Source organism: Pseudomonadota bacterium, assembly GCA_026390555.1.
Taxonomy (GTDB): Bacteria; Bdellovibrionota_C; UBA2361; order UBA2361; family OMII01; genus OMII01.
Genome location: JAPLFS010000032.1, coordinates 92,501 through 149,428 on the forward strand (window position 1 = coordinate 92,501; position 56,928 = coordinate 149,428).

A 56,928-nucleotide genomic window follows, 5' to 3' on the forward strand; every position below is an offset into this window, starting at 1 on the left:
CATAACACCACTCGGGTCGCTCGCATCGTGCGAGGCGCCTAAGTTGTGTCCAACCTCGTGTGCGAATGTAACGCTAGTAAGCATGCTGCTCTTGGTTACTGCATATGCAGACTTTGGAGCCCAGCAGAAGGCTGATGTGTAGGCGATTCCGGTTGTTGTGCCGATACGAGATTGATCCTTATACAGCTCTTTCCCGGTAAAGAGGTGCTTAAGATCAACCTCCTGGTCAAACACCCCTACTCCGTTACCAAGATTGCTTGGGTTCTCTGGGTTCTTGCTGAACTGTCCAAGCAGCTCGCTTGCTACATTGGCGGTGTAGGGCGATGTCGCGTAATCGGTATATACGTGCTGCTTAACTATACGGAGGTGAATCCCCAACTGACGCTCGTACATGGCCTCTGCTGTATTGATAATAGCGGCGATCTCAGCGTTACTCTGAGCTCCGTAACGCGCGTACCACTCAGGGTCCGCATCGGTGCTTATAGTTACAACACGATAGCTCTCAGTTGAAGGCGCTGCCTGAATAGCCGCCTGCTGAATCGTTCCAGCATGCTGGTGCTCGCCGTTATGCTCGTGCCCTAGAGTTTGACAGGCGCGCTTTGCAAAAACTGACGCCGGTAGGCTTGAAACACGCGCCTTCGATAGATCAGATGAACCAACATCCCAAGTGATGGTGTACATACGCTGACGTGAAGCGCGTGTACCGCGAACCTTGCCAGGAAATTCAAATTTAGCTACACCGTTAATTACCGAAGCAGATGCAGGAAATACGTTGCGGCTGCGCTTCCAACTACCACCCACTGAAACCTCTCCCTGTAACAAGGTAGGCTCGTTAGTATCGATTGAATCCACTCCATTACGTGAAATAGTAGAGCTCCAGGTAACGTTTTTTCGGGTATTAAAACGGGCAGAAAATGCGCCTAATCCATACGCTCTTCCAGAAACAACAACTGCCGCAACCTTCTCAAAGTTGCTCTTCTTTGAAGAGCGGCCAGCGGCCTTAAGCTTTTTTGCTGATGCGGTAACAGTAGTAGTGTAAGGGGTCTTGCCCTCAGCATATCCATAACTGCAACAAAGGATGAGCATCGCTATAATTCTTAATGACTGCATAACAACTAATCAGGTCATTTAAGATCTCTGCTTCAGGTAAATGCATGGGCTTTTATCTCAAAAAAGTATCCAGTAATATTTGGCACTTAGCCTCTATTATATGCCCCAACTACTCTTGGGAACTCTTAGAAGCTATACGAAATATGCGTAGGCACGCTGGCCGCAGGACTGCGCTGCGGTTAAAGCCGATTGGTACCGGGTACTTTATAGAGAAGCTATATTTTGTGCGGCCGCATCCCGGCGGGGTATACGGTTAGGGCGGTGCAGCCTTTAAAGTCGGCCTCGCCATTAAACATAACCCCTTCAGAAATTGAGGTTAGGGAGATGCAGCCTTCGAAGCCGACATAGCCATTAAAGACACTCCCCTCAGAAATCACAGTTAGGGAGGTGCAGCCTTTGAAGTTGGCTCCGCTCTTAAACACAACCCCTTTAGAAATCGCAGTTAAGGAGGTACAGCCTCTGAAGTCGGCATTAGCATTAAACACAATCCCTTCAGGAATCGAGTTCAGGGAGGTGCAGTCTCTGAAGTGTGCTTTACCTGCAATAATTATCGGCTCGTTACGTCCATTTAGAAGCTGACAATCTTCAGGGCCCACCAAATCACCAATATACACACGCGTAGATGATGTTATACCGCGCTTGTCAGTAACAACCTGGTCGCGTTCAACTTCATACATCTGCGCATAGTCTGCGAGCTTATCACTCCGAGTTTGCAGGATCTCTTCAATCCGAGGATCTTGCTCGTATCCGAAACTAGATATTTTAGAATCGATTTCGTACAAAAACCGCAGGTCATCTTTTGAAAATAGGGGCTTTGGCTCTAGTCGCTCTGCGAACTTCCCTGCCGCATCGCGCTTAAAGCAGCTCTTGTCGATCTCCGTCATGCGCTTCATCTCTGCAAAAGCCTTCTTAAACTCCTCATATCCGGGAAGGGTCATGCCCATCTTCTCGGCTACCTCTACAAATTCTGGCTCAACCTCTTGTCCTGGATCTATTCCGCGGATCTCTATGATGCGGTCGTTATCCATCCGAATAGCTAAGCGTGGAACTGTGCACTCCCCCTTTTCGTTTTTAGTGTAGAAGACGTAAAAGTCCCCTCCTTTAAGGTGCCCGCTTGCAGAGCCAGTAGCGGTGCACCATCCGGTTCCTTTGCCGGAAAGATCACGCTCTAAGATTGTGTGTTCAGAGAATTGATCGTATTTGCGCCATTCACCCTCAAGTCGAGAGCGGTCTATGGTTTGGTTGCACGCTACGAGTGCTACGGCATAGAGCGCTGAAAAATTATTTGCGGCGAGTGCTGTACGCAGAGGAAGAGTAAGCTTCTCCTCGATGTTTTCTAGTAAAGAGAGGTCCGAGTGATTTGAGAGCGCCTTAAAGACAAATCCGAGCGCCTCTGCGTTAAGCTCGGGAAAGGGGGCTGTGGTATCTTTTGAGCGGTGTGCAAACTTTGGAGCATCTCTGTCAATATCTCCCATCTTTAGAGCGCCTCTTATAGCGAGGTAGCGGAACCAGGGAGGGTGCTGAGCATCGTTCTTGAGCAGGTACTCTGTCCAACGTGAGAGCGAGGAGAGTTGTAGAGAGCGCTTTTCGTGCACTAGTTTTATGTAGTCGTCTTTAACCTTTTCAAAATTGGGTTGCGCTCCCTCTGCACCCTGCCCCTCACCCCGCTCTTGAGCAGCTTTTTTTTCTGAGGCGAAGATCCCGCGAGCAATTTTTTCCACCAAAGCTTCGTCTTGGAGGTTGATAGTGGCTTTGTTGACAAGAGCTCTCTGGAGGCGTTCTTGGCGAACCTCCCCATCCATATCTCGGCGGGGGCGCTTGATGGCTTCTTCAAGGCGCTCTAGGTGGTGCTTAACTCTCTCTTCAGGTTGATTAATCTGTTTGTTTGTCGCGCGCTGACAGCGTCTAACGGCGAGAGGAGAGCTTGCAATATCTCCGAATATCTTATTCAGCAGAGCTACTCCAGGGTCGCTGTTTTGTGATTTTGTATGTTTAGGCATACCCTCAACTGCACCCTAAAGGTCAACATCCAAGGGGGCAGATGGTGCCGCGCTCGGCTATTAGCGTATGTTAGTTTACATCTTCTACGCCCTAACAATCGGCTGAAAAGTTATACTAGTTTAGCATATGGCAGGAAATTCAAGTGCTTTTTTGTAAGTAGTTGAAGTTTTGGCGCATCGGATTTTAGACGTAAGTGGGACAAGCTCCCTGAGCATTCGTACCTGGCCATTCTGGAGAACGGCGCTCCCAGGGCTTCGCCCCCCTTCTACCCCTATCCAGCCCTGCTTTGCCACAGCAGGCATTTCAAAAGGGGCTGCCGCCAAGGCATCCCCTTTACCAAATCTCATTAAAAAACTTCTTCCACGGAATTATTCTAACCCCATTCTCATGTTGCTCGTGCTCACCATCATAAACAATAATCGGTATCCCTCCAGGAATAGCTTGACTGATCTTTAAGAGTTTGTTTATCTCTACTGTCGGTATATTTTTGGATGACTTAATCTCAATACAAAGTGGCTTCTTACGCGGAAACTCAATAATCAGATCAATCTCCGCGCCATCTTTTGTTTTGAGTTGTGAGAGTTTTGCATCGCGCTTAAAATAAGAATTGAGACAGACACACTCCATAATAATATAATGCTCAAAAGCCCTGCCCCAATTCGAATCAGAAGGCCTAGATTTAACCCCGAGATTACGTTCAAGTGCGCGCTTCACTCCGACATCAAAAAAATAAAATTTTGACAGCGCCAGCGCACGCTCACGCGCAGATTTTGTATATGGAGGTAAAAAAAACCCTATCAGCGTGTCTTCTAGTATCTCAAAGTAGCGAGAGACCGCTTTCTCATCAACCATTGATTTACGCGCAAGATTTGAGTAGGTGACTAACTCGCCATTCGCCTGTGCTGCTGCCTCAAGAAATCTAATGAAAGGCTCTAATTTTCGAACGATCTGCTCTTCTTTTATCTCTTCTTTAATATATGTCCCTACATAGGCCCTTAAAATTTCAGCGCGTAAAGTATCATCTTCTGCATCAACTACTGCCGGCAGGCAGCCCCAATTTAAAGCTTGATCAAGGGACCATTGATCATTTGTTTCCAGGAATGAAAGGGGATAAAGGTTATTAACAAGGGCTCTTCCTGCCAAAAGATCAGCTCCGCCACGCTTTAGTTTTCTTGCACTTGAGCCTGTCAATGCAAAACGAACCTTGTTATTAAAAATTGGATCTTCAAGAATATCATGGACCTCAGACAGAATTGCAGGAACTCGTTGAACTTCATCAATGATTATCCATTGCACCTCTTTACTCGATGCAGGATTCAAGTAACGTCGCAAACGAGCCGGATCGCCGAGTAACTCTAAATAAGGCTCCTCTTTTAACAAGCTGATGGTCACGACACGCTCTGCTTGGTCTGCAAAAATAGCGCGTAACAGCCAGGTTTTACCGACTCCACGTGGCCCAAAAATGAAAAAACTGCGGCTTTTCAGGGGGTTGCATAATCTAGTGTACATATGTCTGAATTGTACGACTTTTCAGACTTTAATGGAAGCACTAAAAGCTAGCGCTGCGGCTGCACAGGGCTAGGCTGTACTGTGCTGCCATCTTTAAGTGCAATCTTGTCTGATGGCAGCACAACTTCATCACCATCCGAAAGCCCCACTACGATCTCAGTCGTGGTAAGAGCTGTAATGCCTACCGTTACCGGCGTCCTGTAGATCCTGCTACCGAATAGCTTATATACATAACGCTCTGAGCCCACCCCAAGAATCGCCTCGGATTGAAGTACTAGCGCGTCCTGCTTGGATGCTATAACGAACTCAATATCTACCGGTACACCTGGCGGAAGGAGCGCTCGCTCGTTATCAACGGCTAGTTCAACCTCAGAGGCGCCCCCCATAAACGATCCAACCTTTCTGACCGTTCCCTTAAATGGCTCCGGTCTAATAATTGGAATCTTTACACGCGCCGTAAGACCTACCTGCACCCGCTCTAGATCGGCCTTACCTATCGTTGCCCGTACATAGCGAGGTTGCTTATCAATTAATCGAATTGATGCCGCCACTCCGGTGTCCCCTACTTGCGAGATCTCCCCCTGCTCCAGATCAAATCCAATAACGATACCATCAAAGGGCGCCGTGATTACGCTATCCTGATAAGCTACCAAGGCAGCATCGTGCTCTATCTGCGCCAGTACATCACCCTTGTAGACGATCTCTCCACGGCGAACCTTTAGCTCCTTAACTCGCCCAACCGTTCCAAATGTGAGCTCCGCTAGCTGCTCCACACGGGTCGTTCCGGAGTTAGCCTTTGTGATGACCTCCTCAATGGCGCCCCTAGTCGCTTTAACAACCAACACCTCGGGCCCCTTCGAGCAGCCGATAAAAATTAGGCTAGCTAAGAATAATTGCAAGCTGCGCGTAATAATTTTATGCGCTCTCATCCTACAACAAACCCCAATATACTAAAGGCAGCTCTTAACGGCTTCAAGCACAGCCTCATAGTCGGGCTCCTGCGCTACCTCGGTAACATACTCAACATGCACAACGTTGCCGCTTCTGTCTGCAACGAAGACAGCGCGCGCAAGGATTCCAAGATCCGGCAACTCTACGCCGAACTCCTTGCCAAATAACCGATACTTATAATCACTTAGGGTCACGATCCGCGAGACACCCTCCGCAACACACCAACGCTTAAAGGCAAAGGGCAGATCGCGGCTTACCGCCACAACAGCTACATCTTGAGAGAGCGCGGTCGCCTCTTTGTTAAATCTCTTCGTCTCTGTAGCGCACACCGGTGTATCGATACTCGGAATAGAGATAAGCACAAGGACCTTCCCAGCAAAGGTGGCGTTGGTTACGTCCCCCATATCGGTCCCGGTTAACTTAAAGCTCGGCAATACAGCACCCTCTTCAATGCAGCGTCCCTCGACCTTAAGTGCATTACCCTTCATCGTGATATTTTCATTGTTCTTTGCCATAAGATCTCCCTGTTTAAAAAATAGCTCTAAGGCTCCTTACTATTAAATTCCTCAAAGGCACACTCTAATTTAGCCGCAAGGATAAAGTCGTTCTCTGATAATCCTGCCACGGTGTGCGTCGATAGCGTAAGCTTAACTCGACGCCAGGTTATAAACGCATCGGGATGGTGATCCTCCTGCTCCGCTATGTCAGCTAACACGGCAAACCACCTAACCCCACTTAGGTAGCTCTTAAGAACGTACTCACGCTCAAGCTTATCGCCGCTGCTCGACCACTCTGGAACACCCAACGCTAACCGTGCTGCCTGATCTGGTGTAAGGGCAGGGCTCCCCTTGGGAATCCCAGCACAGCTCCTCCCTGCAAGCTCCTGACGTAAGGTAAGATCCATCACTATCATCTTTATAAAAATAAACGTAACTGGTCACTGTAGTTTAATGTCGCGATTCAAGCTATTGAGATTACGGCGAAGTTTCATAGGTAATTCGATTGGTCGTCCCCTGATCGGGGACGGCAGATTTTGTGACCAGTTAGTGTTTTCACCCCCTATTTGCTCCGCAAATCGGCCCCTTAGGGGCTATTGAGTGTCATTTCCGTATGCGAATATTTCTGAAACATGCTGACTAGTTACAAATAAACAACCTGAAATCACCACCTTACGATGCCTTGCTAAGAGGGCTCAACCAAAAACCACTTTTTAGGCATCAAAACTAAAGTATCTACGGAACTGCCCGACCGTGCAAGGTAGGTTAAATGGCATCTAGGTTTTAAATAACGCGCTATGGTTGATCTCAAGAGCGATCCAAAAACAGCAACACTAGTAAGCCCCTTCCCTGCCACACAACTTGGTACAGATCCTAACGCTGACCTCTCTAAACTTAAGCCACCCAATCTAATTGACCTCGGCGTTGATAGGATGCTTGAGGGCCCAGCCGCCTTACCGAATCTTCACTCCGCAAAATCGGTCAAGGCAAAGTTCGGTAAATGCACTATCGGCTCCGTAGAGATGACCCTAGCGATAGGAGAAAAGGTATGAGCCAAGCTCAGGCTACCCTACACTCCGACCCAGAACTATGCCGCGTAACGTTGCGCGGCCCAGCTACTAGCGCCGCAAAGCGCTCAGTACTATCCCCGTGGCCACGTAGTGAATGGCGCGAGCTGATCATTGAACTGCGCGTTGGAAGCCAGGAGTGCCCCGATTGGGCGCATGCCAACCTCTGCCTCACCGCCGTACAGGATCTGATTAAAATGAGCGATGGCCTTCTAAGTAACGAGGTAGTGAACGCCCTTAAAGCGCACGTTAATGTAGTCTCATATCAGAGTTTTCGGGGGCGCTGACGCTAAACCTACCGCACCTAAAAATCTAGCAAATACAACATACCAAGTAACGCCAGGCCAACCACTGCAGTAAATGGCACCCCTATCCGCATAAAATCCACCGCACGGTACCCCCCTGCCCCAGAAACAAGAAGATTAGCTCGACTACTGGTCGGCAGCATAAACGCCAGCGAGCTACCAAGCGTAACTGCCAGCAATAACCCCTGCTGCGATCCCCCAGGAAATTCCCCGATGGCGAGCGCTATCGGCCCTAAAAAGATAACTGCAACGGAGCTGTCTATCAGCTGACTGACGATGCTGCCGGCAATCATAAAAAGTGCAGCCAGTCCGATCGGAGGTATCGTTTGAGATAATTGTCCGAGCCCCATCGACATGCTTTCAATATCCGCAACTCGCTCAACTGCATGCCCAAGGGGTATCATAAGCGCAAGGAGAAAAACGACCCTCCAGTCGATCTCACGGTACGCCTGCTCCATCGTAATCGCCCCGCTAAAGACAACTAGACACGCCGAAAAAAACGCCGCCTCGTGCACCGGAAGTCCTGTAAAGATCGGTATACAGATCAACATCGCCAGCGCAATTAAAGAGAAGATCGAGCCCCTCGAGAGTGTCGGAGAAATGTGATGCTCAGAGAGCAGCAGAAAATTGGGATCCTTTGCAAGCAGTGGCAGGGTCTTACGCGGCCCCTGTACAAGGAGCGCATCCCCGTACACCAAAGGTAACGCAGAGGAGAGCGAGAGTAAGGGCTTACCATCACGCCACAGCGCCAGCACCTGCGAATCATACTTATCACGAAAATGGAGATCAGCTAAGGTCTTGCCGATCAGCTCAGAGCGCGGCGTGATAACAAGCTCAATAATGCCAACATCGCTAGACTCTATCTCCGCGCATGCAGCCTCCGCCTCAAAAATAAGGGTTCCAACGGAAGCTCTGCGCTGCGCCTCTTCCAGGACTCCACTTACGAGCAACACTTCACCCTCGCGCAATAAACAATCCGCAGAGAGTTTGGCCGGTTCCGTCTCTCCCCCTGTGGTTAGAACAGGAACATCCAACCAATCGATCTTCCCCCCATTAACAACACGACCAAGGATCGCAAGCTTCGTTTCATGCGCGATTCGGTGCAGCGGCGCACCGACCCATCTGCCTGGCCCTATACTAACGGTAAAGAGCGAGCTCAGCAGAAGCTGCTTAGGATCTGAAACCTCTAGTATCTCAAGATCAACGATTGGAGAGTCCTCACGAAAGCGCCCAGTAACACACCCGATGATTACATCACCATCATGCACACTCACATCAAGAAACCACGAGGGCGGCCTGGATTCCCAGGCGTGCTCATGCGCCGTACGCTCAACTGCTAGCGGCAAGATGCCGGTTCCCTTAAAAAGATCTCTGAGCAACATTACACGGCTCTCGGTATGCACCTCACGTAAGGAGAATTTAAGGATATCGGCGCTCCCTGCAAGCGCTTCAAGCACCGCGCCTGGCAGCTCTGTAAACTTTAACCCCTGCAGAGCTTGCACCTCTGCAAAGTTTTCTGGATTACCGCGTACAAGCAGGACATCGCGCTCCTGAAGCTTCTCGTTGGCCCTGGGGGAGAATAGCTTGCGTCCACCACGCATAATGGTCACCACAATACCGGATATGAGCGAGCCAAACTTTAGCTCAGAAAGCGATCTTCCGATCACCGCCGAATCCGCAGGAACTCGCACCGAAAATATGCGGTCCTGCAAGCGGTAAAGCGCGCGCAGATCCGTAATGCGCCGCGTTGCTCCATGCGTCTTTCGTACCGGAAGGATCTTCCATCCAAATACCATCATAAAGAGGGTGCCGATAACGAGCGCTGCCAATCCGTAGGGCAAGAAATGAAAAAATGAGAGCGGCGCAAGATTATTGTGACTAAGCAGCTCCGCAGCGAGGATATTCGGCGGAGTTCCGATCAGGGTTAACATTCCACCAAGTGAGACAGCAAATGCGAGTGGTATAAAGAGCTTTGAGGGTGGGATATCGCTTTCATGCGATAGCATGGCGACCGCTGGCATAAGCAGCGCCGCCGCAGATACGTTGTTCATAAAACCGGAGAGTAGCGCCGAAACGACCATCACTATTCCGATCGCTACCTGCTGGTTCGATCCGGCATAACGCCTGATCCAACGCGCCATGGCATCACTCACCCCCGTTACACGCAGCGCTCCGGCAACAAACAGGGTAGATACCATTACGATTACTACCGGCGATGAGAACCCCTGGAAAGCCTCCTGCGCCGTTACGTATTTTCCAAGCACCAACACAACCAACATCGCCATGGCGATCACATCAACCGGCATGCGCTCAGTTACAAACATGAACACCATCACAAGGACCACCAACACAAGGCCCCATGAGTGAACAGCGCCGCCCAACAGCTCAAACGTCATAAACTCCTATTATACAGGTGCATAGAGATCCTCAAATGGAGTAGCGCCTAACTTAAGCTCAACGCGCTTATTAGCTGCCAGGTGTCGAAGGATCTTAAAGATCGTCTCAACCGAATCAGCCTCTCCAATCCCGTCTGCAATCGCCTCTACGCTAAGAGGCTTGTCGGCCTGATTCATATAGGCCGTCACACGCGCTTGAATCGCCAGCACCGCCGCCGCTGCTTTTTTCCCGGCCTCAACACCGGGCTGATGATAGGCATTAACGTTAATTAACGAAGCATAGAGACCAACCGCCCGCTCAAATAGCGCTATCAACATCCCTACGTAATACTCACTAACCTCTGGTATCGTAACGCTAACGCTCTCACGCCCATTCTCATAAAGAGCCGTACGGGTACCTAGGTAGAATCCAGTTAGATAATCTCCACTCGTTATCCCTGCTTCGACCTGAATCGTCTCCGCTGCAAAACCCTTGAGAGAGGCGCTAGCAGTAGTGCGCGGCGCGCGATCCTTTAACACCTCGATAAATACAGCGAAGAAGTTATTAAGCCCCTCTCTTAACTGCTGCACATAGGCGTGCTGATCGGTCGATCCCTTGTTGCCATACACAGCAAGGCCCTGATTAACCACATTACCGGAGCGATCGAGCTCCTTACCGAGGCTCTCCATGACGAGCTGCTGGAGATACTTACTGAAAAGATCGAGGCGATCCTTGTAGGGCAGCACCACCATATCTTTATTTCCCTTGCCGCACCCGCAGTGGTACCACGCCAGCGCCAGCAACGCCGCAGGGTTCCTATGACCCTCGCGACAGCGGGTGAGCAGGTCCATATCAGCAGCACCCTTAAGAACCGCATCGATATCAAATCCCTGTAGCGCTAGCGCAAGCAGCCCTACAGCGCTGAACTCGCTCGTGCGACCCCCAACCCAATCCCACATCGGGAAACGCTCAAGCCACGCTTGCGATTTGGCGGTCGTATCGAGCTCACTCCCCGCACCCGTTACAGCAACGAAGTGCCGCTTAAAATCTAATCCAGCCCCATCAAAGGCGGCCTTCGCAATAAGTTGGCCGTTACGGGTCTCCCTGGTTCCCCCTGATTTGGAGATTACGATTACGAGGGTCTCTTCAAGCTTTGGCAGTGAGAAGAGCGTCTTTGCCATGCCGTCCGGGTCGGTGTTGTCGAAGAAGGAGATGCGCATCGGATCGGAACAGGCGCTCAGGGCCTGGTTCGCAAATTGCGGTCCGAGCGCCGAGCCCCCGATGCCCACAATTAGGATATGAGAGAATGTAACCCCTGGCCTCGGTCCGATCTGGCCGCTATGCACATCCCTGGTAAAGGCTTTTATCTTATCTAGGGTGAGCGAGATCGCTGAGCGGATCTCTGCGGTCGGCGCAAGCTGTGGCGCCCTTAGCCAGTAGTGGCCAACCATCCTCCCCTCGTCCCGATTTGCGACCTCCCCGGCCTCTAGGCGAGCCATCTCTTCAAACGCCGATTGAAGCTTGGGCTCCATCGCCTTAAGATAAGCATCCTCGTAATTAATGCGGCTCGTATCGAGCGAGAACCCAGAGGAGGGATCGTAAAAAAATCGTTGCTTAAAACGGCCCCAGAGATCCCTTGTTTCCATAATTAATCCTTGGCTCCTATCTGCAGTAAAAAGTTGCAACCTGCCGTATAAACTAGCGATAGTTATTTAATCCAAACATTTTAGCGCCCATTTGTGAAGCAAATCGCAGGAACATCCGACAACATTGACGGTAGGGGCTAATTGCGTACATACCCTCGTTCTCTACCTGATGGGTCATATGTATCTTCCTAAGAGACTTGATACTACTAGTACGACCGATTGCGAAAGTCGCTCAGTGCAGCAAACTGAGAGATCTATTCTAAAGATTATCCCCTCTAGAGACTTTACCGAACTCTTACAGATCACTACATTAGAGGGGGGCTCGGAGAGGATTTTGCCACTAAGCTGTGGTTTTGCTGAGATCGGGCACATCTCTCATGAAAGTTACCATAACAGCTACACTTGTTGCCTTTGGGTGACAGGCGGGTGTCGTGAGTAGGAACGAACCAGAATCAGGTCGCAGAGGTTTAATTGTCGATATGATCAAAGAGAATCTCGTCTTTTTACGTGAGTTTTTGCTTGAATTTAAAACTACCGGAGCATGCTTTCCCACCTCACGCTGGGCTGCGCAGGCGCTTATCACGCCGATGCGGGAGCCGAATCGCGCCCCCAAGAAGATCCTAGAGCTAGGCCCAGGAACAGGTTCAGTCACTCTCCCTATAATCAAGGAGCTCCAGGATGGTGACATCCTAACGGTTTGCGAAATAAACCCTCGGTTTATGAAGGCTCTTAAAGACAAGCTCGAGAGGGACGACGACTATCAACGCTGCAAGGCGCAGGTGTTCTTCTTTGAAGGCGCGGCCCAGGACCTTCCAACCGATATGCGCTACGACATAATAGTGTGCGCCCTACCGTTCGTTAACTTCGACCTAGAGACCGTTAAGACTATCTTTAATCGCCTACGAGAGATCAGCACCCCAGAGACCCTGATGACTTACTATGAATATATCGGCATGCGCACATTTAATGAGGCACTTGCTCCAGCCGACCGCGCTGCGCGTATTAATCAGGTCAACGAATATCTAAAGGAATCGAACTCGCTCAATTATCTTACAAAGGAGCGAATATGGCTCAACCTTCTGCCGGTAAATATCTATACCGTTAAGCCGGCGGCGTAAATCGTCTGCGCTACTCAATCAGATGGAGTGCGCTGAACGAATTCGCATATACGGTCCGCTTGCAGCATAGGCAGCAGCTATCACTAATAGCCCAATAACCGGATCGTACCAGGTTAGTGCAATTAGAAGCCCAAGTAGCAGCCTTCCAATACGCTTAATCCCTGACATTTTAAACTGCTTAATACTAAAAAACTCTATAGTCGAGACCATCAGGTAGCCAATGCTAAGCATCGTAGCCATCCCAACACCAACCATTAGATAGGAGCTCTGCGCATACGGAGCGGTATTGATTACAGCAACTACAAACACCGCGGCTCCCGGCGTTGGCAACCCGGAGAAGTTTTTTAAGTTCTCGGTCGATACGTTAAAGCGCGCCAAACGACTCGCGGCACACAACAGATAGAAGAACGTAATAGCAACGCCCAACTCATCGGCTAAAAGATGAAACGCCCAGTGATACATCATCACCGCTGGGGCGACCCCAAAGGAGACCAGATCAGAGAGTGAGTCAAACTCAACACCAAACTTTGAGGTGGCGTTAAGCTTACGCGCGACACGACCATCAAGACCATCAAGAAGGATAGCGATTAGAACGGCGAAGACAGCTTTCTCAAAACGCCCGGAAGAGGCGTACATAATCGCGAGAAAGCCGCAGAACATATTCCCAACCGTGACCGCATTAGGGATCACATAACGACGTCGATAAAGGATCTCCTTTATCTCCTCCCTACTTATGCGCTTCTCGGACCTTCGTATTTTAATCATTAAGCTACCACATCTAACTTTACTGGCCGGGCCATCCGTACGTCGTACAAACGGTGCCGCTCCCTCTGCGGATCAACTCCCCGAGCGGGAGCTAACCGTAGCACAGAGCTGAATAGGTTTTCGAGGGTTTCGGGCACATCAGCGCAAACTACCGTAGCTCCTCGCAAAGTAAGCTCACACAGCATCTCCCAAACACGAATTTGCTGGGCTGCGGCGAGCGCAAAGGGCTTGTTAATAAGTATAAGCTCAGTAGCAAGGGCGCGTTGCTTAGGCCCATCTTTCGACGCTCCGATCCGAGTCAGGGCCGCAAGTAGATAGATAACGCGCGCCGTTGCTGGAGGCAGAGAAGCAACCGGTGTTGAGAGCGTTAAGCTACTTTGAAGCTCCTGTGGTAAGGCCCGTATAACCTCACCGATAGTATCCCTACTCCAAAGTAGCTCACTAAGTGCCGCTAGCGGCGCCTGAAGCACTGCGCTAAAGGTGAGCTGTCCGAACGGAATTTGACCAATGCTCCAATCGATCAGAGCACCGTTACACTCTGGACACTCCCCGACCCCTGCTAGGCAGGCGCGACATCGATAACGTGACGAAGATAGTAAAAGATCCTCAATTGAATATCCGCGCTCTCGCGCGATACGGGTCCGGCAGAACTCAGCGGCTATCAGGTCTTCCAGTCCAAGGAGATCTATGACTAAATCCGGTAGTTCAGCTCCTGGATCGAGTAGATAACAGCTCTTTAAGCTGCCAAAGGCGCAGCGCTGTGCGAGCTTGCGCCTCTTTAAAAAAACCTCCTTAATCTCTTTTAAAAGTAACCCCTTGCCAGTGCCCACACCCCCCTGAATCAAGCTTGGGCGCCCCAGGGGGCAAGAGAGCTCGCGAATACTAAGGGGGCCACGCTCTATGTCGCGCACGATAAACGCCTCCCTCAATTGCTCAGGAAGCCGTAGTGCTGTAAGGGGTGCCACTACGGGATAAAAAGCCCTAAGAGTTTCGGCATAATCAGCGGCAACACCGTTCCAGGTCGGCCAGAGCGCTGCGCCATCAGCAAGTAGGGTCAGCCCCGTTAGCTTAGAGAGCTTACTGCTAAGGAGCGTACAGAGCGCCTGCTCACCTCGCGAGAGCAGATTAACCGGAGCTCCGATCGGGTAGTCCCCGAAACCACCCTCGCAGATCCTTTGTAAGTGCGAAATCTCACTACTAGCGCTTGAACTAGGCTCTAAAAAGGAGCGAAACGGCAGCGCTGCTACGTACCTTAACTGCACACCCCGCCACTCATACAACGCAACTGAGTCGCTAGAACCGAACCCATCACACCCCTCACACGAGATCAGACGAGCACCCTGTACCTCAAGCCACCCCTCTCCTCTACAACGGGCGCACGGAGTAGTGGCTGCTAGCATCAGGCTCGTCGCCTCAGGAAAGCTACGATCGCATTCCAAGCAGCTCCATCTGGAGCTGAGCACGAAGAGCTCCAGAGCAAGCGCCGTGCGGTGTTCGAGGTGCAAGATCCGCAGCTTTGCACCACCCCGCTCAGACCAGAGCGCAACCGCTCGCCGGAGCTCTTCGTGCTGAGATGCTGCAACCAGCGCCAGGACCGGCTCGCCGTCGCTGTCGCCTAGGAGCTCCTCAACCCTCAAGATCCGCCCAGTAACAAAAACTCGCTCAACACCGAGCAATTCGCACCGTTCTGAAAGGGAGATCTCGTTTCTATCGTCGGCCAGGACCAGCGCTAGGTAGCCAGAACTAGGCAGATTAAGATCTCTAATGTTAGCGGGTCTCTCAGCCAACTTATTGCATACTGGACAGCGGGGTCTAAGCTCCGTAAGCACTAGATCGACTAGCGTTGATTCAACCTTAAAGAGCTGCATCAGGGGACTTGCAAGCATTCCAAACGGAGTAGAGCTGGGAACATCGAGCGCACGTCTACCAACTCGGGGATTAAGGGGTACAACAAGGGGTGCGCCCTGCCCCGCAATTGCGCCATGTCCCTCAATTGCTCCCTGCGAATCGGGCACCGCGTCAGACGCACTGAGCAATCCGTTAGACATATATATATAGTCAGAATCAGTAAGTGTGCTGGCCGTAGCCGTGTTCCCATTAATACGCCCACTTAGCGCTACTTGCTCCTTTCCCTTCTCCATAGTCATTGCTAGCCTGCTTTAATCGTGTAGCGCGGTTGCGCAACACCTGAGCCCCATAACCGGGTTAATAACTGCTATCTCTAGTTAATGAATATCTCACCACGCGCTCTACTAGCTACCATAATGAACGTTTTTTACAGGCTCTATTACCACCCTGGGTTGGGGCCCCACCCTGGACTGGGGCCACTCACTACGCGCTCCGTCGTTATCATGCTCTTTATACTGTATCTGCTGCTGGGGCCAGTCTCTAGCTCTACGGATATCATCGCCGCTGCCCTAGCATACGGACTCCTTGCGCTAATCGGCATCTTCACCACCATTATCGTAGCCCAGGGGGCGCTGCTGCAACGCTCCCTGGCGGTAGAGGTCGTTGCCCCTAGCGGCGAGAGCTACGTCGGCTCCCCGGCACGGGTCGCCATTATCATATCACCTACCTGGGTGCTCCCACTAACCTACCTCGATATATCGCTTAAAAGCCCGCACGCCGATCTCCCCCGCAGCGCTATCCGCGTAACCGGGACAGGTCGCAGTGAGCGTCGCCTAGTGCTAGAGCTCCCTATGCCGCACCGCGGCAACTGGGATATCTCAGGCGTGCAGCTAGAGCTGCGCGATGTAGCAGGGCTTTCGCGCTTTATCTGGCAAGAGGAGCTCTCGGCCTCTATCATTGTAACGCCCCCGGTCATGCACGAGACAAATTTACCCCTGGTAAGCTCCACGCAACGCCCCGGAGATATGGTTACGGATATGCTTAACCGTCAGGGCGATCCATTTGATATTAAGGCGTATCATCCATCCGATGGAATCAAGAAGATTATCTGGAAGACCTTTGCTAAACGGGGCGAGCTGCTCTCACGTCATCCCGAAGCCTCGATGACCCCTGAGGGTTTCGTTGTAATGCTGGTGCTAGCTCGTCCAGAAGACGATCAGGTATGCGCACGGGCCCTTGCTTACGCCATCTCGCTTAAGGAGCTAAAGCTCGACATAGTTATGAGCTGCGAAGGGGCGCGCGGGCGCACTCCAGCCAGCGAGATAGCGCGCTGCAAGGAGCTGCTAATAGATTCCGTCTGGGATGCCAAGGCACTAAATGGCAGCTCGATACAGCTCGATGCAACTGAGTTGCTAGACCTCTGTTGCAATCAAATGCTCGGCATACGTGTACGCAAGCTCATTATATTTTGCTCGGGAGCACGCACAGCTGACCCGCTTGCTGGCGCGCAGATACTACAACTTGCAACCTGGCTTAGCACACAGGGGATTGAGCCGATCTTTTGCCTGACGCCCCCCAGCACCTTGATCAACTCCACTCAACGCCCCATTATGCAGCGCTTAGGCACGCTCTTCGTTGCAGGTGAAACAACTAAAACCGCGCCAGTTGTAGCGGCCAACTACCAAAGATTTCTCGCTGACTGCCTCTCTAGACAGTGGGAGGTCCACCTATGAGTAGCGGCATAGAACCCAACCTCAAAACGGATCGTCTCTTTTGGAGCGTCGTAGCGTTTCGCTCAATCGGAGCTATAGGCATCGTTATTATCATCAACTCATTCCTTCCGCTCGGCACCCCGCTCCTTATAACCTCGATTGCTGGGCTACTCGGTGTTGTCGGAGCCTCCTTACTTGCGCGCTCGCGCCTAACAAACCTCGGATGTATAGCGCTGCTAACAACGCTACCGTTATTCCCGACCATGTTTTTCTGGGGCCTGACTCTTCTGCTCTCGCCCCTCGGGCTGACCTCTCTCTTTATTGAGAAGCTCACCGTGCACACCAACACCGGCTGCTTAATCGCCGCATTGACGGGCCTAGCAACCTGGATATTCTGGCGCGCTCGCATAGCTGTTACTATTGAGGCGCTGCTATTTTTTGGCGCCGCAATAGCTATCTTCTCTGGACACCGTGAGTTTCACCTCGACAGACCGAAGATCCTGAACTCGCTTGCCTGGCGCCTCGGCATAGACCCGCTCTCAATGCTCTTTGTTCTAGGGGCCGTCCTATTGCTATCTGTACTGCTCTACCTTTACCTAGCCTCGCTCGCCACCCGCCCCAGAGTTGATCAGGTTACGATCAAACGGGCTCACGGTGGGCGGCAGATCATAACTACGCTTGCCGTTATGACGCTTATGATCGGCGCTCTCTATCTAGTTCAACATACGCTCTATAAGCACTTTAATGCGATTATGCTTGGGCGCGTTGCCAACGGCGTCGGCATGGGAAGTAGCCAAGGGATGAGTCCACTTAGCTTTCAATCAGCGCTCGGCAGCTCTAATCAACCCGCGGCGCTAGTGCGCCTTGAGGGTGATTATTCAAACAATCCATTTAGCCCGATGATGTACCTGCGCGAAACAGCGCTCTCCTCCTTTAGCGGTAAGGAGATGGTATTTGCAGGACGTGCCTTCGATACCGATCTGCCGGTTATTGCTCCTAGAGAAGCCTTTACTCGTAAAGAGGACGCAGAGCTTGGTCACCGCACGCCCCTGATTCAATCAATCTACCTATTGGCAGAGCATACGAACGCCTTCGCCGTTGATTATCCGGTCTCAATAGTTCAGCTCAAAAATCCAAAGCCTACCCGTTTTAGCGGTACATACCGAGCATACTCGGTCGCCCCAGCATACGCCCTCTCAGAGATTGAGGGCTCCTCTGTTGGAGACCCACGCTGGGCCGCGGAGGTGCGGGAACACTACCTAGTTCAGCACTCCGACCCACGCTATAAGGAGCTGGCTGAAAAGATCGCTGGCGATATAAAGAATCCTATCGAGAAGGCGCAGGCCCTGACCTCGTACCTATCAAAGACCGCTATCTATACCCTCGCCCCACGCCACGAGGTAAAACCCTCAGAGGATCCAGTCGCGCCCTTTATGTTCGGTGATCACCGTGGTTACTGCGTACACTTCGCACACGCCATAACATACATGGCGCGCGCGCTCGGCATCCCCGCCCGCGTTGCCACCGGCTACCTGACCGATCTAAGTCAGGCCAAGGATGGTCATATCCTGCTCCGTATGAGCGATCGGCACGCCTGGGGCGAGATCTATATAACCGAGATAGGGTGGGTGCCCTTTGACGTACAACCGGAGCAGGTCGAGAGTCACGCTGAAACACAGGTCGATGCGAAGTTACTTGAGGAGTTAATGGGAATCCTGCAACCAGGTGAAGAGATCCTGCCAAAAGACTCCGTTAAAGATGAAGTTGGCATGCTCGATCCTGATCAGATCTGGATTCCCGATCCACAGCTTTTCATAAATCTGCTCTATCTTAGCGCCGCACTCTTTTTACTCCTAAAACTAACGCTACGACAGGGCTGGCGTCTAGCAAGATCACCCACAACGCGGCTGCGCTGGGGCTATATCTCTGTAGCATCCTCGTTGTGCGATATCGGCATAACACGTGAACGGGGAGAGACTAGACTTGATTTTGCTAACCGTGTTACGCAGGTTGATCTTAGACCCCTGACTCAATTAGTTGTCACCAAGGGATACTCCTCTAACTATCAGTTGCAGCTTGAGGCCGTAACGCGCACCATCAAAGCTACTCAATCTCCACTAAAAACCCTACCTAGATGGAAACGACCGATTGTCGCCGTAAATCCCGCCTCAATCGTTAAACTGTTGGGAGGCGCCTCATGGTAAGAGCGTTACGCCCACTAGCAATGCTTGCTCTGGTCATGGCGCTTTCGTGCTTAATTATGCACGAAACATCTGCTCAGGATTCAGCTTCACAAGCTAGCTCTCAACCTAAAGAAGCTCCGATCTTAGACCCATTTGATCCATTCGATATATTAGGATCGGAGGAGATCGTATCCTCGGTCAACGACGAGCAGAAGTCCGCCGAAGATCTGCTCCGTGACAGCGAGCTGCTACTGCTAGCCGATCGGCCCCTTGATGCGCGCACTAAGCTGCTAAAGGCGCTTAAAAAAGATCCTGATAATTACCGCGCCTATCATCTGCTGGCTGGATATTACCTGGTACACGTAGGGCACTACCGCCTGGCGCTTAAGTACATTAAGCGCGCAGAGGAGCTCTTTGAAAAGATGCACGGGCCACCTCCGTATACTACCCGCCTCCTACAGTTCGAGCATGGCAATATCCTTTACTACCTAAGTCAGATCCGACTTAACCTGGACAACTACCAGGGGGCGTTAGAGGCGCTCGATCGCTATCAGGCCTTGTCATACCACGGCGAATGGTATCCTGGGTCTCGCGCTTGGGTACTAATGAAGCTCGGCAATATTCAGGAGGCGATTAGGATAGCGCGACTTGGGGTACTTGCTGGTGAAGGCTCCGGTCAAACCTTAAACATGCTCGGAATCCTGCTATCAATGAACGATCAGCCGTATGAGGCGCTAGAGGTGTTCCGTAAGGCGATCGCAACCGAGATGTCCCTTGGCAATGAAGGGCAGCCCGCCACACCGCTCAACAACTCCGGCGAGGTCTACAAGGAGCTTTTTGAGGATGACAAGGCGGAATCAACTTTCCTGCGTGCAACGTCCTATCCTGATGGTTGCGAACATATCCTGCCGAGCCTAAACCTAGCGCTACTCTATATAGATCAGATGAAGTTTGAAGCGGCTGCTGGATTAATGGACGCCTTTGATAGATGTGTTGCGCAGTTTCCTCTCAGAAATAATGAGGAGCATCTAACCCTTGAGAGTCTTGTGCGCGGGCGCATAGATCTTCATACCGGAGATATTAAGCGCGCCATTCGCCGCTTTGAAGCTTCACTCGAAGGTACGCAGTGGTTTGGAAAGATCGGCACTAATCAGAACGACATGCTCGTTGCTAGCACCATCTCGCTCGCTCAGGCGCTCAAACAGGAGAATAATATCCTGCGCTCGCGTGTACCATCCTCCTGGAGCGACTGGCTACGCATTAAGGAAACACTAGCATCTAACGGCCTTAGATCGTGGTGGCTGCTGCGGCGCGCTCAGCAGATGCTGATCGCAGATCTTAAGGAGATTGAAGACCTCACCATTAGAAACACCGATAGTCTGCTTGAGTATCCAACCCTGGGAGATACCTTATCAGGGATCTCCAGTACGGCTCTAAAAGATAAGTTACGACGACAAACGGAGATCGACCGTAGACCCGCTGCGCAGCTTTTTTATAAGGCCTACCTAGCACAATCTTCGCTAGGGTGGTTTAACCAGGGGCAGGCTAACGCCCTGCTCGATGAGGTTATCGAACGGGCTCGCCCGAACTACGATGAACTGCTGCGTACACATGCAATATTGCTGCGCATGCGCTCACTTAAGAGCTCGAGCGAGCGTTACCGTGACCTTGCCTATCGTATCTTTTATACCGCCCCAGCAGAGTTAAGAAACAGCGGCTTTAAATTACCGGTACGGATTGAGAGCGTTGGTATGGGGGATGATATTAGGGCATTTATAGAGCGCGGGCCATTTCTCGCTGCTGGGAACTCCGCGTTGCTGTGCTCTATCCGAGTTGAGCCTACCGCCACATTATCGACGCTTTCCTTCTCATGCCCAGGCAACAGCGCTAAAAATCGTATTATCGGGGATGTTGATCCTCGAGAACTTGTGAATAAACTAGCAGAGGCCCTATTTAGGGAGGAGATTAGCAATGGCAGTAATAACTGAAGAACTTAACACCGCGCAGCAAACCGTATCAAAGCTGTGTTCCTCGTTAGAACGGGTGATCAGGGGGCGTAGCGATACGATCCGCCTCGTAATCGCCGCACTTATCGCTGATGGGCATGTGCTGCTTGAGGATTATCCAGGTTCGGGCAAAACAACCCTTTCAAAAACTCTTGGTCGGTTAATTGCAGAGGACCAACCTGGGCACTCTCAATTCCCCTCCCATGCCGGTGCGCAGGTAGTTCCCTTTCGGCGCATTCAATTTACCCCGGACATGCTTCCAGGGGATGTGCTCGGTGTAAATATCTTCGATCCCAAGACCGGACAGTTTCACTTTATGCACGGGCCGGTCTTTGCTCATATCGTTCTAGCAGATGAGATTAACCGTACTGGACCTAAGGTTCAGGCGGCGTTTCTAGAGTGCATGGCTGAGAAGCAGGTAACGCTAGATAACGTAACCCGTCCACTCGATCAGCTCTTCTTTGTTCTTGGCACTCAGAATCCCCTTGATATCGCGGGCACCTATCCGTTACCGCAGGTGCAGCTTGATCGATTCCTATTTAAGATCCCGATGGGCTACGTAGATAGCCTTACCGAGAACTCGATCCTTGAAAACCATCAGGCGATCCGTGAGGATTCCATATCAATTGAACCGGCCTGCTCGCGCAGTGAGGTGCTTGCTGCGCGGCGAGCCTGCGAGGCCGTACATGTCAGCCCTGCATTAAGAGAGGCCATCGTAGGTACGGTACAGGCAACCCGCAAGAATCCTATGATTCAGTTCGGGGCTTCTACCCGTGCTGCTCTGATGCTGCAGAGCTCTATCCGGGCCTGGGCCCTTATTAATGGCCGTGATTTCGCAACCGAGGATGACCTTTATTACGTTGCCCCCTATGTGCTCCTACATAGGCTCCGCTTTCATGCTGGTGCAGGGGATTCAAAGAAGGCCTTAGAGACCCTGATGGCTCCGATTATTGAGCGGCTAGTGCGCTCTGGATTGAGATAAAGCTACAGAGGAGCGCGAACGCCTGATTCTTTTCTTGCGGTTCTGGATTACGCGTAACGATTAATTGCAGAAAAACTGGCGCAGTTCGTTAAGTGTTCGGCTATTAGGGCCGAATCTTTAAGCATGCAGTTTCTTTATGCGCCTATACTTCAGCTCTCCGTAGTACTGTTAGCTATGGTATCGGTCGTAGTGGTTTTTCGTATCTGCCGTCCGATGCTACTTAGACGCTCAGATAATCGGGCTGTCCATGCTAAGGCCAGGTGTTTCCATGAACGGGTATGCCACTTCAGGTCACAGGCGACTACCCTTGATCAACACTCAAATGAATATGTAGCGGTGTTTAACGACGACCACTGGCTCTCGCTTATGAAGCTGATTGAGCAGTTAGAGTCTGTCGACCTGCAGGTTCAAAATCTGCTCTCCCGCAAACAATATAGCGAGGCTCTACCGCTACTTAACTATATCTCTGATACAAAGGAGGGCTCCACTTCAATGGAGCAGATAGTTACTGAGTTAAAGGAGGTGCAGGCCTTAATCAATTGGGAGCACACTGTTAATTTAATGCTCCGCCGAGTTATATCTAATCTTGAAACGGCTTCTCATACTACGCAACAGATAGCTTCGCATACACAGAGTCGCAAACGTCAATCAACCCTCACAACCCTTGCCGATCTGAAAAAAACGCTACTCGAAGATGAAGCCTTCAATCACCTTATTAAAAGCTCTCAATCCGAACAGCCTGTACCTGACGCTCCCCCAGAAAGAGCGCCGCTAACTGATTAAACTGCCCAACCTCGTCTGTTACAAAATACTGGGTCTGCGTGGTCTCGCCAGCTGGAGCGCGGTTATTAGCGAGGATCCTTTGAACATCCGCTGCAATCGCTCTGGAGCACTCAACCACCGCAACATCGGGGCCGAGATAGCTCTGGATAGCCTTTAGCAGCAGGGGATAGTGCGTACATCCAAGGATGACCGTATCGACCTGCTGTGCTTTGAGTGGTGCAAGGTAAAGCTCTATAACCTTATCTACGATCTCACCTTCAAGCATACCTGCTTCTACCAGTGGCACAAAAAGTGGACAGGCTTGAGATATGACCCTAATAGAGGCGTCGCGCTCCCTTAGGGAGTTTTCATATACATGGCTAGCGATAGTAGCACTTGTTCCAAGCACCCCGATAATACCGGAACGGGTTGCCTCCAAAGCCTCACGCACCGCTGGGCCAACTGTGCCGATAATAGGAACGGGGAGCTCCTGCTCTAGGATGGAGAGCGCCGTTGCCGAGGCTGTATTACAGGCAACAACAACCAGGCCAACTTCGTGCTTTAGAAGAAACTGTGCACACTCCCGAGAGTATCGGATAATCGTCTCGACGCTCTTTGTCCCGTAGGGAAAGCGCGCGTTGTCTCCGAGATAGGTATAGCTATGCTTAGGAAGAACGAGCTGTAGCTCGCGCAAGACCGTCAGGCCTCCAAGCCCACTATCAAACAATCCAATCGGTTTTGTCGTTGAGATCGACATAGGGCTGCATTCTAACCAAACGGAAGCTAGCAGACAAGATTACAGGGTGGTGTTTTCTATCAGAGCTGGTTAGTTTTAGTGCAACTAGCTCTAGTTTCAGTTGAAAGCCTGCGGAGCACACGATAATGACACGAAACTTTGTAGGAATTAACAATTGAATATTCCACCAAATCAAAGCAAGAAGCAGGTTTTATATGATGGCAGCTGTCCGATGTGCTCCTCGTTTGTCGGGAGGATAGAGGACTCTTCGCAGAAAGATAAGTTTGAAAATATTGATAGCACGACAAATATCCTCCCGCAGGAACTCACGCAGGAAGATGTCTGCCGGGAGATTCATGTTGTAGATGGCGGTACGATTTATAAAAACGCTGCGGCAATTTTAAATATCTTAGAAGAATATCCAGAAATGAAGTCTTGGGTACGCCTTGCGCGCCTGCCCTTTGTTTGGCCGCTCTTGCCCATAGGATATCGGGTTGTCGCTTTATATCGGCACCTTATCTTCGGTCCAGCGAGTAGGATATTTTGGCTAAAGGTAATCACTGGTCTTGGGCTAATCTCGGCATTTTTACTCTCTTGCAAGCTGTGGCTGAGTTCTAGATTCTATCCGCTAACCCCGATCTTAGCAGATCTGCCGAGGCTTCCCTTTCCGCTTGACTACGGCATCTTTCTTTTTTCGATCGCTCTACTAGCGGCGATTGTTCTTAAGCGACGTCCGCAAAAACTTATCTTTGCATTTATATCGTGCGCTCTAGTGCTTACCGCTCTCGATCAATCGCGCTGGCAGCCGTGGTTTTATCAGTATTCTTTCATGCTTGCGGCGCTAGGATTATATTCATGGGACTATCGCGATAATAAAAAAAACGCTGCTGCACTCAATACGTGCAGGCTACTAGTGGCTAGCGTTTACTTATACAGCGGCTTACAAAAAGCAAATCAGGCTTTCGTTGTCGATCTATTCCCTTGGCTAATCGACCCTATTGCAAAACTTCTTCCAGCCCATCTTTATCTTCCTCTTGCCATGCTTGGCTTCCTTGTTCCTTTTTTTGAAATAGGAGTTGGAGTCGGACTTTTAACGCAAACATACAGAAACAAGGCCGTAGTTCTCGCAGTTCTACTGCATCTCTTCATCCTCTTCCTCCTGGGGCCCTTCGGACATAATTGGAATAGCGTTGTATGGCCCTGGAATGTGGTGATGGCGCTCTCTGTTGTGCTCCTTTTTTGGAAATCTGAGCAACTCTCTTTCAAAGATATCGTACTAACAAAAAATTCGTGGCTGCACAGGCTCGTACTTGTCTTGTTTGGCATTCTACCCCTTTTAAGCTTTGTTAATCTTTGGGACGCCTACCTCTCATCAGCGCTCTATTCCGGAAACATACGTAGCGCCGTGCTGTATGTGAATGAATCAGTAATAGATAAGCTCCCGGCGGAGGTGCGGCGATACGCTACAAAAACTGCCGATAACAAAAGCATTGTAAATATTGATCAGTGGTCCTTTGGGGAGTTAAACGTACCATCGTATCCCGAAACAAGGATTTACAAGAATATCGCAAAATATATTTGCCGATATGCTGCTAACGCTTCTGATGTCGTTCTCACCCTACGGGCTGGCCCGGCTCTGATTAATAAGGAGGGACCCGCGACATATGACTGTTCAAGTTTGTGATAGTTATTATCTCCTCCCCTGGTTGCTCCGCTAACTTGCTCTTAGCTATCCTAGAGCATCCAAGCCGTTACCCACTCGATCTCTACGATCTTAAAGCCAAGCTGCTGCGTGAGCCGCTCATGCATATCGGGAAGGTGCCCTACCCCATAGAATATTCCGAGATGCTTCTGGCCTGCCTTAAGCTGCTGCCGTAAAACGTCTAACGCCGCTATATTTCTATCATCTATAAGCGAGATTCCGTTTTCGCCCTCAAGATACTTCATGATTACATCGGATGATGCCAGCCCCTGCGCAAAGAAGAGCTTGATCCGTGCCCGCTCTTTGGGGGTCGGCCCACGCAGTGCGATAAGAACCGGATTTATCCCATCTAATTGGGGCTCTTCGTAACCTGCCCTCTTTAGATCGTCGCGGACCTTTGGATCAAATGAGAACCGCAACAACTTTAAAAGCAGGGTCGCAAAGCTCTCTCCCCTAGCAGTCATCGCTTGTGCTAGTTGCGTAGGGGAGAGATCTGCGTGAACAAAGTTAGGAGCGCCGTAGTTAATCTCATCAAGTTGAAAGGTCAGCCCCAAGAGCTGCGAAAACGCGCGCTGAAAGGCTCCGAGCATAGAGTCCTGGTTGGGGCCCTCGAGCTGCTCTACTCGCCCGTGGTCAGCTACTAGCTCAAAGAGCACCCGATCGTACCCTTTGAACCGTTTGTTGAGGTCAGCATAGTAGGCAGGCTCCCCGAGATGCACCGCCCCGATAAAATCCACCCGCTCCGTTCCATTTGATGCGCTAGCACGCTCGTAGCTAACTATCGGCACCTGCAATAGCCCTGCTTGCGAGCCCTGCGGAGGGGTTAGTTTTAATATGCTTGGCAGCTCCTTGGGCGCTGAGTCCCGTAGAACAAGTACGACGGCTACTAAGATTGAAGCGGTGATAAGTAGGGATTTTTTCAGACCGATCTTGCTCATATCGCCCTTAGTCTAGCGCAGCCTGAGCTATGTGCAACTGGCCCACTTAGAGCAACTCGACATTAGCGCGCGGTACCGTCACTATGGCTCCCCCTTCAAGTCTAGCTCGTAAAACCCTTGCCATGGCACCGCTCTCAATCTGCTCAAGCTCGTGCGGAAGCTGCTCTACTGTGCCTGTGGCTCCAAAGTAAGGCACCCTAATAAGCCTAACTCTAGCCCCCACAACGAGACCATTCGAAGCCGCACATCGGTCGTGCTGCGCTACACTGGCGGCTGGCGCAATTATCTCTGGTCTTTGCGCTCCGGCGCGTACCTGTGTTGCGCCGTTAATTGAGGCGCTCATTCCATCAACCTGCCGCAGTGCATCGAGAACTCGCCTGCTGATTGCGACAGATCCGAACCCCTCTGTCACTATAACGGTCATAGAAATATCTTCATCACCGGTAAGCGCTATACCGATATCATAACCTAGATATGCACTTAAGGTTGCGCCATCGATAGAGCCGGTAATAAACCCGACCGCTCCACCTGCTGTCGCCTTGGTAAGCGCTGCAAGGGTAGGAGAACATCCACCTACAAGAATTAGCCCCTGCGTATCGTTAGGAACGTGCTGCGCATCTACTATACCATCTTCCTTAACCGCCAGCAGATGTATGATTCCGAGCCGCTCCCCACCAACACCGAAGATACCCTGCACAAAGGTCGCCTGTGTTTCGATAATTACAGCCCGTTCAGCCTCGATAGCAGAGACCGTTCCAGCAATATACGCCGTAAGGTTTAACGGCTGCGCCGCAGCGCGCAACCCAATATGTCCAGTTGATAACGAGATAAATTCAATAGTTCCTGAGATAGGCGCACTAACGGTGCTACGAAAGAGCCCCCATAGTCCACGCATCTCAGCTAATACAGCACCCTGCTGAACCGTATCGCCCTGCGCTACGGTTAGACTTTGCGCGAGCTCTGCGGGAGCAATTCCAAGCTCATCTGAGACACGCACGATCCTAAGCTCTCCATCGAGCTTGGCCCTGGCAACGATCTGATCGCCCTCGATACGTTGCCCCTGCTGCACCAGGATCTCGCCCCTGATCGGCAGCTCCCTGCGCTTTTGCACCAAGTAACTTGAATGTACCTGCAATCCAGGTGAGAACGCTCTCGACATGCTGCGCTATCCTTTTAGTCCTAGATTTTTTAACACCCGCTCCTGCGCTCCAACACCAAGAGCTTCCGGTCGCAGCGGTCGGTTTCTCCCATCAACGATTACACCACACTCGCCAAATACTACTCGGCGCTCATGTATCTGCCCGGCCCCCGCCCCGATATCGATACTACGGTGTAGCGGCACAACCTTAAGGCTCCCCTCACCCCTAGCAGGGGTTAAGAAGCGTGTCACCTCATTACAGTTAATAGATCCAAGCAGGATACCATCCAAGAAAATCTCCGCCAGCCGCTCGATTCGTTTTAGCTTACTAGGAAAAACAGGCACTACTGCACAGCCGAGCTGTACTAGACAATCGTTCTCAAACACCTCGTAGGCCCCCTCTGGATGAACGGAGGCAAAGACCCCAAGGTGCGGCATCATAAAGATTGAATCAACCGCTAGCTGTGTTACCCCCTCTAATCCAAAGCCATCTATCATCATCAGGGCTGCCTGCATGCGAGAGGGTGCGTGACTCAAAACGCCGCCAGAGCCTATCACTATATCGAGCTTCATAAGATCAACTAGCTCATAGCGCTCAGAGCTCTGGCGAAATATATCGGATATGCCACGCTCACGCCGACCCTCAAGCCCAATCGCCAGAGAACGGTGATGCGCCAAAGAGAGTCTGAGAGCCTCGCGACAAACGCCCTGCTCAATCCATAACTCCTCTATAGTTTGTGGAATAGAGGTAGGGCGAATCATCTTATTTCGCAACCGATCGGCGAGTTCTGTATCGGTGAACTCAAATGGAAGCCACCGTTTAATCTGGGAGATTCCAGCCTCCACCAGCACGTTGGCGATAGAGTAGCTCATGCCAAGATTAGCACTCACCGTGCGATTAAATGTGCTTGTCCCATCTCGATTCGGAAATACCGAGAAGAGATCTGTCGTTGCCCCTCCAATATCTACGCACAGCACGCTCTGAGCCGTCCTTTGCGCATAGCTCTGAACTATATCTCCAACCGCTGCAGGGGTCGGCATAATCGGTACAGGTGACCATGACATTAATTTTCCGTAGCCGGGGGAGTGGCTCATCACATGCGAGAGAAAAAACTCATGAATAGCCTCACGGGCTGGTCCTAGAACCTCCCTTTCAAGCTGCGGCCGTACGTTATCAACCACCACCACCTGCGCTATCTTTGCCAAGATCTGCCTCACCTCCTCGGCAGCCGCGGCGTTTCCAGCGTAAATAACCGGCAGCTTTAACGTATCGCCGAATCTAGGCCTCGGTGCCGCAGCAACAAGGGTCTCCGCCATCTCAACCACATGTTTCGTAGAGCCTCCGTCAACTCCCCCGGTTACCAGAACTATATCTGGTTTTAGGTGTCTGATACGCTCGATACGCTCAAAGTCCTGGCGTCCATCATCGGCGGAGATCGCCTCCATCACGATAGCACCTGCCCCGAGCGCTGCGCGCTCCGCTGATTCAGTTGTAATAGTCGATACAACCCCAGCTACAAGCATCTGCAGCCCACCACCGGCCGAGCTGGTAGAGAGGTAGAGATCTATCCCCTTTGTAAGATCGCCCTCAGTAATAATGAAGGGCAGCTCCAGTCCCTCCTGCAGAATATTCCTACCACTAAGCTCCTCTACCTCGCTAAAGGCGTTGAGTGCTCCTACGGTAACGTCGGCTACAGGTGCCTCAACCGTAGTGGGAGCCTCGCCTCGAAAGGTCTGGTACCAACGGTCCTCCTTACGCTCAAAAAGAAGCGCTTTTGTAGTGGTTGAGCCACAATCGGTAACTAGTACTGTTCGCAGTAAGTGTGGCTCCATCTCTCTTATCCGATACCTACTACATTACTAAGCGCTGCAACCCAATCGGTAATGATAAACTGAACGCGCTCGACAAGGAGGGCCAAACGCGCCATAACAGTTGAGCCGAAGAATGCTCCAAAACAGATCATCAGCAGGGGGCGCCCTAACGGCGCCATCCTACTCTGTAGCGTGCCGGGGGAGCCATCTTGCGCGCTATTATCCTTACCGAATGAGAAGAAGAAGTAATTGAGTACCAAAAGCAGCGTGGCAACGAAGAGGATATTATTAAAGCTTTCAAACAGCGCTATCTCTCCATTACTAAAGACCACCAAGGGCTTAAAGCTCCCCGTTATCTGAGGAATTACCTCCCCAAAGAAGCCCCGAATGGCCAGAGCACCACTGGTACCTAGGGTAAATCCGATTACTATCTTTGCTAACCAGGCGTGCCGCCTGGAGTAGATAAAGTAATAGAGAGATCCAAACGCCATCGGCACTAGGTATAATAGATACAGGGGCTGGTACGGCTCAGATAACGTGCCATCGGGATAGGTAGTAATGGTCAGGCCTAACATCGGCTCCAAGATCTTAGGCCACAAGAAATCTCGCAGCACAAGTAGCGGGCCAAGCCCTGCAGCGATGCCGATAAATAGGTGCTCAAAGAACCGGTAGAACGGATTCTCCTTTAGTAAAAAACTAAAGATAGCAAGCGTACATACTCCCCCTATTAATGTAGTAACGAGCCCCCAAGAGGTAGTGCTATCCATGCGACCCCCACAGACGTTGCCGTAGCAGTTGATAAAGTGGAACCAGGTTACCAATCACAATTAGGAGGATAATCACGAGGTGTGCGGCGCTAAGGGCGGTATTAACAACCAGCAGCTTCGTATTATCGCTCTTAGGGTAGTGCTGCTTAAGAACCTCGGAGTACCATGCCGCTCCTGCGATGCCCTCAAGCAGACCCTTAAGCTGCCCGGAATCAAGAAAGATGTACGCCTCCGGAATCGTAATCGAGGTGCAGCCGTGAACTACGGTCGGTCGATACCCACCCTTCTGAAAGAACTGAATAATCGTATCGAATACACCGGTCAGACCGGTCACCTCACCAACGAGCTTTACCCGCTCTACTCCACCGATAGCAGCAAAGTTAGGATACTGCGTAATAGGCATCCCGGTCACATCGCGCCCAAGAAACTTTGAGATATCGCTTGCATTAACCAGAGCCTGGATAAATATCGCTCCCCCCGGCCTAAAGCCCGCATTAATCCAGGCCTCTCCGTAACTCCACCGTTGGTCCGGCAGCTCGCGCTCAAGTCGTTTAGCAACCTCACGTGGCACCCGTTGTAACGCTACCTCCGCCTGTTGGTACTGCGAAAGGAGCACAACCGGCACCCTACGTCGAAAGAGATGCTCAAGGATAACCTCCGCCTGCGGTTGATTCTCGGCCAGGGTGCCCGGTCCGAAATCAAGCCACACCATCGCTACCTCTCCGGGCTTGAACTCCGTTTTTGCCATCACCTCATACATCCGCTCAGCTGAAACGAGTCTAGAGGGTGGACGTGAGTATCCAAGAAATACTGGAATACCAACCGCCAGGATCATTAAGAGATATATAATCCGTCTCATCTTCATCGTTTTTTACCCGCTGAGAATGAGCGTGACTCAATCGATAACCACATACGAATGGCCAGCATTAGCCCGGCAACTCCAGCCCCTAGCCGAATCGCTCTAAAGGCGGCGCTGTTAGGAACCTCCAGTAACCATTGCCTTAGAGCCGGCATATCATCTGAGATCATCCGTCCAAACGAGATCTGGCCGAGCATTACAATCAGAGCTGCCGCCATCATCAGCGCCGACTCTACTGACCTTATCCGAAATGCTCGGTAGGCCGCCGCCGCGATATAGACCCCTAATAGTGCGAACATAGCCGAGCCAAGTTGGTTGAAAAAACCTTCGTAAAGCAGGGTATAGAGCTGCTGAACGGTAGTTGCTGCAGCGGCTTCTCGCAGATATGCGCCGCGTGCTACGGAAAATTTTGCGCCACTTGTTACGACCTCCTTTAGGAGTGTAGCGCTACCTGGAGAGAGCTCGCCCCATGAGACGGCATCGAGTTGCGCAAGCTTTTCACGCACAGTTGCGATATTTTCCTGCAACTCGTGCTTTAGAAGGGAAGATGCGCCGCGTTGCCCAAGTAGTTTTGTTTCAAGTACGCTTAGATGCTCAAACCCATAGAGCTTAAGAGCATCCACCCGGACTTGCAGAGCTGGTACAGTTAACGTGGCTGTAGTGTTATCTGCATCATCAATAATGCGCTGCGCAAATTCTGAGATAATCTGACTACGTTGCTGCTCTGCGCTAAGTGCCAGGCTCTGCAGCCACTGGGCGCTAGTAACTCCGAGCATGCAAACAAGCCCAGTTATAAGCGCTAGGCTATAGACCCATCCGATTTTTTTAAAAACTATTCTTGTACCGTGCGCACTTACGAGGTTAAAGAGCCCAAGCCCGATTGCCATCGCTCCGATAACGATAAAGCCGTTAGAGATCGCTTCGTGGCGATCCTTCACGCCGATAAAACTTATCGCCGACTCAGGCAGCACAAAGTAAAGGAAGAAATAGATGCCACCTAAAAACGTAAAGATCCGTATCAGCCGAGCTCTCTGATCGCTTGAATTTATCGTTACCACGTAAGGCTACTCCACTCGGTAGTAAAAAACAGATCCACCGTTGGCAATGTCCAGGTTGGGTAGATCGATTGCAGGGTTGCCCCGAGCACCCCGATCATAATAACAAGGGCAAAGAGTAGCTTTAAGCGATCCTGCGCTGCAAGGGTTGCAACCTGTACCGGCTCACGACTCATATAGGCCGAGGCTCCAAAAAGCTCCTCTCCGATCAGTGTGTAATCACAGGTACAGATAAAAAATGCAACCTGCTCCGGACTGACGCTTGCGGCGATCTGTTGTGCGCCAACCTGTTGGCCTGCCTCGGCTAGCACGAGCGCTTCAGCGGCGAATACGCCGAACATAAAAGCGGCTCCAGCTTTTTCGCGGTGTACGAGCCCCATATACCCGGAGGCGAAAGCGAACTGCTCACTTGAAAGAAACACTATACTCTGCGGATCAAACGCGGCACCCCTCCCCGCATCGTTATACGCCCCACGCACAGCATCCTCAACTATCACCATCGCTTCGGGGGAGTACTGTGGAACTATCAGCTTTAATTTATATCCAGCGACTCTCTTAGCAACTGCATGCAACACGCCGAGACAGGCGTACAGCACCGGGCCCACATCTGTCAGCGCCGTTGTAAAGACTACCGCGCGCCCCTGCTCTGCACAGCGCCCAATCGCCCCCTCAACCGCATCGATACCGGGAATACGCCGAATAAAATGGCGATATCCACGCTCAACTCGGCGTAGCTCATACAGCAGAAGCAGCACGGCAAAGGCTACCGTGACAAGGATCCCTGGAGTTGCGTGTTCAAGTCCGCCCATATTATTAGCTGCTTAAACTCCTATTACCATCCCGCGAACTCTCAAGACGTTGAATCATGTCCTCAACGGCCTCACTTGAGGCAAGGGCTGCGCGTAAGGCCGGCGCAAATTTAGGCCCTAGCAATGCGCACGCCAACGGCTCCCCTATGCCGTAAAGCTCACGCATGCAGCCAACCAGGGGCTTACACATCTCAAGAATAAAGATCGCCGGCTCGCATAATTTGCGGCGGATAATCGCCTCAACTAAGGGCTCGGTGCTGGCTGCTAGGCTGCTCTCTGTCATATATGGACGGTAGTAAAAAAACGGCGCTGAGAAAAGGTAGTAACTATGCTTAGAGGGAAGTCCCCGCTCTATCCACGTCGTTCCCGTTGTAGCTGATGCAGCTCGCGTTGCAAGAGATCGGTCTGCTCGCCCATTTGTACCTTTGCACTGTGGGCTTTGCCGGAATTGGTGTGTTTTACGACTTCTGGACAATGAATGGTCAAATCGATGAGCTAAACCGCCAATCTGCTTGATAATTGGCAATCTGTTTTGATCAGAACTCAATCCTTCAAAAATATTTTCCCCCAATAATATGGCTGCAGCTCTTTGAGAGTTTTCATTTCCCATTTCTGCGAGTCCAGGGGACTTGGTACTGCGCACTCGATTTCATTTCCCCAGAACATCAGTCTTTCTTGGCAAACCCCACACGGAGTCAGAATATGAAATACTCCTTTGTCATCTCGGGACACACAGACCGTTGCCGTAACCTTCTGACCAAGCTTGTAGGCCTCGCAGATGGCTCCGACCTCATGACAGAGCTCGACCGATAGACTGACGACACCTGGAGCTGTCGAAACCAGAAGAGTGCCGGCATCGGTGTACATCGCCGCAGCGCCTGCCCAAGGCTCATTGGGGAATCGTTTTTCAATATATGCTTTCGCAGCTAGCACCAGCGCTTCATTTAATTTCATAGGTCCTCACAATGCTTTTACCAGAAGCAAACACGGATTAGAATCGCCCCACAAGGTTTTAAATTCTTCCAAGGGTTCGAAGCCTGCTTTAGGCATTGGTACGGGGTCACGGCCATTAAGTTAAGGGATATCTATCCGAGAAGTTTTGCTCGGTTGATGGAGCAGGAGTAACCCCGTACCAATTATTTAATTCCAGGTATGTGAGGAGGAGTTTCTTCGCTAGTGCAAGCTCTCGTTACCGCCCACTAGGGGATTATTCGTGGCTCTTTAATGAGGATCAGTAGCTGGTCAGGGCGGAAGGCACCCGATGGGGGCGGGTTCCAAATAAGGCCGTTGACGATGTCTGCAAGCTCCTTGCCGTCTTCGGCATTTACCCGGCTTCCTTCCTCCAAGGACCAGGCATTTGTTGGATGTGGCGAGGTGTCTGAGCAGGCAGTCTTCTTTTTCGCGATCTCAGCGTTGATGTTTTTCTGGTCTGCCAGCACACCCTTCCACCATCTCATAAGCCCGAGCACGCGGCCTTGTTTGGCGAGTGGTTTGAGTTTTTTATTTACGTTGATGGCCTTAATCTGCTTGTCGTAGCTCTCTTGGCCGGCTTTAAAGTACTTGTTGATTGAGTCTTGGAGCCGCGCGAGTGCCGCTTCGCACTCCTGCTTAAGCTGTGGGTTTGAGGTGGCAACCGGATCGGGCTGTATCCCCGGCCTGGCGGTGTCTACTACAGGCTGTTTCGGTGGACTGCTGCCGGGATTAAGAAGTCGGTCGATAGCGTCGTTTAGCCTGTTCATCGAATTGCCGACCCCGTAGTCCATCTCCTTATCTGTGCGAGAGCTTTGAGGTGGTGGTGGCTTCGGTAGCGTATTCTTTTTCTCTGCAGAGACGCTGGGCATGCCGACCAGCACAAACGATGCACCAATGACTGCCGCGAACCCGAGTAGCTTCTTCATTTCTCCCCCCTCTATAACTCCAAAGGAAGGATAGGAAGATAAATTCACTTTCCGCAAGTAGCTGATCTGCGGTCTCGACATTGCAACAGGACCCTTGGTATGGCCGAAAGTTGTAGAAAAGTTGTTTCTAGTCGCTCAGATTGCCGTTTTTGACCTAGCAGAAGAGCACGAGAGGATAAGCTAAGTAGCGAAAAATAGCATAGCAGCTACACGTCCCCCCTACCCCGTTATCAAGAAAATGAAGCGGCGCTTAGAAGTCATCAGGTGACGGCTCAAAAGAGTCACAAGAGGAAAGCTCATAGGTATCCTGCGAGGTAGAGGTATCGATAAACTTTGGGATAGCTGGCGGTGCTCTGAAGTCTGGGAGCCCCATCTGCCTTCATAATATCTTTGATTGAGTGCTCATGCTGAATAAAGGCTACAATCCGCATCTGCGCCTTGCACTTGGGGCACTCAAGTGGATCTATCTCGCAAGTGCGCTTAATGCAGGCGGCCCAAGCACTCTTACGGAACTCACTGCGGTAGTCGCTCTCTGTCCTGCTCTCTGGTTCGCTCTCTTTTTCCTTTGCGGAATGAGCCGCGAGTTTAGCCCGCTCGCCTCGTCGTCTTGAGGAGTATCGTCCGTAGTATCTGGTGATGCTCTCGTAGGTCTTAGGTATATGACACGAGAGCTCCGCCAAAAACTCTAGTGCGTCGAACTCATGCGCCGTTCCATCCTTTGTACGGTAGGCGACTGAATTATGTTGTATGAAGAGCTTCTCAAGAGAGAGTGGAGCACGTTCGATATAGCGAGCCACAAACTGCTCGCTCTCTTTATAGTGTAAGGGGTCACCCATCCAGACCCCAAAGCGGGTATGATCTTGAGAGAGAATCTGCGCTACGACATCGTCAGTGATGAGCTCCCTTTTGTATAGACCCCCCTAAGAAGTCCCCGCGCTATCCACGCCGTTCCCGTTGTAGCTGATGCAGCTCGCGTTGCAAGAGATCGATCTGCTCGCCCCTGGTCGATTCGATTAAGCTTAGCTGCTCTTGTAGCTCATTCGACACAGCCGCACCCCCTGCAGCCCCACCCTCTCTGACCCGCAGCTCTAAAAGGTTTAGCTGCTCATTTAGCTCTGCCTCACGCTTCTTAAATGCGACCGGAGTCGAGCTCGCTTTTATTGCGTTTAATCTAGCTCGCGCCAACTCCCGAGCAGCCGCAACACCCTCGCCATCTACTATCTTAGTGGCGCCGTCCCGTTGTCGCTCGATCTGCTTGCGTATTGCGGCTGTATCAAGCAGGAGCTCAGGCTCTATAACAGGGAGTGCAATCTCTCGGGATGCTGTAAAGAGAGCCCCCTCCTTAGTTTCAAGCACAAAGAGAGCCTGTAGCTTACCCTGTATAATGTCGGGTATCGCAAGACGCCCGACCAAAATAACCTTATCTTGAGCAGCACTCGAAATAATCGTTGCAGAGGTAGCAGCAATGGTTCGCTCTGGCGCTATCAGGAAGAGATTCGCCCGTACAGGATCTCCAGTTACATTAATTGGTAAACTGATAGTTATACTCTTCTGGTCAGCCGCACATATCTTTGCCGCAAAAATAAAGATAAAGATAAGGCTACAGAGTGATAATAGCGCCCATTTATTGAAGCTCATTGTAAAACTCCTGCTCACTCTGCGTCTCTCTATTTAGATCTCGCTCCGGCTCGGCATATTCAGAGCCACTTAAGAGTCGCTTTTGCTCTGCAATCTGGTCCAATAGATCTCTGACCCGATAGGCACGCTGAAGATCAGAGTCAAAGGTTGGCGATCTTTCAGGGGGTTTTAGTTGCAACACCTGCTCAATCCAGTGCGACTCTCGCTGGATGCCCTCTCTACCGAGCGCTACCAAGCGGCCCTCTGGGGAGCTGCGCTGCGCTAACTCTAGGTTGCGTAGATCTGCATCTAACTCCACCTGCGAGGGGCTAGTCTGATGTTTTCCACTGATTAGCTCCCGATACGCCAAACCCCAACTCGATAGATCCTCGCTTAGCGCGGCGGGCGCCTCACTAATAACAACCCGCTCCAGAAACCAACTCCCATTTTCGTTCGTAATCGGATCTATAAAGTCCCCCTCATAGCGCCCCGTAATGCGTTCAAAGCCTATTAGCCTAACGCGACTATTCTTACCGCTCAAAATTAGGGGCAGTGCTGTGCTACCAGAGGAGTCCACGGTCATGGCGCGCTGTGGCGGAAGAGCCCCCTCGCCGAGCGCTACAGAGAGATCGCGCGCGCCCCGCGTGCTATCTATAAAGAGCGCAATATTACGCCCCCCAGCAACCTGCAACATCCCTGCATAGAGCGCTGGTGGCAAGGCTGGAAAGGCCCGCTCAAACTTACGCCACAGCAGATACCCTCCAGCACCGGCAGCAGCGCTAAATATAATAATAATCAAGAGTATGGGTAAAAATCGCCTCATCACAGCTACTCTAGCTTACGATAGAGGGTACGCAAAAGCTCTCTAGATACCTAAACACACCACCACAAAATAAAAAGGCCGCAAAACAAAAAAGGCCACAAAACAGAGAAGGGCTATCCAGCTTGCGGTGATGAGCCCCCTGACTACGGGGTCCGCACCTTTATAACTCTAGCTGGAGTGCCAACAGCAACCCCCCAATCCGGCACATCCTCCATAACAAGCGAGTGCGCTCCGATGATTGCGTGCTTCCCTATAGTGACACCATCTAGCACCGTTGCGCGCGCACCGAGCCAAGCGTGCTCGCCAATCTTAACCCCGCCCTGGATCTGCATCGGTGCTGAGATTAGGGCTGCTCCATCAACGCCCTCGCTGTGATTGCCTGGTCCGATGTAACAATAAGCCCCAATTAAAACGCTCTCGCCCAGCTCAACCCGTGAGTTCGTTGCAACTCGGCAGTACGAGCCAACGTTGCAGCCGGCACCGATAGTTATCGCGCCACCTTTAGCCGCTACAGTAGTAAAGCGCCCGATGCTTACCCTGTCATGCAGCTCGATTGAGCCCTGTGCGCCGCGCACATCGAGCGCCGCATAATCATCAATAAGAACCCCCTCCCCAATTGAGATCTGCTTCGGGACACGTATCGTAACGCCCCGGCCAAAGGCTGGGCGACGCCCACACCCCTTAAACAGGTGCGGATATAATATAGAGCGCGCGGCGAGTCCGGGCAGTCCGGGCAGATTTGCAAAGAGCCCCTGAATAAGCTCGTAGCTTATTAGGTGCAGGAGTGAGGCATCCCCCACCGCTAGCCGCCGATAGAGCTCAAAGGCCGATCTCGATGTATCGGAGAGCTGCTCCTGTTGGGGGGTCATCGCAGGGGGTGTATTCATAGGGGGTAAGCCCTTGAGGTTCCTATAAAGTGGCAGTCTATCAAGTTTATTTAAATAGATCATTAGCTTATCTGGCGGTAGCGATCTTTACAGGAACCCAGTATTATAGACGTTATGATACAAGCACCCGATCAATCCGGCTTCCTCACCACCACCCTTGAGAGCGCCCTCGGCTGGGCCCGCAAGTACTCCCTCTTTTCATATCCCTTCGTAACCGCCTGCTGCGGAATGGAGTTTATGGCCGTTAATTGCTCGCACTACGACGCCGATAGGTTCGGAGCTGCGCTGCCCCGCTTTACCCCCCGTCAAGCAGACCTACTCTGGGTGGTTGGCACGGTAAACCACAAGTTGGCCCCTGTGTTGCTGCGGGTATACGAGCAGATGACCGAGCCGAAGTGGGTGATCGCGTTCGGTGCGTGCGCCTCCTCAGGTGGTTTCTACGATAACTACACTACGGTTGCTGGGATCGATAAGATCCTCCCGGTTGATATGTATATACCCGGCTGTCCACCACGTCCTGAGACCGTTCTTGATGCGCTGATGCAGCTCCAGAAACAGATTCAGGATTCGAAACAACAGCTCGTCCCATCACAGGGCGGCAGACAGCCACACCCGGAGCTCCCACCGCTACTTGGGGCTCCGATCGACACCCGTCTTACAAGGCCTGTATAGCTAGAGATGCGCGCTCTAAAATCTCTGGCGCCAGCCACAGATCAAATTCATTCAGATCGAGCGGCTTAAGAAAAAATGCCTCTGCACCGAGCGCTGCTAGGCTGTAAAGTAGATCGTCGCAAGACTCTCCACTCACCACGCCAACCCTGCGTTTCATCCGGCTCTGCCGCAACGTGCGTAACAAGCGCTCTGCCCCGCCGTCCGGCATATGAGCATCACACAGTATGCGCCAGCTTTCATGCGCTACGATCTCTCCCATCGCGCCCTCAACCGAGGTAAAGGATCTCACCGAAACTCCGCGCGTTGCGAGCACCCGCGCTAGCGAAGCGCTCTGGTCTGGACAGTCATCGATAATAATCAGATTACTAGCATATGAAAGCTTAGAGCCGGAGTTGGCGGCGCGCCCCTTAGATTGCATCCCCACCGTGGCTGCGGAGAAGGCTCCCAGCCTTCGAAGAGTTACTTCTACGATAGCGCCACCCTGCTCGTTACTTAGCAGCCGCATAGTGCCGCCGCTCTGCTCAACCCGTTGTCTGGATGAGGTAAGGCCGAGGCCCCACCCAACCGCCGCCGCTATGGTCTCTTGCGCTATGTTCCCCTGTGTTCTTGCTACGAACTGATCAAGTACAGACTTAGGAAATCCGGGGCCGTTATCCTTAATTGCAATCTGCACATGGCCCGCTTTTACATCCTCTAGAACCTCAATCCTAATAACCCCCTGCTCGGAATGGCGAATAGCGTTACTAAGTATATTGGTCAGCACCCGTGCACAGTCGAGCTCTGAGATACAGCACGGTATCGGAGTAGTTGGTGTATCAACCGTTATTGAGAGTGAGCTCTGGCTTAGCTCCGGACCGAAGCGCCGCACCACCTGCGCGATAACGCTACACAGCTCACTATGGCCCTGCCGCTCCGCGCCTGCATTAAGGGCGTTCGGCGAGCAGCGTGAAAGCAGCTCCTCTAGGTAGTCGAGCTCGGCTAGCACAACGGGAAGATCCCCCTGAGAGGTGCTGTCTAAGCGAGAATTCTCAGCAACAAGGAGCTTAATAGCCCCCAGCGGAGCTCTGGCATCGTGCGCTATCGATGAAGCCTCTCGTAGCTGCATTTTAGCTCTATTAAGTGCCGTACTCTGCTCAGCCAAGGTCTGCAACACCGGCGCATAGGTAGCGAACCACTCTGATATCGTCCTTCCAATTTGACGCGCATCCTCTACGTGCCCTGCTGTAGCGGAGCTAACAAGACCTATCCACAGCGCGGCTTCTCCGGCTACTTCAATTGATGGTGGTAACGGTAGCCGCACTAATATGGAGCTTCTGTAGCGCGCATCTATAAACCTGGCGGAATCCAGGGCGTGATCCCTAACACGATAGGTAAGCTCTCGCCCGCCCTCCTCAACTAGGAGCCCAAGCAACGTTTCAGTTGGCAGCGCCAATTGCGGCTGCGCTCGTCCAACCATAGCGGAACCATCCGTGCGTCTGAATATAATAGCAAGTGCTGCGAACTGTTGCGGCACTACATGTCCAAGCTCCCACGCCATCCGTTCAAGCAGCTGCTCCATAGATGTCGTATTCGTCACGCTACAGTGCGCGAGCGCACGCCCAAGGGCTGCTCCACACCGTTCTATCATGCGGCCTCTTGCAATACGCCACCCCTGGTTAGTTTCTGGATCTGCGCGCTCAGCACACGCGGGTCCTTGGACTTAGAGAGAAAGGCTGCAGCACCGCTACTAAGCAGACTTAACTCTGCCTCTACATCCTCATCAGAGGTCAACATTACTACCGGAATAGAAGAGAAGCGCTCATCGCTCTTAACCCGCTGCAGAAAGTCCTTGCCGTTCATTAACGGCATATGTAGGTCGCAGATAATAGCTTTGGGACGAAAGGCCGTTGAGCTTGCGAGCTTCTCTAAAGCAACGGAGCCGTTCTCTGCAAAGCAGGGATCGAACCCATCCCGTTTAAGCAACCGCTCTATTACCCTACAAAACATGGGATTATCATCTATAACGAGGATCGGTATAGCGACACTCTTTTCAACTACTACGCTCAAAGCTGGAGCCTCTGCTACTTTTATCGGCACTACTTGCGCCGCACTCCGCGCTAGAGGTGCCGGTAACACGTCCTCTTGCCGCGGGGCAGGAAGTGTCACCTGCCTCTCATCACTGTTAGCGCCCCAGGAGAGTCTAAAATTTGCAGCGTTTCCAAGTGAGCGGATAAAGACCTCACGTTGCGAGATGGCCTTAGTTGTTCCCTCCTGCAGATGTAGATGACGCAGGAGGTGTTGGAGCGCTTCGCGATTAATTGAACCTACCCCTGTTTTCCCCTGCGGAGTTGTAAATTGATAGCGCGTTTTCTCGTCGTTAGTTATTAACTCTACTGCTTGCGCGCCGTGCAGCGCCGCTTCGCGCACCAGGATCTCTATCACCTTGGCGCTGATCTCATCCTGCTTCTTGCTGGACATAAAGTCTGCGTTCGCCTCACCCTCAGCGATGACCCGCTCGGCAGCATCGAGCGCCTTAGCGATCTCGGACCAGGGTGCAATTGAGATCTCCTGAGAACCATCATAGAGCGCTAACGCGCGCACCTCCGCTGGATCTACCGCCACAAAGCGCGCTGCCGCAGATTGCTCTATAACAACACTTACGCCCGCTTTGCGTAAGGCCGCAAGGATGGCGCGCGCCTCCGTTCCAAAGCCAGTCAGATCTGGCGCAACAACGTGCTCCTCAAACTCAAGCCCCATCTCACGCGCCGCTGCGCCTATAAACTCACGCTCGCTAACTCCAACCCAGGCCGCTGCAAGTACTCCCCACTGCCTTCTATCGTGCGAGGACGCAACTACTTCGCGCATAACTGAGCCGGAAACTAGGCTTCGCATGGCCTTAACAAGGGATGGCAGCCGTTTAGTATCCTCGCTCTTTTTTCCTCTCAGCCGCACGTTCTTAAACGCTGTCAGGATACGCTTCATAGGGTTACCTCTCTTCGTGGAAAAGACACATGTGCAAATTCGATCTGCTGTTTTTCAAATAAGGTATGAACGTGTGAGAATTCTCCTCCGATCGCAACACCTATCAACACGATACGCTCTACGTAGCCTGCGCTCAGATTAGAGCCTTCAATCGGCACTCCGATACGACCCTTTAGCGCTTGAGTAAGCATCCCGTTAAGAACATCCGTTAGAGCTATAGCTCCCTGTGATTGGCACGATTCGAGTTCCCGGGTTCCTACCAATCCTGTGTCAGCCCGCACCCCATATACCCAGTAACAGGCGCGCGATGAGATCTGTTCGGCGTGAAAGACGTTCGCCCTGGCCTCTGCTCTTCCGCTTACGGCCATCGTTGTAACGATCCGTTCAAGCTCAACGTTATCAACATTAAAACTTCCGCCGCTCCCATCAGAGACCCAGCGTAGCCCCGGCGCAGCGCTCTCTCTCAGGAGCGCCTCGGGTAGGATGCTTACGATCCTCTGATCGTGCACAAAGATGCCGAGTGAGGCGGCAAAAATAAAGCAGGGCAGCAGGACGCTGCTCCACACAGCCGCTTCCAGTACCGCTATTCCGTTTTCAGATCTGAGCCGCATGCTCTACACACCTTAAAATACAAGTACAGTTTTCTCACCAATTCGGCCTACAACGGCCGCCATAAGTAGCGGGCCTGCTATCTCCTGGGTGGTGGTCGTTATTGATCTTAGTGCTACCCCATAAGCTTCCTGACCCGGTACAACTGACACATCTGGCGTCTGCTCCATTCCATCGGAGTCAATCAGGAGATGAATTCCTATAACCTTGGCCAGCATCCCTCTTAGTTTTTCGTCGAGGACCGTAAAGATGGTGCGCGCATGCGCATAGCTCGCCGGATTGCCCCCCTGTTGAATGAACACAACCGCTCTCGCTTCGGCTGTAATTGAAAAAAGCGTAGCGCGCGCCGCCTCAACAACCCCATGTGCAACCTCTTCCGAAAGATAACTTGCTGCGCTGCCGGACAAGCTCGCCGTATCAAAGGGAAGATCTGCGTTACGATCCCTACAATGCTTTAAAAAGTCTCCACTCCATGCCGGGTCCAAGACCTGCACCGCATACGCATCCCCCGGCACAACTGCAACGCTTACCTGTTTTGAGCCCGCAGCTAGAAGACTCTGGGTTAGGGCGTCAACGAAGGTTTGCAAAGCCTTTAGCTTAGCATCGCTACATCCCTCAGCAGCATCGAGCACCGTTCGATCGAGAACGATTAGCGTCGCCGAGTCCACCTTGCGTACCCGTGCGCTAACACGAACCGGTAGAACAGTAAATTTTTTGCCACTTAACCTTTCAAATAGCTCGCCAAATATCCCGCGGTATCTGGCCTCTACCCTCGTCTGGCTCTGTAGTACGGTCTTTGTGGTAGTAACCTTCTCTATCTCAACGAAGTTACTTAATCGATTGAGGTGCGTTCGTATCATCCCTTGAGTATCGCTCGCTGATAAGCGCTTGGTGAGGCTGGCCCTGGTGTCGTTATCGACGACCTGTTGAATATCATCATGCACACCGAAGAATTGGGTCAGCTCTATACCAAGGCACGAGAATAATAATAGGAGTGGAAGTACTACCACTATAAATAGGAGCGAGACCGAGCCCCTGTTGTTACTGTTGTTGCTGCGCGACATGGGCCACCCTCGCTGTAATAGACCCGACCTGCATAAGGGGCACCGTTAAAAAGCATACGATCAGCCCAGCAAAGGTCAGCACTAAGGGTAGGACCGCCTTAACCGGCAACTTCGCTATCTGCTCCTCTATTGATTCCTGATACTGCACCTGCGTGGCGTCACTGAGCTCTCTAAGGGGTCGCACGATCTCGCCCCCCTGCCTGTAGGCAAGCCCTAGATGAACGAAGGCGTGTCGCAAGGAGGGGCTCAGCGCCTGCCCTGAGACGGTAGAAAATGCGTCTTCAACCGGCATTCCAGCATCGGAGAGCTCTACTACCTGCGCCATAAGCATTGAAACAGGATCGCTGCTCTGGCGACTAGCCTCAGCCAGAGCCGGTATAACGTCGAGACCTGCTCCAACCGCCATTACAACCCGCTCCATCGCGGTCGGAAGATGAAACTCAATTCGTCTGATCTGTTTTTCACGCTGGCCCTGTGCGCGCACCCTAAAGAACATCTCGCCGGCTAGTGCTCCAAGCGCTACGTAGAGCAGCTCTGCAATACCAGAATTAGCGCCGATCAGTAGGCGCCCAGTAATAAATATACAAGCCCCAACCACCCAAGCATAGTAGCGCTTAGCGGGGTATTTTGTTTGCGTTGTATGGGGCGGCCTGCGCTTAGCGACTACTGGCTTGGCTTCAGATAGTAACTCGGTAGCGATCCCTTGCGTTATGGCTATTCGATAAGACCAGGCACAAAGCAACGCGCCCGATACGATTACGAGCAAACAGAACCAGAATGAAATAGTCTGTGGAATCATTTATAGCTTCTCTTCTTTGCCCATAGACATCATCCAGACTACGCCCAGAGAGATTAAACACACGCCGCCAATCATTAACTTACTACCAATTGGATGCGCCCACGCTATGGTAATCCCAGCTCCGTTCATCACCGCTTGAATACCGCCTATAGCGGTTGCGCAGAATGCTATGCCGATCGCGGACATGCGGTGCATAGCGAGTGCCGCGCGCGTTTTTCTTCGAAACGATTGGCGCTGGCGCACGACTCTGACGATACGGTGCAGCGGATCAGCTAACGATGTACCGTGCCGCCTAGAGAGTGTCAGGCACCGTTTAAAGAGCTCCAGATCTGGATTTGCGATACTACTCATAAGGTCTCGCACCAGAACCTCTTCATCTGCTCCGGCGACAAGATCCCTGTTAAAGCGTCCTAATTCACGCGCTATGGTCGAGGTTGGCGGAAAGAACTCCTCTGCAGCCGCGAGCGCTGAAAGGGGATCTATACCTGCCCGCACCGAGGATGCCACAGAGGTTAAGAGTGCGGGCAGGTCTCGCTCTAACTCATCCGACCGTTGTCGAGCTCTGCGTCTGACCGCCATTACGATCGCTAAGCATCCGGTGATAAGCGCAGGAACACTGCTGAGCCACCCTATAAACAGACCACAGATAACGGCGCCGATTACAACTACGCCGCAGTAGCGAAGAATTAGCGCAGGCTGCATATCTGCCTGCGCTAAGATGCGCGCATAAGAGCTCCGAGCACTCGGGCGCAGCGTGACCTGCGGCTCCCTGCGATAACTCCCGAAGGAGCTTACAAGGGTTTGTATGATGGAGCGGTCTCGAGATCTTAGCACTGCTTACTCATTACCTCTTTAAAGATTTCGCCGCCTCACGGTATGAAACCTCAACCGGTAGATCGAGCGTTTCACCGAGGGAGGAAAAGACAAAATTAAATGGGGGCTTCTCAAGCTTATCCCTAAAGGCGCTAATTCTACCTGCAACCACCCATGCTGGCTGTCCGTTTATAATCCTGTAGGCAAAGATCTCCCGTTGTCGCAGAACCCCATCGGCAACGGGGCCGAGTTCACGCACTTCTACGATGCGGCGTTGGCCGGTGGCCCTGCAAACGTCTACGACAACAACGATCTGCACCGCCGTAACTACCTGCGCTCCCAGTAGCGCTCTGTCTGCGCTACGTTGTGCGCGCGCTAGAAAGAGCTCAAGACGGGTAACAGCATCGAGCGCGCTACGCCCGTGTAACGTTGAGAGTCCGGAGTGACCGGAAGCGCATACGTCCACGAACGCTTCAGCCGCCTCTGAATCACGGATCTCACCAAATATAATGCGGTTCATCGCCATACGCATGCCGGCGCGAATACATTGCGCGGGAGAGACCCGGCCGGTGCCCTCAAGATTCTCTTCGCGGGTGGTCATGTAACGCACATGCGGATGATCTAGTCTGATCTCAGGGGTGTCCTCAATTACAAGTACAGACTCATCGTGTGGAATCGTAGCTGCAAGCGCTCGTGCTAGGGTGGTCTTGCCGGTGCCCACCTCCCCTACCACCAGGATCGTTCGTCCGATCCCTATAATGGCCGCCAGATAATCCATAACCGGTTGCGGAGCGAGTCCGGCCTGCACCAGGTCATTAACGCTAACGGAGGTAAACCTATTAATTCGAATCGTAAGATATGGACCCTCCTCGCATAGCGAGCGATGCACAGCGTGTATCCGCACTAGGGAGCCCACCATGCCGTCTGCTATCGGTTGCTTAGTTGAGTAGGAAGTTCCGGCTCGATGCAGCAGCTTTTCAACGTACGCTTCGTATGCCCGCTGATCGGAGAATCTTAGCTGGGTGCGAATGCTGCGCCGTCCCTGCTGAACAGCTATCTTGCTGCAACTTGAGATAATAATATCAGAGATCCGGGGGTCATCTATTAGGGGCTGTAGGATACCGAAGGTACGAACATCCCCCTCAAGGTGCGTCAGAACCTCATCACGCTCAAAACTTGATAGCTCAATGCCGATGCGCGCAGCTACCTCGGAGACATTTGCAGCGAGATCGATCGCTGCATCCCCATCCCGTTGCCATGCAGTGGCTCGGCGCACCTCGCTTAATACGTGCGAGAGCACCGGAGAAAGCGCTGGGGTGCTTGGTGCCTGCGCATCGCCTGGCATACTCATACTCACCTATGCCCCTGTCCGAGCAGAAATCCGGCCGGCAACTCATCTGCAGGCAGCCAACTTCCGTTAATCAGTGCAAAGCGGCGCGCATCATCCCCCTCTCCAACTAAAACAACTCCCTGAACCTTCAGGTTCTCGTTAGCGGCGCCTGGTTCCTCCAGGTCCTCTGAGGAGAAGTGTGTATCACGCCAGCTCCCTGAGTCGCGGTTACTGCGCAGAGCGAAGGCGATCTTACCCATCGGCACGGCGGTGTTGATTGCAAGACACTGCTCCTGAGTAACGAGCAACGTTACAGTGCTCGGTATGGGCGCGGTTCCAGAGGCATCCATGGGTGCTAGCGAGCGCTCGGCCGATATAACCTTAACCTGCTCGGCAACAACTGTAGTGCGATTTTTTTCGATCAATAGCACATCGACAACCGAGCCGCTGCGAGCCCAACCCTCGACCGCCGCCGTTGCATCAACTCGCACCGTCATGGCTCGCATCCCGGGCGGAATGCGCCCAATAACGGGATTCGTAGCCTCATCGGTTGAGCCGATGTTTTCGCTTAGGATCGGCAGCCCGCCTGGAAGCGCCACAAGAGCAACGCTATCCTTAATATCATCTAGCTTGCGCACAGCTCCGCGTGGCAACTGGTGCTCCGGATATTTCTCAAACCTGATAGCAACATCGCGCATAAATATGCCTGCCGGTACCGGGCGCTCCGGTACCGGCACCTCCACGACATTAAACTCAGGCACAAAGGCGCGTGGCCGCTCGTCCCTCAACTCAGATGATTGTCCCCTGCCTGCTACAAAGGCAGCACCGACCAGGCCAGCTCCGAATACAACGAAGCCAAGCACCGTTCCGGCAGCTGAATAGCGCCGCAAGTCTGAGCGAGATACACGAGCAACCACGATCTACCTCCTGAGTTTAAGACTAGAGTTAAGACTACTGCACTACCTCGCCAGCTCTGGTCGTCGCCCAACCACCAACGGCGGTAAGCAGCGTATTAAGATTGCCTCCGAGAGCGCTTAGCGAGGTCCACAAAATGCCTGTGATAATGGCCGCACCAGCACAATACTCAAGCAACGTGTAACCACGCTCCTGATTTACCTTTACCTGTGCCGCTACTAGTACCTTTAACATCGCCGTTGCAATTGCCTTTACCATCATTTACTCCCTAGTCGTGGGCACCCCGAACGTGCGCAATTATATTAAGTATCTCTCCTAACGCCCAACACCAGAAACGCCGCGCTTAATGCGCAGCAGCTATCCGAGCAAAACCGGTTTTGATACAAGCTCTCCCTGCTCTAAAAGATTCTCGGTGAATCCAAGAGTAAGTGAGTTGTATGACCTAGTACTTGCTCCTACCTGCCGTCCTGATGTCAGAGCTGCCTCCCCCTTTCTCCCCCGCCAGAGGCTCTTGACGAAAGTTCGTCCGAGCTCTCTACACATCACCCAACCACGCTCTAAGGCCCCATCCTGCGCGGTGTGCTGTGCACTACCGCTCAGTTCTGGATCTACAAGCATTGATGAGAGATGCCGACGGAGAAATCTATATGGGGTGTGCCCACTGCACGGCCAACGCGCAGCACGTGCGGAGTGCGGCACGGCGTAACACTCAAAGGAGCGCCCTACAACGGAGATCACCTCACGTTTAAAGAGAGTACTTGATGCCGAAACACCCCCGCTATCATTTAGTACGACCTTTAATTGTGATTCAGGTCTTAGGTATCCCGCTACAACTGAGAGCGCCTGTCGGCTGGCAAAAGCTCCGGCCGGATCGCGATTAATAACGAAAACAACCTCATTGGCCGCCTGATAGAGTGAGTGTCGCGCTGCTGCAAGCAGTGAGGAGGCATCGACAATAACCTTATCGTGCAGAGTTGTCAGGGTTTCAAGCACCGCGATAAAAGCCCTCGATGCCTGCGGACTAACTAAGACCGAATCATCGCTTCCAGCCGGTGGTGGGACACACATTAGGCGCGACTCATCTGCCCAAACCTCACGCGCGCACTCTGCAACTGTCTCACTCGTTACAACCCGTTGTTGCTCTATAAGGATACGTAGCGGCTCGTTTACATGCGGCTTGACCCGCAAAAAGCGCGTTAGATCGTGCGACATAACGTCGCAATCAACGATACATACCCGCTCCTTCTTCGAAACCCAGCCCTCTGCCAAACCGGCGGCAACAAAGGTAACTCCTACACCTCCGCGAGCTGAGTCAACGACAATCAGGCGTCCCCGTTTTTTGTGTCGCATGCGCCTCTGTAGAAGCACAAGGCGCCTAAAGAACTCATCGCTCGTTGCGGTATCGACTAGGACATCATCGACTCCGAGACGGCCTAGCTGCTCTATTGTACCGAAGGAATAGGTACGAGAATCAACAACACACAGAATTAGTTTATCGCTTAGCTCCTGCCGAAGGGTCGTAATGTATGCTGCGTCGCATGCGATTAGCTCCGGTCCAACAACGCACACATCCAGCGCTCCGTGGAATCGAACCTCCTCTGGAGAGAGTAGGTGTAGGGATACGCGTGGGGTAGAAACTCGGCTTTCTGGTGAAACCCAGGCCCAACGTTCAACGAGCGAGGCGAGATGCCTACGAGCTGATGCGCTAAGGTCTACTATACCGAGTTCAATCATCGGGCCTTTAAGAGACTTGTTTCAAGCAGGAGTCTCGCCTTACCCGGGGGTGAAGCAAACTTTTAAGCTCTTAGGGAAAGGGAAGGTAGCATGAGAGTGCAAAATCTGTTCCGAGTTTTTTTTATATTTGTAACTTTAAGTAACTATTCACCCTTTAGTATAAGAGAGTACTCCGAGCAGCGCTCACTAAGGGGTGAGGCTCTGCCTCGGATCAAATGCTCGCAAAGAGGTATTCGATCTTCCTATGTTCAAACTCTCGCATGTCAATCTGCCACTAACCTTGTGCAAACAAACAGTAATTAACACATAAATGGGTACTACTACCCACTCGAAACCCGGATGAGCCTGTAGGAATTATTGTTTTTGTTGGTTATTTCGGTACGCTGCAAACTATCTGTGATGCGGCGCTGAGAGTGCCGCCAGCAGGTTCTCTTTGAAGCAAGGTTACCTATCCAACCTGGTCGAATCTTCAGGAAAGAAGAAAAGGACCTGCAGCTCTGATCAGACTAAAAGCGGCTTTCTTCCCACAAACAGGTAATATGGGGCTTTTAGGCCCGGAAGGTACGGTACTTTACCCTTCCGTTCGTCGAGCCGAACCATCTCAAAGAGACGACCTAGGTACGTGAGGTGGTCCGGGTTGAGAAAGACGTTGCTGTAGCCAAACCACGCGGGCCAGAAATTCCTGTAAAATCCGGAATGCCGAACCATCCCATCGTTTGGCCACTTATCAGATACATAAAAATCAACGACTCCAATATAACCTCCTGGCTTCAGCATGGCGTAGGCATTTTCTACGGCATCAAACCAATTCGGTACCATGGTAAGTGAGTACGAAAAGGTAACGGCGTCAACAAGGCCTTCAGCCGGAGCGTATGTTGTCACATCAGCGAGTCGTGTTTTTACATTTTGCCATCCCTTGCTCCTAATACGTTGGTCCGCGATATGTAGTAGTGACGAGCATAAATCAACGACGGTCACAGAGGCCGCTGACTCCAATCGCTCTCCGAGCCACTCTATATTTCGCCCGGTCCCTCCCCCCATATCAACGAGAGTTCCGTTAACTGGCATTGGGATGGCCCGCATCAACTGCTCACGCCCATGCAGGAGGCGATCTCGAAAAACGTCGTAGGTAACACTCTGCTTGGCATAGAACGTGTCCAGCCTGTCACTCTGACTATCTCCGTATCTCTTCGGGAGAGTAAGTTGCAATAAGGTTTTACACTCGTGAAATAAAACGCTTGTGTTCATTTCTCTGGTAAATCCACTATGTGAAAGCTTGCGTAAGTATGAACCCGGTCAGAGGGGTGCAGAGAATTGGCAAGATCACGCTGCTGGAGAAGGAGCCCCCCTAAAGGATAACGGGAACCTAAGAAGTCAACAGCCAGGTGGTCGAGGTATGTTACGTCGAGGGCGGCGCTACGATAAATTACCCGCGCCTTCGACGTGGCCTGAAAGAGTATGGCGTTCCACTCACGAACTAGCTCTTGAGGCTTATGAGTACTTATCCAATCCATATGATCAAGGAGTACGAACCGAGAGAACCGAAGGTCGGTCTCTTCAAGGATTTTGGCGACCGTTCCAGTGTGGATGTGAAGGTCGGAGACCCGCCGCTTAAGTAGATCGAAATTACCCTCTTTCACATACTCAGGTCGGCAATCGTGCGGGTACCGCCCTTCCATGTATACCCTATAAAAGTAATTATCTCTGAATCGAAGTTTCGTGAGAACTGTTTCTAAACTATTCTCGATATACTTCGGGACTCCTCCGGGATACTGCATAGTCATCTGCTCTTTTTGGGCGCGCGGAACTCCCATTAGATTCATGGTTAGATCGCGGCTAATCAACCACTCTATCCATCGGGTCCACAATCGGGGCTTGATCTCATCGTAATAGATCTGTGATTGCTTCGCTAAAGAATCGGCGTTAACGAGGTCTTCAAGAGGTTTTTGAAGAGCCTTAACTCGAAAGAGATTCGTTAAGAGGAACTTCGCGAGAAACCCCGAGCATCCACGATAATAGAATGAATCGCGCCAGCCGGTCCCGCTAAAGAAATAAATATATTTGTCCCAATACGCGCGCGCGCCTTGGCTTAACATCGGACGAAGGATGCTCTGATACACGGTTAGCGCTCGATCATGCCTCCCGTGACCAAAAAACATCTCGAAATCAGAGTACTCTAGGGTCATGGCAGCGGCCCGCTTTAATTCCAATAGCGCATTTTGGATAAAGTTCATGTCAACAGCATGCACCTCCCCACACCCTGCCAGGAGGTAGTCCAAGGCATTGCAGCCCGCGCTACTTATAACGAGCAGGCGATCCTTTTCTGAAAGATCTAATGCAACCCTATCAATCGCGGGATCCTCCCAACAGGTGTTGTACACCAGATTGTTGCGATGAACCCAAGAGAACACTCGATTTGCTACCGTGTCGGATATCTTTTGAACACCGAGCATCTATCCTCCTTTTAGACTGCACCCACCGGAGGAGCGGCGTAAAGGGAGTGTATCGCTACTCCGGGTGGGTGCCGCAGCCCTCTAAAAGGCACGTAGTACCTAGCTAGGCCGGGATGAACAAAAGAAAGAGTTCGATTACTCAAAACGTCCCACTGTTTGGTATGTCCATTTATGTTGTCGCAGTATCCCCACATACGCATGAGACTTGCGCCATCAAATATCTTTAGCTCTCCCCAATGCGTATGGCCCGAGAGGATGAGGTCGATATCGGCTGGAAAATCCCCTCGAATAGCGTCGAGATTATGAGTCAGGACGATGTTAATAGCATCTTTATCTATTGTTTTTGGTGGAATCGGATCTCCGAAATATGCGTCGTCAACTCCAATAATATTGAGGGAGGATCTTCCAATTTTTAAACTAACGTGATGATTATTGATGTCATTAAACCCCACTTCCTCCAGTTGCTTGCTAATAATCGCTGGCATATGCCCGTGATAGTCATGGTTCCCGTACACCATAAACGACTGGGGGCACACATCACTCATCCGATGAAGTTGTCGCAAGGCCTCTTTGTTCAGGTCCTCTGGCGAGCGAGTAACAACGTCGCCCGATAGTAAAATTAAATCTATCCTTCTCTTTCCTGATTCCAGGAACTTGGCGACTTGGGCAAGCTCTTCGCACGGCCGTGCACAACCTTTTAAGAAATGAATGTCAGAGAGATGAAGAATAGTTAATCCGTGAAGATCGTTCGGCAGCTTTTGAATTGGAACATCATACTCGTAAACCGAACTCCAACGAGTAAGAGGCCACCTATGCTCGCTTAAGCCTACATTTCGTTTAATAGCCTGCCGAGAGGATAAGTCCACCCCGTCCTTAAAAGGCTTTCGGAAAGGAGTTCGTTCCTGACTTGGAACGGACTGGTCGCGCCGATCAGGAAGATCCTGCGACGCCGGCGCCCATGGACCTTCGATTAGATTCAAAAAACGTTCACCTAACGTCAGCGGCGCAAGAATTCGCGACTTGAGCTCCCTTGCTTTCAGCAGCTGCTCTTGCAACAGCTGATTAAAGTCGATGCGTGGCAAAGTGAAATTGGATAAAGTCTCTACAACTTTCCCCATTCGCTCCTTACGATCAACATCGCTGACTTTGTCGAGTGACCTTGAATCAAGAAAAGTTGAGTCGGCGGTAGTCTGCATACCCGGACTATCTACCGTGGAAATGTCTAGAGATAGTTAATATGAGTTAGGGATTTGTAAGAATTTTGTTCAGGGCTGCGAAGATCAATTCACTTTCCGTAGGTAGCCGATCTGTAGTAGCGACATTATATTAGTGCCCCTTAAGTGGCCGAATGCTGTATGGATGTTGTTTTTATCGACCCAGACTACCGTTTCAATATGCCAGCAGAGCACGAGAGAAAAAGCTATGTAGCCCAAAATAGCTTGGCAGCTACACATCCCCTATCCCGTCATTGAGGAAATAAAGCTGTAGGGATATTAATGAATTTGGGATAATGGGCCAGAAGTGACTCCGTACCAATGATCTACGATCTACTTTAAAATATCCGGTGACCCTTACTTCAAGGCTTCTAGGATCCTAGCTCGGATAGCTTTAGCTGAATTAAACTCTTTGTTCTCGACACCTGGGCGCGTAAGGGGAATTTTAACGACACGATCACTACCCTTTACAACGTGCAATTCAACCGGCAGCGAATGCACGCCACCCAGCTCTATTAGCCCATCTCCAACGGTTACCGAAACCTGATCGCGAAACAATGGGTCCTCAACCGTAACGGTAGGAATCTCAGCATAGAGCAACACGAGCGGCGCGGTTCCAGTGCCCTTATCGCAGTCCAGCCTCACACTCGTTTGGTCCTCCCCGGCAGACCTGGTCATATCGATTACAGGAGACCCAAAGAGCTGCACCGAGAGACTACGGATGTGACCAACCTTTATGAGCGCTCCGTTTAATGAGTGAATTTCAACGCTGCCCGATGAAAGAGTAAGTGCTTCATGCTCTGCCGTAGTCGCTGCCCTGGTGATGAGTGCGAGATCTCCCTGTGGAGCAGTTTGAGAGCTCGGCGTCTCAAATTTTGAGAAGTCGGGCTCCGTAATAAGAACTTGGGGCGAGTTGTTCTCCACAAGCCGCGGAGCAAACTTCGCGTACGATAGCGTGATACCGCTCTTGTCAAAGAGAAATATAGAGCTTGTTGACCGACCAACGCCCCGCGCATCCAATCCAAAAGAGGCCACAGATACCTTTCCACTCTCAGCGTGCGCTTCGCGAATAAAGAGCCCAGGACTTTCAAGTTTTGCCCATACTTTCAGAAACTCGGGTATCTTTTCCGTAGGAATTAAATCTCGAATGGTGATTGGCGGCGCCTTATTAATGAGCTTGTTGAGGGCAGCTATTTCCTCATCGATCGGGCCAAGACGGCTCCTCTCCGTACTTTCAAGCCGCGCGGATAACCCTTTCGCCTCCTCCAGGTGGTGCCTCTGTAAGGCGATCTCGCACGCATCGTTTGTCAATTCATCACGTACTGTATTGAGACGCTTTTTAAGCACGCAAACGGCAGCCTGCCTGTCCTCCTCGGTTTTTAACTCGCGTGCAACGGAAGGATCTTTTAAGATTCGCTCGATTGAGGTCGCGAGCTTGCGCTCCTCTTCGAGCCCCGGCTGCAGCTCTCTCTCTAGGTATTCAATACTATACTCAATCGCTACGACAGCACTCTTTTTGGTTATCTCGTCGCGCCTCCTTTCAAGGGTAACAACGTCCTCCCGTAAATCCTGCTGCACCGCTTTTTTGAAGATCTCCTCGCGTGAGAACGAAGAAAACTGCGCGACTAGATCGAGACGAGGAGAGGGTTCTTTCTTACCGCTCTGAAGCCGATAGATGAGAAATGTCACATCGAGTCCGAGCTGATCCTCACTACCACGGAACGCTCTATCGTTCGCATACTGCCCCTCTGTTCGTGTAAGGGAGTCGTTAAAAGCCTTCCATAAATGCCTCTGCTCACGCTGAGCAGTCACTGAGTAATCCTCCGCTTTTTTAACTATAGCAGGGGGCACTGGCACCTTTTCTGGTGGTGGAAGTTGCATACGGCGATCCTTGGCACTGACTATACCTGTAGAAGATGTTATGAGCCTTTTAGTACTGGCTGTGCTCTATAAAAGAAAACCCGCTAAAAAGGGCTAGAAATTAAGGATAGTAAGATCAATTTACTTTCTGCAAGTATCTGATCTGTCGTAGCGACATTACAACAGAGCCACTTAGGTGGGGGGAGGTTGTGGGGATGTTGTTTTTTATCGACCCAGATTACCGTTTTCAACCTGCCAGCAGAACACGAGAGGAAAAGCTACCTAGCCCAAAATAGCTTAACAGCTACTCATCCCCCCCATTCCGTCATCAAGGAAATAAAGCGGCCCTTAGAAGTCATTAGGTGACAGCTTGCAAGAGTCACAGGAGGAAAGTTCCTTGGTAGCCTGCGAAGTAGAGGTATCGATCAACTTTGGGATAGTGGACCAGAAGTGACCCCGTACCAATGATCTACAGTTTTTAACGCTGCTTCTTTATTTGTCGAAGCGGTCGAGATTCATCACCTTCGTCCATGCCGCAGCGAAATCGCGCACGAACTTTGCTTTCGCATCGTTTTGAGCGTAGACCTCTGAGATTGCACGCAATTGCGAGTTTGATCCAAAAATCAAGTCGTTGCGTGTACCTGTCCAGACGACTTTGCCAGTCTTGCGATCGCGACCCTCAAACAACTCTTCGGATTTGTCTGTTGGATGCCACTCAATGTTGATGTCAGTCAGCGCGACAAAGAAGTCGTTACTAAGAACGCCCGGCGTCTTGGTGAATACACCATGATTTGAACGGTTGTAGTTGGCATTCAACGCCCTCAAGCCACCGACCAGTACTGTCATTTCTGGAGCACTAAGTGTGAGTAGGCTAGCCTTCTCGAGCAACAACTGCTCTGTTGTCTGAGCGTGCCCAGTACGCATGTAGTTGCGGAAACCATCAAAAGTTGGTTCTAGCACTGCGAAGGAATCAGCATCGGTCTGTTCGGCCTTTGCATCGCCGCGACCTGGCAAGAACGCCACTTCAACGGTTACTCCGGCGTCTTGCGCAGCCTTTTCAACTGCTGCGTTTCCGCCAAGAACAATCAGGTCTGCAATCGAGAATCCCGTTTCTGTGCTCAGCGCTTCATAGATTTCGAGAGCCTTCGCTAGTTCGGTTGTGTTGTTTGCTTCCCAGTTTTTCTGAGGTGCTAAACGAATGCGTGAGCCGTTTGCACCGCCACGCTTGTCTGTGCCTCGGAAAGTTGAAGCCGATGCCCATGCGGTAAAGACAAGCTCTGAAATCGAAAGCCCACTTGCTAGGATTTTCTTCTTCAGATTTGCAACATCTATTGCCGTCGGCACTTTGCCTGGCTTCGGAACTGGATCTTGCCAAATCAGATCTTCCTTTGGCACTAAGTTGCCCAAGTAGCGGGCCTTTGGCCCCATGTCGCGGTGATTAAGTTTGAACCAGGCGCGCGCAAAAGCATCGGCAAACTTGTCAGGGTTTGCATAGAAATCTTTCGAGATCTTGAGGTACGCAGGATCAAACTTCAGCGCGAGATCTGCTGTCGTCATGATTGGTGCATGAGTTCGTGAAGAATCATGCGCATCTGGCACAGTGCCAGCCATCGCTCCACCTTTTGGTATCCACTGCTGTGCACCTGCTGGGCTCTTGGTTAACTCCCATTCATTCTCAAGCAGAATTTTGAAATATTCGTTATCCCACTGGGTCGGGTTGGTTGTCCAAGCGCCTTCGATACCACTGGTAATTGTGTCTACACCACGACCTGAATTCATTGAGTTCAACCAACCAAGACCCATTGTTTGGATTGGTGCAGCTTCGGGTTCTGGCCCGACATATTTATTTGGGTCTCCAGCACCGTGTGCTTTACCGAATGTGTGGCCACCTGCAACGAGTGCGACGGTTTCTTCGTCGTTCATTGCCATGCGTGCAAATGTCTCTCGAATGTCGCGTGCAGAAGCGACTGGATCGGCCTTACCGTTTGGACCTTCTGGGTTGACATAGATCAAACCCATTTGAACTGCGGCCAACGGATTCGCAAGTTTGCGATCACCTGAGTATCGCTCATCGCCGAGCCAAGTTGTTTCTTTCCCCCAATAAGTGTCGTCTGATTCGTAAACGTCTGAGCGACCGCCTGCGAAGCCGAACGATTTGAAACCCATCGACTCGAGAGCGACATGCCCGGTGAGGATCATTAGGTCGGCCCAGGAAATTTTGTTGCCGTACTTTTTCTTAATCGGCCAAAGTAGGCGTCGTGCCTTATCGAGGTTGCCGTTATCTGGCCAAGAGTTGGTTGGTGCAAAACGTTGCATCCCTGCGCCACCGCCACCACGACCATCTTGAATACGATATGTACCAGCCGCGTGCCACGCCATGCGGATAAAGAATGGTCCGTAATGGCCGTAGTCAGCTGGCCACCAGTCTTGTGAGTCTGTCATCAAGTCGGTGAGATCTTTAACCACGGCGTCGAGATCAAGTGACTTGAACTCTTTGGCATAATCGAAATCGGGATCCATCGGATCGCCAACTTCTGGATTGTTGTGAAGGACTCTGACATTGAGTTGATTTGGCCACCACTTTGCATTTGTGGTGCCCATGTTTGCCGATGTGATTGCTCCGCC

Annotated in this window: 50 protein-coding genes (1 of these 50 running past the window's edge); 10 read left to right on the forward strand and 40 right to left on the reverse strand. The window is 51.7% G+C overall.

Annotated features, from left to right (window positions below; genetic code table 11):
• The 6 genes from NTV65_04105 to NTV65_04130 form a co-directional block, all read right to left on the reverse strand.
• A protein-coding gene (locus NTV65_04105; protein ID MCX6114386.1) for a M12 family metallo-peptidase crosses the window boundary here: on the reverse strand, positions 1-1,110 show its 5' portion. Its footprint begins 396 nt before the window's first position; only the first 1,110 of its 1,506 coding nucleotides appear in the window; it begins with the start codon at positions 1,108-1,110; its stop codon lies off the left edge, out of view.
• 215 nt (positions 1,111-1,325) lie between these two features.
• Positions 1,326-3,110, reverse strand: a complete 1,785-nt coding sequence (locus NTV65_04110) for a hypothetical protein (protein MCX6114387.1) — start codon at positions 3,108-3,110, stop codon at positions 1,326-1,328.
• Between the two features lie 334 nt (positions 3,111-3,444).
• Positions 3,445-4,620 (reverse strand): AAA family ATPase, encoded by a 1,176-nt coding sequence (locus NTV65_04115; protein ID MCX6114388.1) that lies wholly within the window; start codon positions 4,618-4,620, stop codon positions 3,445-3,447.
• Between the two features lie 47 nt (positions 4,621-4,667).
• Positions 4,668-5,549 carry an HlyD family efflux transporter periplasmic adaptor subunit gene (locus NTV65_04120; GenBank protein ID MCX6114389.1) on the reverse strand — a complete coding sequence of 294 codons (882 nt, stop codon included), beginning with the start codon at positions 5,547-5,549 and terminating at the stop codon, positions 4,668-4,670.
• A gap of 21 nt (positions 5,550-5,570) precedes the next feature.
• Positions 5,571-6,086, reverse strand: coding sequence for a thiol peroxidase (gene tpx, locus NTV65_04125; GenBank protein ID MCX6114390.1), 516 nt, complete (start codon positions 6,084-6,086; stop codon positions 5,571-5,573).
• Between the two features lie 26 nt (positions 6,087-6,112).
• Entirely contained in the window at positions 6,113-6,475 is a 363-nt protein-coding gene (locus NTV65_04130; protein ID MCX6114391.1) for a 4a-hydroxytetrahydrobiopterin dehydratase, read from the reverse strand.
• 390 nt (positions 6,476-6,865) lie between these two features.
• Between NTV65_04130 and NTV65_04135 the strand changes: the two genes are divergently transcribed.
• Positions 6,866-7,120, forward strand: a complete 255-nt coding sequence (locus NTV65_04135) for a hypothetical protein (protein MCX6114392.1) — start codon at positions 6,866-6,868, stop codon at positions 7,118-7,120.
• A complete protein-coding gene (locus NTV65_04140; GenBank protein MCX6114393.1) occupies positions 7,117-7,422 on the forward strand; it encodes a hypothetical protein in 306 nt (101 codons plus the stop codon). Before NTV65_04135 ends, NTV65_04140 begins: the two co-directional genes overlap by 4 nt.
• 17 nt (positions 7,423-7,439) lie before the next feature.
• Here NTV65_04140 and NTV65_04145 read toward each other — a convergent pair whose 3' ends face one another.
• Complete coding sequence (locus NTV65_04145) at positions 7,440-9,836, reverse strand: SLC13 family permease (GenBank protein ID MCX6114394.1); 2,397 nt, start codon at positions 9,834-9,836, stop codon at positions 7,440-7,442.
• 9 nt (positions 9,837-9,845) lie between these two features.
• Positions 9,846-11,462, reverse strand: a complete 1,617-nt coding sequence (locus NTV65_04150; protein ID MCX6114395.1) for a glucose-6-phosphate isomerase — start codon at positions 11,460-11,462, stop codon at positions 9,846-9,848.
• Positions 11,463-11,941: 479 nt separating this feature from the next.
• On the opposite strand from NTV65_04150, the gene NTV65_04155 reads away from it, so the two are divergent.
• Positions 11,942-12,580, forward strand: coding sequence for a methyltransferase domain-containing protein (locus tag NTV65_04155; GenBank protein ID MCX6114396.1), 639 nt, complete (start codon positions 11,942-11,944; stop codon positions 12,578-12,580).
• An 18-nt stretch (positions 12,581-12,598) separates the two neighbouring features.
• On the opposite strand, the gene pssA is transcribed toward NTV65_04155, so the two are convergent.
• Positions 12,599-13,345 carry a CDP-diacylglycerol--serine O-phosphatidyltransferase gene (gene pssA, locus NTV65_04160; GenBank protein MCX6114397.1) on the reverse strand — a complete coding sequence of 249 codons (747 nt, stop codon included), beginning with the start codon at positions 13,343-13,345 and terminating at the stop codon, positions 12,599-12,601.
• The gene (locus tag NTV65_04165) at positions 13,345-15,486 is read right to left on the reverse strand and encodes a hypothetical protein (GenBank protein MCX6114398.1); all 2,142 of its coding nucleotides are present in this window, start codon (positions 15,484-15,486) and stop codon (positions 13,345-13,347) included. The genes pssA and NTV65_04165 overlap by 1 nt, the downstream gene beginning before the upstream one ends.
• A gap of 123 nt (positions 15,487-15,609) precedes the next feature.
• Here NTV65_04165 and NTV65_04170 point away from each other — a divergent pair, with 123 nt between their 5' ends.
• The 5 genes from NTV65_04170 (at position 15,610) to NTV65_04190 (ending at position 22,859) form a co-directional block, all read left to right on the forward strand.
• Positions 15,610-16,926 (forward strand): DUF58 domain-containing protein, encoded by a 1,317-nt coding sequence (locus NTV65_04170; GenBank protein ID MCX6114399.1) that lies wholly within the window; start codon positions 15,610-15,612, stop codon positions 16,924-16,926.
• Positions 16,923-19,109 (forward strand): transglutaminase-like domain-containing protein, encoded by a 2,187-nt coding sequence (locus NTV65_04175; protein MCX6114400.1) that lies wholly within the window; start codon positions 16,923-16,925, stop codon positions 19,107-19,109. The genes NTV65_04170 and NTV65_04175 overlap by 4 nt, the downstream gene beginning before the upstream one ends.
• Positions 19,103-21,076 (forward strand): tetratricopeptide repeat protein, encoded by a 1,974-nt coding sequence (locus NTV65_04180; protein ID MCX6114401.1) that lies wholly within the window; start codon positions 19,103-19,105, stop codon positions 21,074-21,076. The genes NTV65_04175 and NTV65_04180 overlap by 7 nt, the downstream gene beginning before the upstream one ends.
• Positions 21,060-22,076 carry a MoxR family ATPase gene (locus NTV65_04185; GenBank protein ID MCX6114402.1) on the forward strand — a complete coding sequence of 339 codons (1,017 nt, stop codon included), beginning with the start codon at positions 21,060-21,062 and terminating at the stop codon, positions 22,074-22,076. Before NTV65_04180 ends, NTV65_04185 begins: the two co-directional genes overlap by 17 nt.
• A 123-nt stretch (positions 22,077-22,199) precedes the next feature.
• A complete protein-coding gene (locus NTV65_04190; protein ID MCX6114403.1) occupies positions 22,200-22,859 on the forward strand; it encodes a hypothetical protein in 660 nt (219 codons plus the stop codon).
• Here the strand turns inward: NTV65_04190 and murI are convergent.
• Positions 22,792-23,595: a glutamate racemase gene (gene murI, locus NTV65_04195; protein ID MCX6114404.1), complete on the reverse strand. Its 804-nt coding sequence runs from the start codon at positions 23,593-23,595 to the stop codon at positions 22,792-22,794. The two genes, NTV65_04190 and murI, sit on opposite strands and share 68 nt — an antisense overlap.
• A gap of 154 nt (positions 23,596-23,749) precedes the next feature.
• Here murI and NTV65_04200 point away from each other — a divergent pair, with 154 nt between their 5' ends.
• Positions 23,750-25,258, forward strand: coding sequence for a DUF393 domain-containing protein (locus NTV65_04200; protein MCX6114405.1), 1,509 nt, complete (start codon positions 23,750-23,752; stop codon positions 25,256-25,258).
• Between the two features lie 50 nt (positions 25,259-25,308).
• On the opposite strand, the gene NTV65_04205 is transcribed toward NTV65_04200, so the two are convergent.
• The 14 genes from NTV65_04205 to NTV65_04270 all read right to left on the reverse strand — a co-directional run bounded on the left by NTV65_04205 (position 25,309) and on the right by NTV65_04270 (position 37,879).
• Complete coding sequence (locus NTV65_04205; protein MCX6114406.1) at positions 25,309-26,214, reverse strand: hypothetical protein; 906 nt, start codon at positions 26,212-26,214, stop codon at positions 25,309-25,311.
• 46 nt (positions 26,215-26,260) lie between these two features.
• Positions 26,261-27,373, reverse strand: coding sequence for a hypothetical protein (locus tag NTV65_04210; GenBank protein MCX6114407.1), 1,113 nt, complete (start codon positions 27,371-27,373; stop codon positions 26,261-26,263).
• Positions 27,374-27,379: 6 nt separating this feature from the next.
• A complete protein-coding gene (locus NTV65_04215) occupies positions 27,380-29,185 on the reverse strand; it encodes a glutamate mutase L (GenBank protein ID MCX6114408.1) in 1,806 nt (601 codons plus the stop codon).
• Positions 29,186-29,190: 5 nt separating this feature from the next.
• Positions 29,191-29,931 carry a hypothetical protein gene (locus NTV65_04220; GenBank protein MCX6114409.1) on the reverse strand — a complete coding sequence of 247 codons (741 nt, stop codon included), beginning with the start codon at positions 29,929-29,931 and terminating at the stop codon, positions 29,191-29,193.
• On the reverse strand, positions 29,924-30,796 hold the full coding sequence (locus NTV65_04225) for a hypothetical protein (protein ID MCX6114410.1): 873 nt from the start codon (positions 30,794-30,796) through the stop codon (positions 29,924-29,926). The genes NTV65_04220 and NTV65_04225 overlap by 8 nt, the downstream gene beginning before the upstream one ends.
• Positions 30,793-31,848 (reverse strand): hypothetical protein, encoded by a 1,056-nt coding sequence (locus NTV65_04230; GenBank protein ID MCX6114411.1) that lies wholly within the window; start codon positions 31,846-31,848, stop codon positions 30,793-30,795. The genes NTV65_04225 and NTV65_04230 overlap by 4 nt, the downstream gene beginning before the upstream one ends.
• Complete coding sequence (locus NTV65_04235; GenBank protein ID MCX6114412.1) at positions 31,842-32,654, reverse strand: hypothetical protein; 813 nt, start codon at positions 32,652-32,654, stop codon at positions 31,842-31,844. The genes NTV65_04230 and NTV65_04235 overlap by 7 nt, the downstream gene beginning before the upstream one ends.
• Before the next feature lie 4 nt (positions 32,655-32,658).
• Positions 32,659-32,937: a hypothetical protein gene (locus NTV65_04240; protein ID MCX6114413.1), complete on the reverse strand. Its 279-nt coding sequence runs from the start codon at positions 32,935-32,937 to the stop codon at positions 32,659-32,661.
• A gap of 260 nt (positions 32,938-33,197) precedes the next feature.
• Positions 33,198-33,608, reverse strand: coding sequence for a cytidine deaminase (locus NTV65_04245; protein ID MCX6114414.1), 411 nt, complete (start codon positions 33,606-33,608; stop codon positions 33,198-33,200).
• A 245-nt stretch (positions 33,609-33,853) separates the two neighbouring features.
• Positions 33,854-34,552 carry a hypothetical protein gene (locus tag NTV65_04250; protein MCX6114415.1) on the reverse strand — a complete coding sequence of 233 codons (699 nt, stop codon included), beginning with the start codon at positions 34,550-34,552 and terminating at the stop codon, positions 33,854-33,856.
• Positions 34,553-34,848: 296 nt separating this feature from the next.
• On the reverse strand, positions 34,849-35,448 hold the full coding sequence (locus NTV65_04255; protein ID MCX6114416.1) for a transposase: 600 nt from the start codon (positions 35,446-35,448) through the stop codon (positions 34,849-34,851).
• A gap of 40 nt (positions 35,449-35,488) precedes the next feature.
• Positions 35,489-36,190: a hypothetical protein gene (locus NTV65_04260; protein ID MCX6114417.1), complete on the reverse strand. Its 702-nt coding sequence runs from the start codon at positions 36,188-36,190 to the stop codon at positions 35,489-35,491.
• A complete protein-coding gene (locus tag NTV65_04265; GenBank protein MCX6114418.1) occupies positions 36,177-36,992 on the reverse strand; it encodes a hypothetical protein in 816 nt (271 codons plus the stop codon). The genes NTV65_04260 and NTV65_04265 overlap by 14 nt, the downstream gene beginning before the upstream one ends.
• Before the next feature lie 143 nt (positions 36,993-37,135).
• Positions 37,136-37,879 (reverse strand): acyltransferase, encoded by a 744-nt coding sequence (locus NTV65_04270; GenBank protein ID MCX6114419.1) that lies wholly within the window; start codon positions 37,877-37,879, stop codon positions 37,136-37,138.
• A 114-nt stretch (positions 37,880-37,993) separates the two neighbouring features.
• Between NTV65_04270 and NTV65_04275 the strand changes: the two genes are divergently transcribed.
• Positions 37,994-38,551, forward strand: a complete 558-nt coding sequence (locus NTV65_04275) for an NADH-quinone oxidoreductase subunit B (protein ID MCX6114420.1) — start codon at positions 37,994-37,996, stop codon at positions 38,549-38,551.
• On the opposite strand, the gene NTV65_04280 is transcribed toward NTV65_04275, so the two are convergent.
• From NTV65_04280 to katG, 15 genes are all read right to left on the reverse strand, one after another.
• Complete coding sequence (locus NTV65_04280) at positions 38,535-40,178, reverse strand: hybrid sensor histidine kinase/response regulator (protein MCX6114421.1); 1,644 nt, start codon at positions 40,176-40,178, stop codon at positions 38,535-38,537. The two genes, NTV65_04275 and NTV65_04280, sit on opposite strands and share 17 nt — an antisense overlap.
• Positions 40,175-41,512, reverse strand: coding sequence for a response regulator (locus tag NTV65_04285; protein ID MCX6114422.1), 1,338 nt, complete (start codon positions 41,510-41,512; stop codon positions 40,175-40,177). Before NTV65_04285 ends, NTV65_04280 begins: the two co-directional genes overlap by 4 nt.
• Positions 41,509-42,123, reverse strand: coding sequence for a hypothetical protein (locus tag NTV65_04290; protein ID MCX6114423.1), 615 nt, complete (start codon positions 42,121-42,123; stop codon positions 41,509-41,511). Before NTV65_04290 ends, NTV65_04285 begins: the two co-directional genes overlap by 4 nt.
• 12 nt (positions 42,124-42,135) lie before the next feature.
• Positions 42,136-43,185 (reverse strand): hypothetical protein, encoded by a 1,050-nt coding sequence (locus NTV65_04295; protein ID MCX6114424.1) that lies wholly within the window; start codon positions 43,183-43,185, stop codon positions 42,136-42,138.
• Entirely contained in the window at positions 43,163-43,984 is an 822-nt protein-coding gene (locus NTV65_04300) for a type II secretion system F family protein (protein ID MCX6114425.1), read from the reverse strand. Before NTV65_04300 ends, NTV65_04295 begins: the two co-directional genes overlap by 23 nt.
• Positions 43,985-44,818: a type II secretion system F family protein gene (locus NTV65_04305; GenBank protein MCX6114426.1), complete on the reverse strand. Its 834-nt coding sequence runs from the start codon at positions 44,816-44,818 to the stop codon at positions 43,985-43,987.
• A 10-nt stretch (positions 44,819-44,828) separates the two neighbouring features.
• Complete coding sequence (locus NTV65_04310) at positions 44,829-46,148, reverse strand: ATPase, T2SS/T4P/T4SS family (protein ID MCX6114427.1); 1,320 nt, start codon at positions 46,146-46,148, stop codon at positions 44,829-44,831.
• Between the two features lie 2 nt (positions 46,149-46,150).
• Positions 46,151-47,044 carry a Flp pilus assembly protein CpaB gene (cpaB, locus tag NTV65_04315; protein ID MCX6114428.1) on the reverse strand — a complete coding sequence of 298 codons (894 nt, stop codon included), beginning with the start codon at positions 47,042-47,044 and terminating at the stop codon, positions 46,151-46,153.
• Between the two features lie 34 nt (positions 47,045-47,078).
• A complete protein-coding gene (locus tag NTV65_04320) occupies positions 47,079-47,303 on the reverse strand; it encodes a hypothetical protein (GenBank protein MCX6114429.1) in 225 nt (74 codons plus the stop codon).
• A 96-nt stretch (positions 47,304-47,399) separates the two neighbouring features.
• Positions 47,400-48,776 (reverse strand): hypothetical protein, encoded by a 1,377-nt coding sequence (locus NTV65_04325; GenBank protein MCX6114430.1) that lies wholly within the window; start codon positions 48,774-48,776, stop codon positions 47,400-47,402.
• Between the two features lie 501 nt (positions 48,777-49,277).
• On the reverse strand, positions 49,278-50,024 hold the full coding sequence (locus NTV65_04330) for a class I SAM-dependent methyltransferase (protein ID MCX6114431.1): 747 nt from the start codon (positions 50,022-50,024) through the stop codon (positions 49,278-49,280).
• Entirely contained in the window at positions 50,021-51,229 is a 1,209-nt protein-coding gene (locus tag NTV65_04335) for a BtaA family protein (GenBank protein MCX6114432.1), read from the reverse strand. Before NTV65_04335 ends, NTV65_04330 begins: the two co-directional genes overlap by 4 nt.
• An 11-nt stretch (positions 51,230-51,240) precedes the next feature.
• A complete protein-coding gene (locus tag NTV65_04340; protein ID MCX6114433.1) occupies positions 51,241-52,425 on the reverse strand; it encodes a metallophosphoesterase in 1,185 nt (394 codons plus the stop codon).
• A 375-nt stretch (positions 52,426-52,800) separates the two neighbouring features.
• On the reverse strand, positions 52,801-54,324 hold the full coding sequence (locus tag NTV65_04345) for a hypothetical protein (protein MCX6114434.1): 1,524 nt from the start codon (positions 54,322-54,324) through the stop codon (positions 52,801-52,803).
• 471 nt (positions 54,325-54,795) lie between these two features.
• Positions 54,796-56,928 (reverse strand): catalase/peroxidase HPI (gene katG / locus NTV65_04350; GenBank protein MCX6114435.1); only part of this gene is annotated, 2,133 nt, incomplete at its 5' end.

Excerpts from the sequence above, each read along its gene's own strand:
- NTV65_04320 (MCX6114429.1), bottom strand. The coding sequence starts at position 47,303 with ATGATGGTAAAGGCAATTGCAACGGCGATGTTAAAGGTACTAGTAGCG.
- tpx (MCX6114390.1), bottom strand. The coding sequence starts at position 6,086 with ATGGCAAAGAACAATGAAAATATCACGATGAAGGGTAATGCACTTAAG.
- NTV65_04270 (MCX6114419.1), bottom strand. The coding sequence starts at position 37,879 with ATGAATACACCCCCTGCGATGACCCCCCAACAGGAGCAGCTCTCCGAT.
- NTV65_04280 (MCX6114421.1), bottom strand. The coding sequence starts at position 40,178 with ATGATAGAACGGTGTGGAGCAGCCCTTGGGCGTGCGCTCGCGCACTGT.
- NTV65_04295 (MCX6114424.1), bottom strand. The coding sequence starts at position 43,185 with ATGTCGCGCAGCAACAACAGTAACAACAGGGGCTCGGTCTCGCTCCTA.
- NTV65_04140 (MCX6114393.1), top strand. The coding sequence starts at position 7,117 with ATGAGCCAAGCTCAGGCTACCCTACACTCCGACCCAGAACTATGCCGC.
- NTV65_04300 (MCX6114425.1), bottom strand. The coding sequence starts at position 43,984 with ATGATTCCACAGACTATTTCATTCTGGTTCTGTTTGCTCGTAATCGTA.
- NTV65_04215 (MCX6114408.1), bottom strand. The coding sequence starts at position 29,185 with ATGGAGCCACACTTACTGCGAACAGTACTAGTTACCGATTGTGGCTCA.
- NTV65_04260 (MCX6114417.1), bottom strand. The coding sequence starts at position 36,190 with ATGAGCTTCAATAAATGGGCGCTATTATCACTCTGTAGCCTTATCTTT.
- NTV65_04265 (MCX6114418.1), bottom strand. The coding sequence starts at position 36,992 with ATGAGGCGATTTTTACCCATACTCTTGATTATTATTATATTTAGCGCT.
- NTV65_04210 (MCX6114407.1), bottom strand. The coding sequence starts at position 27,373 with ATGTCGAGAGCGTTCTCACCTGGATTGCAGGTACATTCAAGTTACTTG.
- NTV65_04175 (MCX6114400.1), top strand. The coding sequence starts at position 16,923 with ATGAGTAGCGGCATAGAACCCAACCTCAAAACGGATCGTCTCTTTTGG.
- NTV65_04185 (MCX6114402.1), top strand. The coding sequence starts at position 21,060 with ATGGCAGTAATAACTGAAGAACTTAACACCGCGCAGCAAACCGTATCA.
- NTV65_04340 (MCX6114433.1), bottom strand. The coding sequence starts at position 52,425 with ATGCAGACTACCGCCGACTCAACTTTTCTTGATTCAAGGTCACTCGAC.
- NTV65_04275 (MCX6114420.1), top strand. The coding sequence starts at position 37,994 with ATGATACAAGCACCCGATCAATCCGGCTTCCTCACCACCACCCTTGAG.
- NTV65_04110 (MCX6114387.1), bottom strand. The coding sequence starts at position 3,110 with ATGCCTAAACATACAAAATCACAAAACAGCGACCCTGGAGTAGCTCTG.
- murI (MCX6114404.1), bottom strand. The coding sequence starts at position 23,595 with ATGTCGATCTCAACGACAAAACCGATTGGATTGTTTGATAGTGGGCTT.
- NTV65_04245 (MCX6114414.1), bottom strand. The coding sequence starts at position 33,608 with ATGAAATTAAATGAAGCGCTGGTGCTAGCTGCGAAAGCATATATTGAA.
- NTV65_04325 (MCX6114430.1), bottom strand. The coding sequence starts at position 48,776 with ATGATTGAACTCGGTATAGTAGACCTTAGCGCATCAGCTCGTAGGCAT.
- NTV65_04180 (MCX6114401.1), top strand. The coding sequence starts at position 19,103 with ATGGTAAGAGCGTTACGCCCACTAGCAATGCTTGCTCTGGTCATGGCG.
- NTV65_04130 (MCX6114391.1), bottom strand. The coding sequence starts at position 6,475 with ATGGATCTTACCTTACGTCAGGAGCTTGCAGGGAGGAGCTGTGCTGGG.
- NTV65_04170 (MCX6114399.1), top strand. The coding sequence starts at position 15,610 with ATGAACGTTTTTTACAGGCTCTATTACCACCCTGGGTTGGGGCCCCAC.
- NTV65_04205 (MCX6114406.1), bottom strand. The coding sequence starts at position 26,214 with ATGAGCAAGATCGGTCTGAAAAAATCCCTACTTATCACCGCTTCAATC.
- NTV65_04330 (MCX6114431.1), bottom strand. The coding sequence starts at position 50,024 with ATGAACACAAGCGTTTTATTTCACGAGTGTAAAACCTTATTGCAACTT.
- NTV65_04285 (MCX6114422.1), bottom strand. The coding sequence starts at position 41,512 with ATGAAGCGTATCCTGACAGCGTTTAAGAACGTGCGGCTGAGAGGAAAA.
- NTV65_04240 (MCX6114413.1), bottom strand. The coding sequence starts at position 32,937 with ATGACAGAGAGCAGCCTAGCAGCCAGCACCGAGCCCTTAGTTGAGGCG.
- NTV65_04220 (MCX6114409.1), bottom strand. The coding sequence starts at position 29,931 with ATGGATAGCACTACCTCTTGGGGGCTCGTTACTACATTAATAGGGGGA.
- NTV65_04235 (MCX6114412.1), bottom strand. The coding sequence starts at position 32,654 with ATGGGCGGACTTGAACACGCAACTCCAGGGATCCTTGTCACGGTAGCC.
- pssA (MCX6114397.1), bottom strand. The coding sequence starts at position 13,345 with ATGATTAAAATACGAAGGTCCGAGAAGCGCATAAGTAGGGAGGAGATA.
- NTV65_04145 (MCX6114394.1), bottom strand. The coding sequence starts at position 9,836 with ATGACGTTTGAGCTGTTGGGCGGCGCTGTTCACTCATGGGGCCTTGTG.
- NTV65_04150 (MCX6114395.1), bottom strand. The coding sequence starts at position 11,462 with ATGGAAACAAGGGATCTCTGGGGCCGTTTTAAGCAACGATTTTTTTAC.
- NTV65_04155 (MCX6114396.1), top strand. The coding sequence starts at position 11,942 with ATGATCAAAGAGAATCTCGTCTTTTTACGTGAGTTTTTGCTTGAATTT.
- NTV65_04135 (MCX6114392.1), top strand. The coding sequence starts at position 6,866 with ATGGTTGATCTCAAGAGCGATCCAAAAACAGCAACACTAGTAAGCCCC.
- NTV65_04290 (MCX6114423.1), bottom strand. The coding sequence starts at position 42,123 with ATGCGGCTCAGATCTGAAAACGGAATAGCGGTACTGGAAGCGGCTGTG.
- NTV65_04115 (MCX6114388.1), bottom strand. The coding sequence starts at position 4,620 with ATGTACACTAGATTATGCAACCCCCTGAAAAGCCGCAGTTTTTTCATT.
- NTV65_04335 (MCX6114432.1), bottom strand. The coding sequence starts at position 51,229 with ATGCTCGGTGTTCAAAAGATATCCGACACGGTAGCAAATCGAGTGTTC.
- NTV65_04225 (MCX6114410.1), bottom strand. The coding sequence starts at position 30,796 with ATGAAGATGAGACGGATTATATATCTCTTAATGATCCTGGCGGTTGGT.
- NTV65_04190 (MCX6114403.1), top strand. The coding sequence starts at position 22,200 with ATGCAGTTTCTTTATGCGCCTATACTTCAGCTCTCCGTAGTACTGTTA.
- NTV65_04120 (MCX6114389.1), bottom strand. The coding sequence starts at position 5,549 with ATGAGAGCGCATAAAATTATTACGCGCAGCTTGCAATTATTCTTAGCT.
- NTV65_04345 (MCX6114434.1), bottom strand. The coding sequence starts at position 54,324 with ATGCAACTTCCACCACCAGAAAAGGTGCCAGTGCCCCCTGCTATAGTT.
- NTV65_04310 (MCX6114427.1), bottom strand. The coding sequence starts at position 46,148 with ATGAGTATGCCAGGCGATGCGCAGGCACCAAGCACCCCAGCGCTTTCT.
- NTV65_04250 (MCX6114415.1), bottom strand. The coding sequence starts at position 34,552 with ATGAAGAAGCTACTCGGGTTCGCGGCAGTCATTGGTGCATCGTTTGTG.
- NTV65_04165 (MCX6114398.1), bottom strand. The coding sequence starts at position 15,486 with ATGGAGAAGGGAAAGGAGCAAGTAGCGCTAAGTGGGCGTATTAATGGG.